This window comes from Kitasatospora sp. NPDC093102 (genome assembly GCF_040683915.1).
Taxonomy (GTDB): domain Bacteria; phylum Actinomycetota; class Actinomycetes; order Streptomycetales; family Streptomycetaceae; genus Kitasatospora.
On the sequence record NZ_JBFBFA010000047.1, the window covers coordinates 1 to 56,262 of the forward strand.

Sequence of the window (56,262 nt, forward strand, 5' to 3'; positions counted from 1 at the left end):
CCCTCCCGGGCCCGGCTGCACGTCCGCGAGGAGGTGCCGTTCTTCACCGGCCGCCGCAAGCCGGTCAGCGAGCTGCTGAACGGCCTGGTCTGAGCGACCGCGCGGTCTTCGGAGGCCGGTTCCCTGCGCATCACGCGGGGGAGCCGGCCTCCGCGCCGTTGCGTTCCGGCCGTGGCCCGGCGAACTCGCGCAGCACCTCCGTGTAGTAGGTGCCGAAGTCGACCCGGGTGATGTCGCTGAGGCGGTACTTGCCCGGCTTCGGGTACCAGCGCGCCTCGGTGTCGACCTCGTGCAGCCGCAGTGAGCGGGGGCGCAGCTCGGTGACCGTGCCGACCCGGAGGATGCCCGGATTGATGTGCTCGGCGTGCAGGGAGACCAGTCCGTACTCGGCGCCGGCGGCGGCGAGCAGGCCGGCGTGGTCGTCCAGCGGCAGGTCGGCGGCGGGCAGGCGGAGCGGCCACAGGCCGCGGCCGCGCAGCGCCCGTACGGTCAGGGACTCCTCGCCGCCCCGGTCGCGGACCTTGTGCAGGGTGCAGGTGTGGACGGCGGTCCAGCCGTCGAGCTGGTGGTCGGCGCAGTTGGCGAGCAGGGTCCAGACCGGGCCGGTGTGGAGGACGAAGCCCTCCAGCCGTTGCGCGCCGGGGAGGGTCCGGCGCAGCCGGACGAGCCGCCCCTCGTCCCGGGCGCGGTCGAGTACGTCGTGGTCCCGCTTGTTCATGGACGGAAGTCTGGCCTGGTCAGCGGGGATGTGCAGTCGGTTTTACTGGCCCCGGTGCGGGCGCAGGGCGGCGCGGAGCCGGGCGTCGGGCAGGACGGCCGGGCCGTTCATGGCGACGGCGGTGAGCAGTTCGCGCTCCTCGTCGTCGGCCAGGCCGCGCTGGCGGGCCGGGCGGACCTCGCGCAGCACCTCCTGGCCGATCGGCGAGGCCCAGCGGGTGTACGGGTAGACGTCGACCCGGGCCATCAGCAGGGTGCCCGAGGTGAGCACCAGTGGCAGCGAGAACCAGGCGAGCGGGGCGACGGTGTCACCGCCGGTGAAGCCGCCGAGGGCCAGCGCGGCGGCCAGCAGGATCAGCGACAGCAACAGCGCGTGCCGGACCTGCCGGATCACCACCACGGTGTTGCGCTGCACCAGGGCCGGGGTGGCCAGGCCCGCCAGTGCGAGCCGGGCTCCGATCTCCAGCACGGTGGGGTGCTCGGCCATCGCCCGGCGCAGCTCGTCCGTCCGGCACTGGCCCTCGGGACCGACCGTGGCGATGACGGCCCGCTCCAGGCGGCTGCGGCCCTTGGGATCGACCACGGTGGTCCAGCCGGTGTGCGCCAGGTGCAGCCGTCCGCGGCCGGCCATCAGGACGAGGGCGAGCTCGACCACCCGGCCCGGCCCCCCGGCCAGGTAGGCGGTCTCGTACAGGCCGATGCCGACGGCTTCGGGGGGCCGCAGGCCGTTCCGGTCGGCCAGGGCGTCGGCGGTGGCGGTCATCCGGACCAGTCGGAGGGAGGACAGGACCGCCGCGACGCATGCCGGGATGAGGAACAGCAACCACATGGGCTTGTTGTATGCCTGCGTCGACGGCGCGCGGGACGTCTTCCCGGTCCGCGATACCGAACTGTGACGTCCGGCGGGCGCCGCCGGAGTCAGGATCCGCCGCCGCAGCTCGACCCGCAGGCGGCCGACGTGGTGGACGACGTGGTGGACGACGTGGTGGACGACGTGGTGGACGAAGCCGGGCTCGGCGAGCCCACGTGCGAGCCTGCCGGGGGTGTCTCAGGAGCCGCAGCCGCCGCCGCAGCTCGATCCGCAGCTGGAGCCGCAGCTGGAGGAGGACCCGCAGCTGGAGGAGTGTGAGGAGCCACAGCTGGAGGAGTGCGAGGAACTGCAACTGGACGACCCGCAGCCGGAGGAGCCGGAGGAACCGGAGGAGCACGACGAGGACGAGGAAGACGACCCGGACGACGACGCGGCCGAGCCCGCGGCGGTCGCCTGCCGTACGGCCTCGTCCTCGGCCCCCGCGGCCAGCATCGCGGCCTCCAGCTCCGGGTTCTCCAGCCCGGCGGCGGCCAGGCCGCCGAGCGCGAGCGCGCCGAGCAGCGCGCCGCCGACCAGCTTGGGCGACACCCCGTCCTTGGGCGTCCACGGCGTGCCCTGCATCAGGGAGAGCTGGCGCTGCCCGGCCGGGGTGATCCGGCCCTTGAGCGGCCGGGTGACGAGCAGCGTGACGACGCCCACGAACAGCAGCAGGCCCGGAACCCAGAGGTTCGGGCGCTCGTGGCCGGCGGCGCCGTCGTCGAGCAGCTCGGCGGCCACCGCGGAGGCCACCACGACGAGCAGCGCGAGCCAGAGCAGCCGACGGGCCCTGGCGGCCCGCCACTGCCGCTCGGGGCGGTGCAGCAGGCCGCGGTCGGCGAGCCGGTTGCCGATCGCCCAGACGGCGGGGGAGCGCGTCACCGTGCGGCGCAGCGGGCCGATCTCACGGCTCCCGGTCGGGCCGACGGCGTCCTGGATCGCCTTGTCGACGGCGTCGTACGGTTTGCCGCCGGTGAGCGTGACCAGGCCGGAGCGGCTGACCACGGCCTGCTCGCTCAGGTGCATCCGGACCAGGGCGGTGTCGAACACCCGCCCCGCCCCGCCGGACAGGTACGCCGTGTCGAGCAGCGGCAGGCCGCGGCCGGGCAGGCCCTTGGCGTACCGGACCTGGCTGACGCGCTGCCGGGTCCGGGCGGCGTACAGGGCGGCGGCCGCCAGCAGGACGGCCGGGACGATGAAGTAGCTGTTGTGCCACATGGATGGTTCCCCCGGGGTGGTGATTGTTCGTCAGGGCGTTGCGGAGGCCGCCGGCCCCCGGCGGCGCAGGGCCCGGCGCAGGCGCGCGAGCGGGCCGGGCGGCCGTACGGGTGCCGGGTGGAGCCACTGTTCCAGGGCCCGGCGGTGGTCGGCGGCGAGCGGGCCGCCGTCGGTGAGCACCCACTGCGCGAAGGCCCGGGCGTCGGCGCGGTAGCCGCCGGTCTGCGGGTGGGAGCGGGCGTAGCCGAGGAAGAGCGGCCCGTACTGCGCCCCGAGCGCGCGGGGCAGGTCCGGGGCCACCTTGGCGGTGGTGTCCCGCCGTTTGGCGGCCAGGCCGGCGGACTGGGCGCGGACCTGGCGCTCGTCGAAACCGGGCGGGACGGGCCCGCCGGCCACCAGGGCGGCCAGCAGTTCCTCCTGACGCCGGGCCAGGCGCTGCCGGGCGGCGGCGAGGTCCCCGGAGGCGAGGTCCCCGACGGCGAGGTCCCCGACGGCGAGGTCCCCGACGGCGAGGTCCCCGACGGCGAGGTCCCGGTCGGTGTTCTTCCGCGCTGTGGTCGGGTCGGTCATCACCGGGTGCTCCCCTCCAGCACTCGGCGGATGGCGTCCAGTTCACCGGCCAGCTCGCTGGGCGGCGGGAAGTTGGCGTCCCGCTCCAGCAGGACCCCGGGCGGGGCGACCCGCGCGCACAGTTCGGCCAGCACGTCCAGCACGGGCTCGGTGACGGGGTGGGCGTGGGTGTCGTGCCAGACGCCGTCGACCAGGGTGCCGCCCGCGACGTGGACGTAGGCGAGCGCCTCCAGCGGCAGGCGGTCGAGTTCGGCGGCCGGGTCGATGCCGAGGTTGACCCGGTTGGTGTGCAGGTTGGCGACGTCGATCAGCAGTCGGACGCCGGTGCGGCCGACCAGCTCGGCGAGGAACTGTCCTTCGGTTAACTCGTCGTCCGGCCAGGCGAGTTGGGTGGCGATGTTCTCCAGGGCGAGCGGCACCGGAAGCTGGTCCTGGGCGATCCGGACGTTCTCGGCGATCACCCGCAGCGAGTCCCGGGTGCGGGGGACGGGCAGCAGGTGGCCGGCCTCCAAACCGCCGGCCCGGACGAAGGCCAGGTGCTCGGTGACCAGCGGGGAGCCGAGCGTCAGCGCGGCCTCGGCGAGCCGGGCGAGGCGGCCGGGGTCGGGCAGGTCGGCGCCGCCGAGGCCGAGGCCGACGCCGTGCGGGACGACGGTGACCCCGCGTTCGCGCAGCACGGTCAGGGAGTCGGGCAGGTGGTCGGCGCAGATGTTCTCGGCGACCACCTCGACCCAGTCCAGGCCGGGCTGGCGCTCGACGACGGTGTCGATCTCGCTGCGCCAGCCGAGGCCGACGCCCAGTCGGGGCGTGGCTGCGCGGTCGGCGGATTCTCGGGGCGCGGTGTCCAGGGCAGGGGAAGTCATCGGTTCGCCCCCTTCGGAGGGCCGGGTGGGAGGGCCGTCGACCGGTGCGGGCGTCGTCGCCGGAACCGTGCGGCCGTGCTGCTGAGAATGTCCCCGGGTGGGGTGGCTGCCAAGCCTCACCCGGTCTTCTCAGAGCATTATTTGAGCATGTCGTTCCGGCGGTGAGGGACCCCGGTTCCGACCCCGGGCCGACCCCGGGCCGTCCCCGCAGGCGGGGTGCCGTCCGGCGGGAAAACCGGAGGCGCCTGGCGGGCGGGCGAGGCTAGCGTGGCAATCCATGACTTCTTCGCCTTCCTCCTCCTTGACGATCCGTGACTTCCGCCCCGAGGACGCCGAGGCCGTGGCCACGGCCCACCGGGCCGGGCGCGAGCACCTGGTGCTCTCCGCCGAGACGCTGGTCTGGCTGAACGCCCGACCCAGCCCCGAGGAGCACTTCCGCACCTTCGTCGCAGAGCTGGACGGCCGGGTGGTCGGCGCGGTGCGCTGCGGGGTGGTGCTCGGGACGACGACCACGGGCGTCGGCTACGCCAACGGCAGTGTGCTGCCCGGGTTCCGGCGGCGCGGCGCGGCCACCGTGCTGCTGGCCGCGGCCGAACGGCACCTGACCGGGCACGGGGTGACCGAGGTGCACACCTGGCTGGACGACGAGCCCGCCTCGCTGGCCTTCGGCGCCGCCCAGGACTACCGGATCGGGCGCACCATGCAGTTCGCCGGACGGGACCTGACGCTGCCGCTGCCGTCCGCGCCCGTACTGCCGACCGGGGTCGAACTGCGCCCGGCCGCCGACTGGGCGGCCGACCCGTACCCGGTGTTCCTGGTCGAGGCGGACGCCATCCTGGACGAGCCGGGCAGTGAGGTGCCGATGGACGCCTACGAGTACGAGGACTGGCTGCGCGACGACTGGGCCCGGCCGGACCGGGACCTGGCGCTGAGCGTCGTCGCCGTGGTGGACGGCCGGCCGGCCGCGTCCAGCATGGTGCAGACCGACGGGGTGGACCGCTACTGGTCCGCGTTCACCGCCTGCCGCCGGGAGTTCCGCGGCCGGGGGCTGACCAAGTCGGCCAAGCTGGAGTCGCTGCGGCTCGCCGCGGCGGCGGGCTACCGGCACGCATACACCAGCAACGACACGACCAACGGGCCGATGCTGGCGATCAACGCATGGCTGGGCTACGAGCGCTGCGCGGGGGAGCGCAAGGGGATCAAGCAGCTGAAGCTGCCCTCGGCGCGCGTGCTCTGACGCCGCGGTCAGGCCGGCGGCGGGTGCGTGTGCGATCGATGCCGTCGCCGAGGGGTCGGTGCAGGTCCGAGGGGGCGGCCCGGGGGCTTCCGCGGGGTGCCGGGCCAGGCCACTTCGGCCAGATGTGGTCCAGACCATGCGGGACGAATCGGGGCAGCCCGGGTTGCTCCGGGCGCGAAGTGGCTTGAACCGACATGGTCTTGCTCCACTTCTGACACAGCATGGGCATAATCGCGCACATGACGATCAGCCGTGCGAACGTGAGCGCGATTGCCGAGGACCTCTACGTGTGGCTCCCGCCGAAGCGGGGGTGGGGCCTGGCCAACTGCGGGCTGCTGGCCTCGGAGACCACCGCGCTCTGGATCGACACGCCGTACGACCCCTCGATGGCCGGGGAGTTCCTCGCCGCGAGCCGGCGGCTGCTGCCGGACGGGGTCGGGATCGACCGGGTGGTCGTCACCCACGCCAACGGGGACCACCTGTGGGGCGCCGGGGTGCTGCCGGACGCCGAGGTGATCGCCACCCGCGAGGCACTGGAGCACATCCACTGGGAGCCCAGCCCGCAGCAGCAGCACGCGCTGGTCGTCAACAGCGACCCGGACTCGGCGCTCGGCGGCTACCTGAAGGCGCACTTCGGGCGGTTCGACTGGTCCGACACCGAGCCGGTGCGTCCCGACACCGTCTTCACCGGCGAGCTGGAGCTGACCGTCGGCCACTACCCGGTGCGGATCACCAGCCTGCCCGCCGCCCACACGGGTGGGGATCTCATGGTCCACCTCCCGCACCAGCGCGCGGTGTTCACCGGCGACGTGATCTTCTCCTCGACGCCCGAGCAGCCCGGCGACCACCCCTCGCACTGGGCCGGACCGCTGGAGAACATCATCGGCGCCTGCGAACAGGCCCTGGCCACCGGCGCGGAGATCTTCGTGCCCGGCCACGGCCCGGTGCTCGACCGCGACGGTGTCCGGGAGCACATCGGCTACCTCGCCTACGTCCGCGAGCGCGCCCACGCCCTGCACGCCGCCGGGATACCCGCCCTGGACGCCGCCCGACGGGTGATCGCCGAGCAGCGCTACCCCGAGCTCGGCCTGCCCGAGCGGCTGGTGCTCACCGTCGCGGCCGAATACCGGCACCTGGACGGCTCGGCCGCCCCGGGCGTCCTGGAAGCCATGGGCCAGGTCGCCCTGGTGGCCCGGGAGCTGGCCGAGGACGACATCCGCTCCCCGCGCCCGCGCACCGCCAGGAACTGACCCCGTCCGGAACCGGCACCGCCCGGGCGCCCCACCCGCGCCGCGCCCCCGGGCCCGGCCGAACCACCCGATCCACCCCGCAAGCACCCCCGAGGACTTCGATGACGCAGATCGCGCTGATCGTCCTGGCGCTGGTCGCCGCCGTGGCCGCGGCCGTGCTCGCCCGCGGCCGGGCCGGGGCCGTCGCCCGGGCGGTGGCCGCCGAGAGCGCGCTCGGCCGGGCCGAGGAGCGGGCCCGGGCCGCCGAGGGGGCGCTCGCCCGCGTCGAGCAGCAGCAGCGCGAGGCACAGGAGGCCGCCCGGCGCTCCGCGGAGGACGCCCGGCGGGCGGAGGAGCGCACCCGGGCCGCCGAGAACAGCGTCCGCGAGGCGCAGGAGGCGGCCCGGCAGGCGCAGGACACCGTCCGGGACGCCGTGCAGCAGGGCGACGCCGCGACCGCCCGGGCCGAACAGGCCGACCGCGCGCTCGCCGCCGCCGAGGCACGCGGCGCCGCGCTGCTCGCCGAGATCGGCCACCTCGCCCAGGAGCGGGTCGCCGCCACCGCCGTGCGGCTCACCCACGCCAACGCCCCGCTGGTCGGCCCGCTGGACCCGCAGGCCGTCGGCCCCGAGGCGGTCCGGGCACTGCAGGCCGTCCTGGACGCCGCCCAGGCCGCCCTCGCCGACGAGCGCGAGCGGGTGGACGCCGCCGCCCGCGCCGCCATGCGCGGCGCCACCTCCCGGATCCAGACCCTGCTGTACCAGATCCAGAGCCTGGTCCAGCAGCTCCAGCACGAGAACGACGACCCCCGGCTGCTGGAGGTCGACTTCCGCAATGAGGTCGCGCTGCGCCGGATCCAGACCGTCGCGGTGCTCTGCGAGGCCTGGCCGGGCCTGGCCCGCACCGACTCGCCGCTCGCCGAGGTGGTCGTCGGCGCGCTCTCCCGGGTGCCCGGCTACGCCCGGATCAAGGTCGCCAACCACCTGCGCGAGCAGCACCTCGCGGTGGTCGCCCGGGCCGCCGAGCCGATCGCCGTCACCCTCGCCGAGCTGCTCGCCAACGCCACCGCGTACTCCCACCCGGAGACGGACGTCCCGGTCACCGTCCAGCAGGGCGGCCGCGGCGCGCTGGTGATCATCGACGACAGCGGCATCGGCATGGACGAGGACCAGCTGCGCCGCGCCCGCCGGCTGCTGGCCGGCCCGCCGGACATGCTGCTCACCGAGCTCGGCAACCCGCCCAGGACCGGCTTCGCGGTGATCGGCAAGCTGGCCCGCCAGTACGGCTTCTCCTGCCACATCGAGCCCTCGCCGTACGGCGGCATGCGGACCATCCTGCGCATCCCGGCCGCGCTGGTGACCGTGGTGGACGACGAGCGGCCGCTGTCGGTGCTCACCCCGCTGCCGCTGCGGGGCGGCGCCGGCCCGGCCCCGGCGCCCACCGTCGCGGCCGTCCCGCCGATGCGCGACGCGGACGAGCAGGACGGCCCGCAGCTCGCCGACCGCCACAACCGGCCGGGCCCGCACCCGGCCCCGGCCATCCGGGTGGTGCCCGACCCGGTCGCGGACGGCCCGGCAGAGGACGACGCGCCGGAGGGCGGCCGCACGGCCGGTGCGCCCGGTGCGCCCGGTGCGCGTGCGACGGGCACGCGCGCGACGGACACGCCCGCAGCGGACGCACCCGCGGCCGACGACGGCACCGGCCTGCCCACCCGGCGCCGCCGCCGTCCGCTGGCCGCCGCGAAGCCCGCCCCCGCCCCCGCCCCCGTCCCCGTGGCCGCACGCTGCCCCGAGCAGGCCGCCGCCCACTGGCAGGCGCTGCAGCAGGGCACCGACTCCGGCCGGGCCGCCGTGGCCCGGGCCGTCCGCGAGGAGGCCGCCGGCGCCGCACCCGGCCGGGCCGCCCCCGGGGACAGCGGCAGCACCACCGGCACGACGAAGACCACCAGCACCCCCGGCGACACCGCCGCCGGCCGCGACCCCGGTGACCAGAGCACCGGTCCGACCACAGAAGGAGCCGAGCAGTGAGCAGCACGCCCAGCCCGACCGCCACCGACGAGATCTCGTGGGTGCTGACCCCGCTGCTGGAGCTGCCGGGGGTGCTGCACGCGGTCATCGCCACCGGGGACGGCCTGGTCGAGGGCGCCTCGGGCGGCCTGGACCGCGCCTCGGCCGAGCGGGTCGCCGCGATGACCGCCACGGTGCACGCCGCCGCCCGGGCCTTCACCACCGCGTTCACCGACGCCGAGCGGCCCCGGCTGGCCCAGACCGTGGTGGAGTCCGACCTCGGCTACGCCATCGTGGTGCCCGCCGGGGAGAACACCTCGCTCGCCGTGTTCACCTCGCCGGACGCCCAGCTCGGCAACGTGGCCTACCAGATGCAGCTCCAGGTCGCCGCCCTGGGTCGCGCGCTCGCGAGCCCGACCCGGCGGCAGGACGACGACGACCGGTCATGACCGCCGCCCCCCGCAGGCGGATGGTGCCCGCCTACCTGGCCACCGGCGGCCGCAGCAGCCCCGGCACCAAGGGCTTCGATCGGCTGACCGTGCTGTTCGCCGACCGCGCCGACCCGCCGGCCGCGCTGGAACCCGAACACCGCCGGCTCTGGGACCTGCTGCGCCCCGGCGCGCTGACCGTGGTGGAGGCCGCCGCGCACCTGCGCCTGCCGGTCAGCGCCACCGTCTTCCTCGCGGCCGACCTGGTCGAGGCGGGCTGCCTGCACGCCCGCGCGCCGATCCCGCGTGCCCAGCAGACCGACCGCTCCATCGTCGAGAGGCTCCTCGTTGGACTCCGTGCGCTCCGGTGACCCGGCCGGCCGGCCGGACCCGGAAGACCAGACGATCCTGCCCGGAGGGGCGGATCGGCCGGGCCGGGTGGGCTACCTGCCCGACCAGGACCAGACGCTGATGAAGCTGGTGGTGGCCGGCCCGTTCGGGGTCGGCAAGACCACGCTCATCCGCACCCTCTCCGAGATCGCCACCCTGCACACCGAGGAGGCGATGACCGAGACCGGCCGCCCGGTGGACGACCTGGCCGGCCTGCCCGAGAAGACCACCACCACCGTCGCCGTCGACTTCGGCCGGCTCACGTTGCCCGGCAACCTCGTGCTCTACATGTTCGGCACTCCCGGCCAGCGCCGCTTCTTCCCGCTCTGGCAGGACATCGCCCGCGGCGCCCTGGGCGCCCTGGTGCTCGCCGACACCCGCCGGCTGGCCGACTCCTTCGAGATCATGGACATGGTCGAGGAGCAGGGTCTGCCGTACGCCGTCGCCGTCAACCGCTTCCCCGACGCACCGGACCACCCGGTCGAGGTGCTGCGCACCCACCTGGACCTGCACGCCGCCACCCCGTTGCTGCTCTGCGACGCCCGTGAGCGCGACAGCAGCCTGGACGTGCTGATCGCGCTGGCCGAGCACATCCTGGACGCCCTGCCCGCCGCCCCCGCCACCTCGGAGCAGCCGTGACCGTCGAGTCCCGACCGACCCCGATCCACGGCCCGGTCTTCGCCGCCGATCCCAAGCCGGTCTACGAGCGGCTGCGGCGGCACGGCCCGGTCGCCCCGGTGGAGATCGCGCCCGGTGTCGAGGCCCTGCTGGTCACCGACTACCAGGCCGCGCTGGACCTGCTGCGCGACACCGACACCTTCTCCAAGGACTCCCGGGCCTGGCAGCGGACCATCCCGCCGGACTCCCCGCTGATGCCGATGCTCGGCTACCGTCCGACCGCCATGTTCAGCGACGGCGAGACGCACGCGCGCTACCGGGCGGTGATCACCGACGCCCTCGCACTGTTCGAACCGCACCGGCTCCAGCGGCAGGTCGCCGAGACCGCGCACCGGCTGATCGACCGCTTCGCCGGCGCCGGGCACGCCGACCTGATCGCCGAGTACGCCCGCCAGTTGCCCGCCTTCGTGCTCACCACCTGGTTCGGCGTGCCGGAGGAGCAGCGCGACGAGGTGGTGGACTCGATCACCGGGCTGATCGAGTCCACCGCGCAGGCCGGCGCCGCGTACGGGAAGCTCCTGGCGGTGGTCACCGCGATGGTCGCCGAGCGCCGCGAGCGCCCCCGGCACGACCTGGCCTCCTGGTACGTCACCCACCCGGTCGGGCTGGACGACGACGAGGTGATCCGGCAGATCACCCTGACCCTGATCGCCGGGCACGAGCCGACCACCAACCTGATCGGCAACGCCCTGCTGCGCCTGCTCACCGACGCCCGCTACGCCGGCTCGCTGTTCGGCGGCGCGATGACCGCCCACCAGGCGATCGACGAGGTGCTCTGGCACGAGCCGCCGATGGCCAACCTCTCGGCCCACTACCCGCGGTACGACATCACCTTCCACGGCCGGGAGATCAAGGCGGGGTCGCTGGTCCTGGTCTCGTACGCGGCCGCCAACTCCCAGGCCGCGCCGCCCGCCGAGGACGGCGGGCTGCGCAGCGGCGAGAGCGCCCACCTGGCCTGGGCGGCAGGCCCGCACGCCTGCCCGGCCAGGGATCCGGCCCTGCTGATCGCGATCACCGCCGTCGAGCAGCTGGGCAGCCGCCTCAGTGATCTCGAACTGTCGACCCCGGCCGAGGAGTTGCTCTGGCGCCCGGGCCCGTTCCACCGCGCCCTGATGCACCTCCCGGTCCGCTTCGAACCGGTCGCAGGATGACGCGGAGGCCCGGTCACCGTAGCGGTGACCGGGCCTCCTGCGGGTCGTCCTACCCGGCCGGCCTCAGCGTCAGCGAGACGCTGTTGATGCAGTACCGGAGGTCGGTCGGAGTTCCGTAGCCCTCCCCCTCGAAGACGTGCCCGAGGTGCCCGCCGCACTTCGCGCAGCGCACCTCGACACGTCGCATGCCGAGGCTGTTGTCCTCCAGCAGCTCCACGGCGTCGGAGTTGCGCGCATCGTAGAAGGACGGCCAGCCGCAGTGGCTGTCGAACTTGGTCTCGGAGCTGAACAGCTCGGCCCCGCAGGCCCGGCAGCTGTAGACGCCGACCGTCTTGGTGTCGGTGTACTCACCGGTGAACGGTCGCTCGGTGCCCGCCTCGCGGAGTACGCGGTACTCCTCGGGGCTGAGCTGGGCGCGCCACTCGGCCTCGGTCTTCTCGATCTCGTAGCTCATCACGGGCTCCCGGTCGCGGTGTACGTACGGGTCAGACGTTGGAAGCAACGTTCGCGAGGTGGGCCAGGCCTCCCCCGAGGTGGTCCAGGATGGCCGGCCCGAGGTTGGTGACGTCCCCGGCGCCCATGGTCAGCAGCAGGTCGCCGGGGCGGGCGAGGCCGGCCAGCAGGGCGGGGGCGGCGGCGAAGGAGTGCTCGGCGGTGACCTCGGCGCCGGCCCGGCGGGCGGCGTCGATGATCAGCTCGCTGGTCACACCGGGGATCGGGTCCTCGCGGGCGGGGTAGATGTCCAGCACCACCGAGGCGTCGGCCAGCGCCAGGGCCCGGCCCATCTCCTCGGAGAGCTGCTGGGTGCGGCTGAACAGGTGCGGCTGGAAGACCACCAGTACCCGGCCCTCGCCGGTCAGGCCCTCGCGGATCGCCTCCAGGTCGGCGGTCATCTCGGTGGGGTGGTGGGCGTAGGAGTCGATCACCTGGACCCCGCCGGCCTCGCCCTTGAGCTGGAGGCGGCGGCGCACGCCGGTGTAGGCGCCGAGCGCCTTGGCCAGATCGGCGGCCGGGACGCCCAGCGCGACGCCGGCGGCCAGCGCGGCCACCGCGTTGTGGGCGTAGTGCCGGCCGGGCACCGAGACGGTGAAGGCCAGCTCGGCGCCGTCCAGCAGCACCGTGACCTCGCTGGTCATGCCGTGGGCGACCACCGACAGCACCCGCAGGTCGGCGTCCTCGGCGGAGCCGACCGTCACCACGTTCAGGCCCTCGCGGCCGGCCACCCGGGAGGTGAGCTCGCGGGCGCCGTCGTGGTCGGCCGAGACCACCAGGGTGCCGCCGGGGACGATCCGGCCGACGAAGGTCTCGAAGGACTCGTAGATCTCCTCGATCGAGGCGTAGTTGGCGTGGTGGTCCAGCTCCACGTTGAGGACGATCGCCACCTCGGGCGCGTACTTGTGGAAGCTGCGGTCGCTCTCGTCCGCCTCGGCGACGAAGATCTCGCCGGTGCCGTGGTGGGCGTTGGAGCCGGGCGCGTCGAGGTCGCCGCCGATCGCGTAGGAGGGGTCCAGGCCCAGCTCGCCGAGGGCGACGGCGAGCATGCTGGTGGTGGTGGTCTTGCCGTGGGTGCCGGCCACCGCCAGCGCCCGGCGGCCGCCCATCAACGCGGCCAGCGCGTCGGAGCGGTGCACCACCGGGATGCCGCGCTCGTGGGCGGCGACCAGCTCCGGGTTGTCGGCGCGGATCGCGCTGGAGACGACCACGCTGCTGGTGCCGTCCGGCACGTGCTCGGCGGCGTGGCCGACGTGCACGGTGGCGCCGAGGGCGCGCAGCGCGAGGACGGTCTCGGACTCCTTGGAGTCGCTGCCGGAGACGCTGGCCCCGCGCACGGCGAGGATCTTCGCCAGGCCGGACATCCCGGCGCCGCCGATGCCGATGAAGTGCGGGGCGTGCAGGTCGTGCGCGGCGTCGTTCAAGGCGTGGCTCCGTACGGACGGGGGCAGACAGGTCGGGCGGACGGGACGGGAAGACGGAATCGTCCTCGCGGGCGGACCGCAAGGACGATTCTGCACCACCGGTGCGCCGGGCTAGGAGTCGCTGGCGAACAGCCTGAGCACCGGGACCCCCACCTTGTGCCGGGCCTGGGAGGCCCAGTCGCGATGGAAGAACTCCTCGACGAAGTGCGGTGAGGTGAGCACCACCACCTCGTCCGCCCGGTGTTCCTCGACGACCGCGCGCAGCCGCTCCAGCGGCTTCTCCTCGACCAGCTCGCCCACCGCCTCGGTCCCGGCCGAGCGCAGGTGGCGCAGGCTGTGCTCCAGCGACTCGGTGGCCACGGTCGGCCCGCTCTCGGACTCGTCGTGCTCGTGCACCACCTTGTCGAGGTGGCCGAGGGCGACGTCGTCGAGCGCTCGCAGCAGTTCGTCCTGCTTGCCGCGCGGCTGCATCAGGACGACGAAGGACACCTCCTCCTCGCCGTGGAGCGTGGTGACGAGCTCCACGTCCGCGTCGGAGAGAGCCTTTTCGATCATCAGTACCGTCTTGAACACGTGAATCCCTTCCAGTGGCCGGCCCCCGGGCCCCGGCATCGCATAACGGGATCACGATCGGGGGGTCACGGGGTCATCCGAACCCGGGTGACGCAGGTAGCGGGTGAAGAGGAATCCTTTCTGCTCGATCAATGAGACCAGCCGCATCCGCTGCACGTCCGGCATTTGCGCGTCGTGGAGGATGCGCGGCGCGTCACCCCCGGTGAGCAGCGGCGCCAGCGACAGGCACAGCTCGTCCAGCAGGCCGGCCGCCGCGAGCTGCCCCAGCAGGCGCGGGCCGCCCTCGGTCAGCAGCCGGGTCCAGCCCCGTTCGGCCAGGGCCGCCACACCCGCCCGCAGGTCCACCGAACCGGTGCCGGCGAGCACCAGGTCGGCCACCTCGGCGACCGCCCGGCGGCGCTCCGCCGGGGCGTCCTCGGTGGTGATCACCACCGTCCTGACCAGCGGCTCGGTGAACAGCGGCGCGGTCAGGTCCAGTTGCAGCGAGCGGCTCACCACGGCGATCGCCGGGGCGGGCGCCTGCCCCGCCGCGGCCCGGGCCGCCGCGAACTCCTTGCGCGCCCGGCCCGGGCGGTAGCCCTCGGCGCGGACCGTCTCCGCGCCCACCAGTACCACGTCCGACAGCGCCCGCAGCACCCCGAAGATCCGCTTGTCGGCGTCGCTGGAGAGCCCCTCGGACAGCCCGTCCAGCCTGGCCCCGCCGTCCAGGCCGGACACCATGTTGGCGCGCAGCCAGGGGCGCCCCTGATTCACCTGTTCGGGGTATGCGTAGAGGGCGGCGAGCGATTCCAGCGCGGCCGGATCGGCAAGCCGCGCGCCCAGCGGGCTGATCAACTGTTGCATGTCCCCAGTCTTCCACCGCGGACCGTGGGTCGTTCGGACGGCGTACGGGGCAGGCGTACCCTCTACTGATGTGCCCGCAGCCTCCCACCCCGCCGCCGCGACCGAGCCGATAGCCGCCGCCGACGCGTCCGGCTCCCCGATCGCGCTCACCGACCGCCGCCCCGTCGTGCCCGCCGAGCGGCTGGTCGCCGAGATGGTCCCGCCGCCCCGGTTCGCCGACGTGAGCTTCGGGACGTACATCCCGGACCCGACCCAGCCGAGCCAGTACGAGGCCGTCCAGGTCCTGGAGCAGTTCGCGGCCACCCTTGTCGGGGGAAACGGTTCCGCGCCCAAGCGCAGCTGGTTCCGCCGCTCCGCCCCCGCACCCACCGGCCCGGCCGGGGTCTACCTCGACGGCGGCTACGGCGTCGGCAAGACCCACCTGCTCGCCTCGCTCTGGCACGCCGCCCCCGGCCCCAAGGCCTTCGGCACCTTCGTCGAGCTGACCAACCTGGTCGGCGCGCTCGGCTTCCAGCAGGCCGTGCAGACCCTCTCCGGGCACAAGCTGCTCTGCATCGACGAGTTCGAGCTGGACGACCCGGGCGACACCGTGCTGGTCTCCACCCTGCTCGGCCGGCTGGTCGACAACGGGGTGAAGCTGTGCGCCACCTCGAACACCCTGCCGGAGAAGCTCGGCGAGGGCCGCTTCGCCGCCGCCGACTTCCTGCGCGAGATCCAGGGCCTGTCGGCGCACTTCCGCCCGATGCGGATCGACGGCCAGGACTACCGCCACCGCGGCCTGCCCGACGCCCCGCCGCCGTACACCGACGACACCGTCGGGTCCGTCGCCGCCCGCACCCCAGGCGCCTCGCTGGACGACTTCGACGCCCTGCTCGCCCACCTCTCCGCCGTCCACCCCAGCCGCTACGGCGCGCTGCTGGACGACGTCACCGCGGTCTGCCTGCGCGGCGTCAAGCAGGTCGACGACCAGTCCACCGCCCTGCGCCTGGTCGTCCTTGCCGACCGCATGTACGACCGCGAACTCCCCATCACCGCCTCCGGCCTCCCCTTCGACCAGGTCTTCCCCGAGGAGATGCTCCGCGGCGGCTACCGCAAGAAGTACCTGCGCGCCATCTCCCGCCTCGTCGCCCTCGCCCGCGACAGCGCCAAGTCCTGAGCCGTGACCTTCCCCCTTGCCCGGCAGTTGTTCCGACTGCCGAGCAAGGGGGAGAGGCGTGACCGGTGACGAGTCCCGGACGGGCTACGAGATCGAGATCGAGCCCGAGGTGCGGGTCTGGCTCCAGAACTGTCCGGTCGCGGAGCCGTCGTGCGGATCGATCCCACCCGAGAGCCGGCCGTGATCTTCGAGGCGCACGTGGCCTGAGCGAAGCGGCACCGGTTGTCACTCGTGGGTCGTACGGTGGAGGCGTGCGTCCCATCACGAGTATTGAGCGGTCCGTGACGCCCTTCGAGGTCGTCAGCCCCTTCCAGCCGAACGGCGACCAGCCGACGGCGATCGCCGAGCTGGAACGGCGGATCAGGGGAGGGGAGAAGGACGTCGTGCTGCTCGGTGCCACCGGCACCGGCAAGTCGGCCACCACGGCCTGGATGATCGAGAAACTGCAGCGGCCCACCCTGGTGATGGCGCCGAACAAGACGCTGGCCGCGCAGCTGGCCAACGAGTTCCGCGAGCTGCTGCCGAACAACGCGGTCGAGTACTTCGTCTCGTACTACGACTACTACCAGCCCGAGGCGTACGTCCCGCAGACGGACACCTACATCGAGAAGGACTCCTCGATCAACGAGGAGGTCGAGCGGCTGCGCCACTCGGCGACCAACTCGCTGCTCACCCGCCGGGACGTGGTCGTGGTCGCCTCGGTCTCCTGCATCTACGGGCTCGGCACCCCGCAGGAGTACGTCGACCGGATGGTGCAGCTCAAGGTCGGCCAGGAGATCGACCGGGACGACCTGCTGCGCCGCTTCGTCGACATCCAGTACGCCCGCAACGACGTGGCCTTCACCCGCGGCACCTTCCGGGTCCGCGGCGACACCATCGAGATCTTCCCGGTCTACGAGGAGCTCGCCGTGCGGATCGAGATGTTCGGCGACGAGATCGAGGCGCTGTACACCCTGCACCCGCTCACCGGCGAGATCATCAGCCAGGACGACTCCGTCTACGTCTTCCCCGCCTCGCACTACGTGGCCGGCCCCGAGCGCATGGAGCGCGCGGTCAACGGCATCGAGACGGAGCTGGCGCAGACGCTCGCCCGGCTGGAGAAGCAGGGCAAGCTGCTGGAGGCCCAGCGGCTGCGGATGCGCACCACCTACGACATCGAGATGCTGCGCCAGATCGGCACCTGCTCGGGCGTCGAGAACTACTCGATGCACTTCGACGGCCGCGAGCCCGGTTCCCCGCCGAACACCCTGCTCGACTACTTCCCGGAGGACTTCCTCCTGGTCATCGACGAGTCGCACGTCACCGTCCCGCAGATCGGCGCGATGTACGAGGGCGACGCCTCGCGCAAGCGCACCCTGGTCGAGCACGGCTTCCGGCTGCCCTCCGCGATGGACAACCGCCCGCTGAAGTGGGAGGAGTTCCTGGAGCGGATCGGCCAGAGCGTCTACCTGTCGGCGACGCCCGGCCCGTACGAGCTGTCGCGCGGCGACGGCCAGGTCGAGCAGATCATCCGCCCGACCGGCCTGATCGACCCCGAGGTGATCGTCAAGCCGACCGAGGGCCAGATCGACGACCTGGTGCACGAGGTCCGCAAGCGGGTCGAGCGGGACGAGCGCGTCCTGGTCACCACGCTGACCAAGAAGATGGCCGAGGACCTCACCGACTACATGCTCGGCCTGGACATCCGGGTCCGGTACCTGCACAGCGACGTGGACACCCTGCGCCGGGTGGAGCTGCTGCGCGAGCTGCGGGCGGGCCGGTACGACGTGCTGGTCGGCATCAACCTGCTGCGCGAGGGCCTGGACCTGCCCGAGGTGTCGCTGGTGGCGATCCTGGACGCGGACAAGGAGGGCTTCCTGCGCTCCGGCACCTCGCTGATTCAGACGATCGGCCGCGCCGCCCGAAACGTCTCCGGCCAGGTCCACATGTACGCGGACAAGATCACCCCCGCGATGGAGAAGGCCATCGACGAGACCAACCGCCGCCGGGTTGTGCAGCAGGCCTACAACAAGGAGCACGGGATCGACCCGCAGCCGCTGCGCAAGAAGATCGGCGACATCCTGGACACCCTCGCCCGCGAGGACGTGGACACCGACGAGCTGCTCTCCACCGGCTACCGGAACCAGGGCAAGGCCCCGGTGCCGTCGCTGGGCGCGGAGCGCAAGCCGGCCAAGTCCCTGCCGGCCGCCGAACTGGCGGACCTGATCCAGGAGATGACCGACCGGATGCACACGGCCGCCGCCGACCTCCAGTTCGAGGTCGCGGCCCGGCTGCGCGACGAGGTCAAGGAACTGAAGAAGGAACTGCGGCAGATGCGCGAGGCCGGTGTGGCGTAGGCGTACCGGAGGGGCGCACCCGCGCGGCCGACCGGGCTTGGCCGGAATGACACCGGTCAAGCCCGCGGGTGTCTCAGCCTTGCCACAAACGGGGAAACCCGGGGGAGGCCGGGGTGCCGCAGGGCCTAGGCTGGCCTGCGGCATCGTGCCCTCGGGACGGGGTGGCGGGCCGTACGCAGAGGGGGCCTCAGCCGGGGGACGGCGACGGGGTGTTCCACCGTGGAGCCGTGCGGGTGTGACCGTACGGCCGGCAGAGAGGACAACGTCGTGTCGGTGAACCTGGCCAAGGGGCAGCGGGTCAGCCTCCAGAAGGGGCAGGGCGGCGCCCTGACCGTGGTCCGGATGGGCCTCGGCTGGCAGGCCGCCCCCAAGCGCGGACTGTTCGGCAGCCGCACCCGGAAGATCGACCTGGACGCCTCGGCGCTGCTGTACGCCGAGAAGACCCCGTCCGACGTGGTGTTCTTCTCGCACCTGGAGAGCAACGACGGCTCCGTCCGGCACACCGGCGACAACCTGGAGGGCGGCTCCGGGGCCGAGGACGACGAGGCGATCCTGGTCGACCTGGTGCACGTGCCCGTGAACATCACCCAGGTGGTGTTCACGGTGAGCTCGTACACCGGGCAGACCTTCGCCGAGGTGCAGCGGGCGCACTGCCGGCTGGTGGACGAGACCACCGGGCTGGAGCTGGCCCGCTTCGAGCTGGCGGGCGGCGGGCCGCACACCGGGCAGATCATGGCCAAGGTGGTCCGGGACGGCAACGGCGGCTGGGAGATGCAGGCGATCGGCGCGCCGGCCAAGGGGCGCACCTTCCAGGACCTGCTGCCGGCGATCGAGCCGCATCTCTGACGGTTCTTTACCTTCTTTACCTTTCCTTGGCCTCCCTGTTACTCTCGATGGCAGCGGAGGGGAGTATTCCTCGACAGCCGACCCCGTCATCACGGGTGCCCGTCGCGGCACCCCGGGGCGCTGGCCCGATGGGCGGAAGAGACCTCCGGCAGTGACGATGACTGTCTCGCCTACCTGCCGGAGGAGCAGTAGTGGACGTTTCCGTAACCATGTGGGTCACCACGATCGGTGTGCTGATCGCACTGATCGTGGCCGACTTCTTCATCGGTGGGCGCAAGCCGCACGAGGTCTCGATCAAGGAGGCCGGGATCTGGACGGCCGTCTGGGTCGTGCTGGCGCTGATCTTCGGCGGTTTCCTCTGGTGGCACTCCGGAGCCGAGCCGGCGGGTGAGTTCTTCGCCGGCTACATCACCGAGAAGTCGCTCAGTGTCGACAACCTCTTCGTGTTCATCCTGATCATGGGCAAGTTCGCCGTCCCGAAGATCTACCAGCAGCGCGTGCTGATGTTCGGTGTGATCATCGCGCTGGTGCTCCGGGCGGTGTTCATCGCCGGCGGCGCCGCGCTGGTCTCCGAGTTCTCCTGGGTGTTCTTCATCTTCGGCGGCTTCCTGATCTGGACCGCCTGGAAGCTGGTCAAGGAGGCGCGGGCCGAGGAGGAGGACGAGGAGTTCGAGGAGAACCGCCTGCTCAAGTCGATCACCCGGCGCTTCCCGTCCACTGACGGCTACCGCGGCACCAAGCTGCTGGTCCGGGAGAACGGCCGCCGGCTGATCACCCCGATGCTGATCGTCATGCTGGCGATCGGCACCACGGACGTGCTGTTCGCCCTGGACTCGATCCCGGCCATCTTCGGCCTCACCCAGGACCCGTACATCGTCTTCACCGCCAACGCCTTCGCCCTGATGGGTCTGCGCCAGCTGTACTTCCTGATCGGCGGCCTGCTGAAGAAGCTGGTGCACCTGAGCTACGGCCTGTCGGTGATCCTCGGCTTCATCGGCGTGAAGCTGGTGCTGCACGCCGCGCACGAGGCGGGCGCGACGTGGGCCCCGGAGATCGGCATCCCGTTCTCGCTGGGCTTCATCGTGGTGGTGCTGGCCGTCACCACGTTCACCAGCCTGCGGGCCTCGAAGAAGGCCGAGCAGGCCGAGTCCGAGAAGCTCGACGCCTGACCTGCTGGTCCCCGAGGCCCCCGCGACCGATTCGGGTCGCGGGGGCCTCGGCCGTTCGGCGGGGGCGGACTACCAGCCGCGTTCGCGCCATTCCTCCAGGTGCGGGCGCTCGGCGCCGAGGGTGGTGTCGTTGCCGTGGCCGGGGTAGACCCAGGCCTCGTCCGGCAGGACGTCGAAGACCTTCTCGGTGACGTCCCGGTAGAGCGTGCGGAAAGCCTCCGGGTCGCCCCAGGTGTTGCCCACTCCGCCGGGGAAGAGGCAGTCGCCGGTGAAGACGTGCGGGTGGCCCTGAGGGTCGTCGTAGACCAGCACGATCGCGCCCGGGGTGTGGCCGACCAGGTGCCGGACGGTCAGCTCCACGTCGCCGACCCGCAGCCGGTCGCCGTCCGCGAGCAGCAGCTCGGTGGGGACGTCGATGCCCTCGGCGTCGTGCTCGCCGGCGGCCGTCCGGGCGCCGGTGGTGGCGACCACCTCGGCCAGCGCGCCCCAGTGGTCGTGGTGCCGGTGGGTGGTGACCACCGTTTCGAGGTCGTCCCCGACGGTCTCCAGCAGCACCGGCGCCTCGGCGGCCGCGTCGATCAGCAGCTGCTCGTCGGTGGCCCGGCAGCGCAGCAGGTAGGCGTTGTTGTCGTACGGGCCGACGGCCACCTTGGTGATGATCAGATGGGCCAGCTCCCGCACGTCCGGCGGTCCGCCGACCTTGACCGCTCCGTGGTACGTCATCCGTTCGCTCCCTCTCCAGTGGCTCCTGGGATCATCCTCGCGCCGTCAGCCCATCGGGGGAAGCTGGGGGAGGGCGGTGTCGGGGGTGCGGCGCAGGCCGTCCCCGGCGGACCGGCCGGAGAGCCAGGCGGTGAGGGCGCGGACGGGGCCCTCGACGGTCAGGGCCGGCTCGCCGGTGCCGATCACGGCGCGGTCCCCGGTGTCCTCGGCGACCAGCTCGACGGCGGGCAGGCCGGCCTCCTCGGCCAGGCCCGTGGCGAGCTTGCGGAACTGGGCGGTGGCGAAGGACTCCGGCCAGTGCGCGGGGGTGTACCCGGCGTCCAGGTCGACGTGGTGGTACTCCAGCTCCACCAGGCGCTTGGCCGGGATGTCGGAGGCCGGGAAGAGGTAGCCGAAGCGGTGCCTGACCTGGACGGCCCAGGCCTCGTCGGCCATCAGCGCGGCGGCGGCCAGGAAGCGCTCGTGGGAGTCGCGCAGGTCGGCGAGCTGGACCTCCAGCGGGCGGGGCGCGTCGCGCTCGATGCCCTGTTCGCGGTCCTCGTGGCTGGCGTACTGCGGGACGTCGGTGCCGGTGCGGGCGCCGGTCAGCAGGTTGACCAGGGAGTCGGCGTTGCGGGCGAGGTGGGCCAGCACGTGGCCGCGGGTCCAGCCGGGCAGTGCCGAGGGCTCGGCGAGGGCCTCGGGCTTCAGCTCGGCCGCGGTGTGCAGCAGGTGCCGGGTGCTCTCCTCGACCTGGGCCAGGTGCCGGGCGGCGGCGGAGGCGGCGGGGACGGCGGCGGACTGCGGGTCGGTCATCGAATCTGCCTTCTGTGACGAGACGGCGCGTTGCCCGCGGGGGCTTCGCTCGTTGACCAGGTGACGCTACCCCCGAATCCGGGCCCTGAGCAGGGGGTTTTCCGACGTGGATACGGTGGGCGCGCGGTGCGGGTACGGACGGTCCGGGGGTGGCCGTCACTCGTTCGGGTGGCCTCCACTGGACAGAGTCGATATTCGAACGCCTGAGCTATAGGCTGGCTGCCGCATCCTGGAAGAAGTACCGAAACTCACCGCAAGCCGTCTCGCCCCGGAGAAAGGCGCCAGAAGCAGTGGCCGACCGCCTCATCGTCCGCGGTGCTCGCGAGCACAACCTCAAGAACGTCTCGCTCGACCTGCCCCGCGACTCCCTCATCGTCTTCACGGGCCTCTCCGGCTCCGGCAAGTCCTCGCTCGCCTTCGACACGATCTTCGCCGAGGGCCAGCGCCGCTACGTCGAGTCGCTGTCCTCCTACGCCCGTCAGTTCCTCGGGCAGATGGACAAGCCCGACGTGGACTTCATCGAAGGCCTCTCCCCGGCCGTCTCGATCGACCAGAAGTCCACCAACCGCAACCCCCGTTCGACCGTCGGCACCATCACCGAGGTCTACGACTACCTGCGCCTGCTGTTCGCCCGGATCGGCAAGCCGCACTGTCCGCACTGCGGCCGCCCGATCGCCAAGCAGTCGCCGCAGGCGATCGTGGACAAGGTGCTGGAGCTCACCGAGGGCACCCGTTTCCAGGTGCTGAGCCCGGTGGTGCGCGAGCGCAAGGGCGAGTTCGTCGACCTCTTCGCCGACCTCCAGTCCAAGGGCTACTCCCGCGCCCGCGTCGACGGTGAGACGATCCAGCTCGCCGAGCCGCCGAAGCTCAAGAAGCAGGAGAAGCACACCATCGAGGTGGTGATCGACCGCCTGACCGTCAAGGACAGCGCCAAGCGGCGGCTCACCGACTCGGTGGAGACGGCCCTGCGGCTGTCCGGCGGCATGGTCGTGCTCGACTTCGTCGACCTCCCCGAGGACGACCCGGAGCGCGAGCGGATGTACTCCGAGCACCTCTACTGCCCGTACGACGACGTGTCGTTCGAGGAGCTGGAGCCGCGCTCGTTCTCCTTCAACTCGCCGTTCGGCGCCTGCCCGGACTGCTCGGGCCTGGGCAACCGGATGGAGGTCGACCCGGAGCTGGTCGTGCCGGACGTCGAGCGCTCGCTGGACGCGGGCGCGATCCACCCCTGGTCGGCCGGGCACGCCAAGGAGTACTTCCAGCGCCTGATCGACGCGCTGGCCGAGGAGCTCGGCTTCCGCACCGACATCCCCTGGGCCGGGCTGCCCGCCCGCGCCAAGAAGGCGCTGCTGTACGGGCACAAGCACCAGGTGCAGGTCCGCTACCGCAACCGCTTCGGCCGGGAGCGTTCGTACAGCACCGGCTTCGAGGGCGCGATCCCGTTCATCCAGCGCCGGCACACCGAGGCGGAGAGCGACAGCAGCCGCGAGCGCTTCGAGGGCTACATGCGCGAGGTGCCCTGCCCGACCTGCCAGGGCACCCGGCTCAAGCCGGTGGTGCTCGCGGTCACCGTCGAGGGCAGGTCGATCGCCGAGGTCTCCTCGATGTCGATCAGCGACTGCTCCGAGTTCCTGGGCGCGATGAAGCTGGGCGCCCGGGACAAGCAGATCGCCGAGCGGGTCCTGAAGGAGGTCAACGAGCGGCTGCGCTTCCTGGTCGACGTCGGCCTGGACTACCTCTCGCTCGACCGGGCGGCCGGCACCCTGTCCGGCGGCGAGGCCCAGCGCATCCGGCTGGCCACCCAGATCGGCTCCGGTCTGGTCGGCGTGCTGTACGTGCTGGACGAGCCGTCCATCGGCCTGCACCAGCGGGACAACCACCGGCTGATCGAGACGCTGGTGCGGCTGCGCGACATCGGCAACACCCTGATCGTGGTCGAGCACGACGAGGACACCATCAAGACCGCGGACTGGGTGGTCGACATCGGCCCGGGCGCCGGCGAGCACGGCGGCAAGGTGGTGCACTCCGGCTCGCTGAAGCAACTGCTCGGCAACAAGGAGTCGTTGACCGGCCAGTACCTCTCCGGCAAGCGGTCCATCCCGATCCCGGCGGCCCGCCGCGACCGGGACAAGAAGCGCCAGTTGACGGTGCACGGCGCCCGCGAGCACAACCTCAAGGACGTCACCGTCGGCTTCCCGCTCGGTACCCTCACCGCGATCACCGGTGTCTCCGGCTCCGGCAAGTCGACGCTGGTCAACGACATCCTCTACACCCACCTCGCCCGGGAGCTGAACGGCGCCCGCAGCGTGCCCGGCCGGCACACCCGGATCACCGGCACCGACCAGGTGGACAAGGTGGTGCACGTCGACCAGTCGCCGATCGGCCGCACCCCGCGGTCCAACCCGGCCACCTACACCGGGGTCTTCGACCACGTCCGCCGGCTCTTCGCGGAGACCCAGGAGGCCAAGGTCCGCGGCTACCTGCCCGGCCGGTTCTCCTTCAACGTCAAGGGCGGCCGCTGCGAGAACTGCACCGGCGACGGCACCATCAAGATCGAGATGAACTTCCTGCCGGACGTCTACGTGCCGTGCGAGGTCTGCCACGGCGCCCGGTACAACCGGGAGACGCTGGAGGTCCACTACAAGGGCAAGTCCATCGCCGAGGTGCTGGACATGCCGATCGAGGAGGCGCTGGGCTTCTTCGAGGCCGTCCCGGCGATCGCCCGGCACCTGCGGACGCTCAACGACGTCGGCCTCGGCTACGTCCGGCTCGGCCAGTCCGCGCCCACCCTCTCCGGCGGCGAGGCCCAGCGCGTCAAGCTCGCCTCGGAGCTCCAGAAGCGCTCCACCGGGCGGACGGTCTACGTGCTGGACGAGCCCACCACCGGCCTGCACTTCGAGGACATCAGCAAGCTGATCAAGGTGCTCAGCGGGCTGGTGGACAAGGGCAACACGGTGATCGTCATCGAGCACAACCTCGATGTGATCAAGACCGCCGACTGGGTCGTCGACATGGGCCCCGAGGGCGGCTCCGGCGGCGGCACGGTGGTCGCCGAGGGCACCCCGGAGCAGATCGCCGCCGTCCCGGAGAGCCACACCGGCAAGTTCCTGCGGGACATCCTGCCGGCCGGCTTCGCGGACGCCCCGGCCGCCGCCCCGGCGAAGAAGGCGCCGCGCAAGCGCGCGGCCGCCGCGAAGAAGTAGCCCCGTCAACCCACCGGCCGCTCCCACCGCCCCCGTTGTCCGGGTGGTCAGGGAGCGGCCGGTGGGTGCGGCATAGACTTCCGTGGTCCCTCGCAGCAGCAACCGTAGGAGCACACCGATGTCCGAGGCCCCCGAGACCAGCCCCACCGCCTCCCGCCGCACCCTGCTCTGCGGGGCCGCGGCCGCCCTGGCGGCCGGCGGCACCGTGGCGGTCACCGGATGCAGCTCCTCCTCGTCCTCCGGCAGCAGCGCCCCCAAGGCCCCGGTCGACCTCGGCCCGGCCTCGGCCGTGCCGGAGGGCGGCGGCAAGGTCTTCCGCGAGCAGAAGATCGTGGTGACCCAGCCCACCGCCGGCCAGTACAAGGCGTTCAGCGCCAAGTGCACCCACGCCGGCTGCATCGTGGACCAGGTGAAGAGCGACCAGATCCAGTGCCCCTGCCACGGCAGCCGGTTCGCCATCACCGACGGCGCCGTGCAGGACGGACCGGCCTCCTCCCCGCTGCCCGCCTACACCGTCACGGTCGAGGGCGGCAACCTCAAGGTGACCCCGAGCTGACCCAGTTGACCGCCTCACGACCGCCACGGTCCCCCCTGACGATCTCCGCCCCGCGGCCCCGGCCCCACTCGGTACGGTGGACCCATGGCTGACCCGAGCACCTACCGCCCCGCGCCCGGTGCGATCCCGACCTCCCCCGGCGTCTACCGGTTCCGCGACGCCCACGGCCGGGTCATCTACGTCGGCAAGGCCAAGAGCCTGCGGCCGCGACTGTCGTCCTACTTCCAGGACCTGGCCGGCCTCCACCCGCGCACCGCGACCATGGTCACCACGGCCGCCTCGGTGGAGTGGACCGTGGTCGGCACCGAGGTCGAGGCGCTCCAGCTGGAGTACTCCTGGATCAAGGAGTTCGACCCGCGGTTCAACGTCAAGTACCGCGACGACAAGAGCTATCCGGAACTCGCCGTCACCCTCAACGAGGAGTACCCGCGGGTCCAGGTGATGCGCGGGGCGCACAAGAAGGGCGTGCGCTACTTCGGCCCGTACGGGCACGCCTGGGCGATCCGCGAGACGGTCGACCTGCTGCTGCGCGTCTTCCCCGTCCGCACCTGCTCCAACGGCGTCTTCAAGCGCGCCGGCCAGGTCGGCCGGCCCTGCCTGCTCGGCTACATCGGCAAGTGCGCCGCGCCCTGCGTCGGCAAGGTCTCGGCGGACGAACACCGCGCGCTGGCCGAGGACTTCTGCGACTTCATGGCCGGGCGCACCGGCAACTACCTGCGCCGGCTGGAAGAGCAGATGCAGGAGGCCGCCGCCGAGCTGGAGTACGAGAAGGCGGCCCGGCTGCGGGACGACATCGGCGCCCTCAAGCGTGCGATGGAGAGGAACGCCATCGTGCTCGCCGACGCGACCGACGCCGACCTGCTGGCCGTCGCCGAGGACGAGCTCGAAGCCGCCGTGCAGATCTTCCACGTCCGCGGCGGCCGGGTGCGCGGCCAGCGCGGCTGGGTCACCGACAAGGTCGAGGACGTCGACACCGCCGGCCTGGTCGAGCACGCCCTCCAGCAGCTCTACGGCGGCGGCGAGTCCGTGCCGCGCGAGGTGCTCGTCCCCGCCCTGCCCGACCAGGTGGAGCCGGTCCGCGAGTGGCTGAGCGGCCTGCGCGGCAGCCAGGTCGACCTGCGCATCCCCCAGCGCGGCGACAAGAAGGACCTGATGGCCACGGTGCAGCGCAACGCCCAGCAGGCGCTCGCACTGCACAAGACCAAGCGCGCCTCCGACCTCACCACCCGCAGCCGCGCCCTCCAGGAGATCGCCGACGCGCTGGAGCTGGACTCCGTCCCGCTGCGCATCGAGTGCTACGACATCTCCCACCTCCAGGGCGAGGACGTGGTCGCCTCCATGGTCGTCTTCGAGGACGGCCTGGCCCGCAAGAGCGAGTACCGGCGCTTCCAGATCAGGGGCTTCGAGGGCCAGGACGACGTCCGCTCGATGCACGAGGTGATCAGCCGGCGCTTCCGCCGCTACCTCCAGGAGCGCGAGCAGACCGGCGAGTGGGCCGTCCCCGAGGAGGGCGACCCCGACACCGCCACCGGTGGCGCCCGGGACGAGGACGGCCGTCCCAAGCGCTTCGCCTACCCGCCCCAGCTGCTGGTCGTCGACGGCGGCCAGCCGCAGGTCGCCGCCGCCAAGCGCGCCCTGGACGAGCTCGGCATCGACGACGTCGCGCTCTGCGGCCTGGCCAAGCGCCTGGAGGAGGTGTGGCTGCCCGGCGAGGACGACCCGGTGGTGCTGCCCCGCTCCAGCGAGGGCCTCTACCTGCTCCAGCGGGTCCGCGACGAGGCGCACCGCTTCGCGATCAGCTATCAGCGCAACAAGCGTTCCAAGCGACTCACCGCCGGGGAACTGGACTCCGTCCCGGGCCTCGGCGAGACTCGCCGCCGGGCGCTGCTCAAGCACTTCGGCTCGCTGAAGAAGCTCCGGGCCGCCACCGTGGACGAGCTCTGCGAGGTACCCGGCATCGGACGCCGCACCGCGCAGACTGTTGCGGAGGTGTTGTCGTCCCGTACACCCGCCGCACCCGCGGTCAACACCGCGACCGGCGAGATCATCGAGGACGGGGCCGAGCAGGCCGCCGAGCCGGTGGCAGCAGCACCCCAGACCGCACCATCCCAGGAGACGCCATGACGGCCGACGCCGCCCGTCAGCCGGGGCGCCCCGGCCCCGCCCGCCTGCCCGGGCCGGGGAAGGGCGGCCGAGCCGTGCGCGTTCTCCCCTTCAGAAAGACCGAGAGCGGGGAACCGAAGTGACCGTGTCAGACGTGGCCGAGAACGCGCCGGAGCTGGTGATCATCTCCGGCATGTCCGGAGCCGGGCGCTCCACCGCGGCCAAGTGCCTGGAGGACCTCGGCTGGTTCGTGGTGGACAACCTGCCGCCGGCCCTGATCCCGACCATGGTCGACCTGGGCGCCCGCTCCCAGGGCAACGTCGCCCGGATCGGCGTGGTCGTGGACGTCCGCGGCCGGCAGTTCTTCGACGACCTGCTCACCTCGCTGGACGAGCTGGAGAAGCGCGGCGTCCGGCTCCGGGTCGTCTTCCTGGACTCCTCCGACGAGGCGCTGGTGCGCCGCTTCGAGAGCGTCCGCCGCCCGCACCCGCTGCAGGCCGACGGCCGGATCGTGGACGGCATCGCCCGGGAGCGCGACCTGCTGCGCGACCTGCGCGGCGAGGCCGACCTGGTGATCGACACCTCCAACCTCAACGTGCACCAGCTGCGCGCCAAGCTGGACGCCCAGTTCGCCGACCACGACGAACCCGAGCTGCGTGCGACCGTGATGTCCTTCGGCTTCAAGTACGGCCTGCCGGTCGACGCCGACCTCGTGGTGGACTGTCGCTTCCTGCCCAACCCGCACTGGGTGCCCGAACTGCGGGCCCGCACCGGCACCGACGCGGACGTCGCCGACTACGTCTTCCAGCAGCCCGGAGCCAACGAGTTCCTGGACGGCTACGCCCAGCTGCTGCGCATCATCACCGAGGGATACCGCCGCGAGGGGAAGCGCTACATGACGCTTGCCGTAGGCTGCACCGGTGGCAAGCACCGCAGCGTCGCCATGTCCGAGCGTCTGACCAAGCGTCTCATCGCCGACGGAGTCGAGACGGTGCTCGTCCACCGTGACATGGGACGGGAGTAACCGCCGCCTTCCTGCCGGGCCCGCCGGCGGAGCGGTTGGCGGGCCGAGGAACGCGAGGTGATTGTGGCGGGATACGTGCCCGGGCGACAGCCGCAGAGCAGGACCGGTGACCGGGCGGGCAGCCCGGCCCGGCCCCCGGCGCCGGGCCGCCCGCGCAGCAGTCCCTCCCGCGCCAAGCCGGCCCCCAGGATCACCGCGCTCGGCGGCGGGCAGGGCCTGTCCGCCTCGCTGTCCGCGCTGCGCCGGCTCACCAGCGACCTCACCGCCGTGGTCACCGTCGCCGACGACGGCGGCTCCAGCGGGCGGCTGCGCGAGGAACTGGGGGTGCTGCCCCCGGGCGACCTGCGCAAGGCGCTGGCCGCGCTGTGCGGGGACGACGACTGGGGCCGCACCTGGTCCGAGGTGATCCAGCAGCGCTTCACCGGCAACGGCGAGCTCGGCGGCCACGCGGTCGGCAACCTGCTGATCGTCGCGCTCTGGGAGAAGCTGGGCGACCCGGTGGCGGCGCTGGACTGGGTCGGCCGGCTGCTCAACGTGCAGGGCCGGGTGCTGCCGATGTCGGCGGTGCCGCTGGACATCGAGGCGACCGTCCGTGGCCACGACCCGGAGCGCCCCGGCGAGGTCACCGCGGTCCGCGGCCAGGCCGACGTCGCGGTGACCCCGGGCACCGTCCAGTCGATCCGGCTGCTGCCGGACGAGCCGCCCGCCGTCCCGGAGGCGGTCACCGCCGTCCGGGAGGCGGACTGGGTGGTGCTCGGCCCCGGCTCCTGGTTCACCAGCGTGCTGCCGCACCTGCTGGTGCCCGAGCTGGCCGCGGCGCTCACCGAGACCCGCGCCCGCCGTCTGCTCACCCTCAACCTGGCCCCCCAGCCCGGGGAGACCGAGGGCTTCACCCCGCAGCGTCACCTGGAGGTCATCGCCGACCACGCTCCGGACCTCGCGGTGGACGCGATCCTGGTGGACGAGCGTGCCGTGACCGGCGGGGCCTTCGGCCAGGCCGACCTGGACGGCCTGGAGAAGGCCGCCGAACGGATGGGCGCCGCTCTGGTGCTCGGCTCGGTGGCCCGCACCGACGGGACGCCGCGACACGACCCCGAGCTGTTGGCGGCAGCGTACGACCGGATTTTCCGGACACATGGAAGGATCGGGCCATGGCGATGACTCCAGCGGTGAAGGACGAGATCAGCCGGCTCCCGGTCACCCGGGCCTGCTGTCGCAAGGCGGAGGTGTCGGCGATCCTGCGGTTCGCGGGCGGGCTGCACATCGTGAGCGGCCGCATCGTGATCGAGGCGGAGCTGGACACCGGGGCGGCGGCACGGCGGCTGCGCAAGGACCTGCTGGAGATCTTCGGGCACTCCTCGGACCTCGTGGTGATGGCCCCCGGCGGGCTTCGCCGCGGCAGCCGCTTCGTGGTCCGGGTGGTCAAGGACGGCGAACTGCTCGCGCGCCAGACCGGGCTCGTCGACGGCCGGGGCCGCCCGATCCGGGGCCTGCCCCCGGCGGTCGTCTCCGGGGCCACCTGCGACGCCGAGGCGGCCTGGCGCGGGGCCTTCCTGGCACACGGCTCGCTCACCGAGCCGGGCCGCTCCTCCTCGCTGGAGATCACCTGCCCCGGCTCCGAGGCCGCCCTCGCGCTGGTCGGCGCCGCCCGCCGGCTCGGCATCCCGGCCAAGGCCCGCGAGGTGCGCGGCGTGGACCGGGTGGTGATCCGCGACGGAGACGCGATCGGCGCCCTGCTGACCCGGCTCGGCGCGCACGAGTCGGTGCTCGCCTGGGAGGAGCGCCGGATGCGGCGCGAGGTGCGCGCCACCGCCAACCGGCTGGCCAACTTCGACGACGCCAACCTGCGCCGCTCGGCCCGCGCCGCGGTGGCGGCCGGCGCCCGGGTGGCCCGCGCGCTGGAGATCCTCGGCGACGAGGTGCCCGAGCACCTGGCCGCGGCGGGCCAGCTGCGGATGCAGCACAAGCAGGCCTCGCTGGAGGAGCTGGGCGCGCTCGCCGACCCGCCGCTGACCAAGGACGCGGTGGCCGGCCGGATCCGCCGCCTGCTGGCGATGGCCGACAAGCGCGCCTCCGAGCTCGGCCTGCCGAGCACCGAGGCCAGCATCACCGACGAGATGGTGCTGAACTGACGATCACGCTCCGTGAGCGCCGCCCCGAGCCGAAGGGGCGCGCCGGTGCCGAAAGGGAGAAGCGACCAGCGAGGTACGAGCGCCGGAGCGCCGACCGTCGGCACCGGGGCCGAGCGCCCCGGAGGCGAGTGGGCGAGTAACTGTGGCCGGTGTCCGGATTTCCGGGCACCGGCCGCCGGCGTTTCCCGGCGGTCTTCCGAACGGTCCTCCGGACCCGCCGATGCTCCCGAATTGGTAGAGACCACTGGCCCGGGACCAACTGCCCGGCGGACCAAGGCCGGACGGCCTGAAATCGGGTTTCGGCCGCGCCACGCCCGGTCTCGGCAGGCGGCGCGATGTGCCGTCCCAGGCCCGGGAGGGGTAGGGTCATAGGCGGTCGGGGACTTCCCAAATCTCACCCCCGTCGGGGCTCTGCCCCGGCGTACCTAACGAGGAGATCGGTTCGTGACGATCCGGGTAGGCATCAACGGCTTCGGCCGCATCGGCCGCAACTTCTTCCGCGCGGTCAAGGCTCAGGGCGCGGACATCGAGATCGTCGGTGTCAACGACCTCACCGACACGAAGACCCTGGCTCACCTGCTCAAGTACGACACCACCCTGGGCACCTTCCCGGGCGAGGTCTCGCACACCGAGGACAGCATCACCGTCGACGGCCACACCTTCAAGGTGACCGCCGAGCGTGACCCCGCGAACCTCCCGTGGGCCGCCCTGGGCGCCGACATCGTCGTCGAGTCCACCGGCATCTTCACCAAGGCCGAGGCCGCGAAGAAGCACCTCGCCGCCGGCGCGAAGAAGGTCATCATCTCGGCGCCCGCCAGTGACGAGGACGTCACCATCGTGCTGGGCGTCAACGACGACAAGTACGACGCCGCCAAGCACGACATCATCTCCAACGCCTCCTGCACCACCAACTGCGTGGCGCCGATGGCCAAGGTGCTGCACGAGAGCTTCGGCATCGTCAAGGGTCTGATGACCACCGTCCACGCGTTCACCAACGACCAGGTGACCCTGGACTTCCCGCACAAGGACCTGCGCCGCGCCCGCGCCGCGTCGCAGAACATCATCCCGACCTCGACCGGTGCCGCCAAGGCGACCGCCCTGGTCCTGCCGGAGCTGAAGGGCAAGCTGGACGGCACCTCGCTGCGCGTCCCGGTCCCGACCGGTTCCATCACGGACCTGGTCGTCACCCTGGAGCGCGAGGTCACCAAGGACGAGGTCAACGCGGCCTTCCAGAAGGCCGCCCAGGAGGGCCCGCTCAAGGGCATCCTGGCCTACACCGAGGACCCGATCGTCTCCTCGGACATCGTCAACGACCCGGCCTCCTGCATCTTCGACTCCAGCCTCACCATGGTCCAGGGCAACCAGGTCAAGGTGCTCGGCTGGTACGACAACGAGTGGGGCTACTCGAACCGCCTCGTCAACCTGACCGCCCTCGTCGGCGGGCAGCTCTGACCTTGCGGGAGCTGACGTGATGTAGGGGCGAGGGCCCGGTCGGCGTACGGTGCCGACCGGGCCCTCGTTCCGCGCTCAAGGACTTCTCAGGCGGCCCCTGCGCCGTGCCGCCTCACTGCGCATCAACCATCTCCCCAGGAGAAACCGAATCCCCGTGAAGACCATCGAAGAGCTCATCGAAGCCGGTGTCGAAGGCAAGCGCGTCTTCGTGCGCGCCGACCTGAACGTGCCGCTGGACGGCGACACGATCACCGACGACGGCCGGATCCGTGCCGTCGCGCCGACCATCGCCAAGCTGGCCGCGGCCGGCGCGAAGGTCGTCGTGGCCTCGCACCTCGGCCGTCCCAAGGGCGCGCCGGACCCGAAGTTCTCGCTCGCCCCGGCGGCCGAGCGCCTCGGCGCGATCCTCGGCCGGGACGTCGCCTTCGCCACCGACACCGTCGGCGACAGTGCCGAGGCCGTCGTGGCCGGGCTGGGCGACGGCGAGGTCGCGCTGCTGGAGAACCTGCGCTTCAACGCCGGCGAGACCAGCAAGGACGACGCCGAGCGCAAGGCCTTCGCCGAGCAGCTGGCCGCGCTGGCCGACCTGTACGTGGGCGACGGCTTCGGCGCCGTGCACCGCAAGCACGCGTCGGTCTTCGACCTGCCGGCCCTGCTGCCGCACGCCGCGGGCGACCTGATCGCCACCGAGGTCGGCGTGCTGAAGAGGCTCACCGAGGACGTCGCCCGCCCGTACGTGGTGGTGCTCGGCGGTGCCAAGGTCTCCGACAAGCTCGGCGTGATCGACAACCTGCTGAAGAAGGCCGACCGGATCCTGATCGGCGGCGGCATGGCGTACACCTTCCTCAAGGCCAAGGGCCACGAGGTCGGCATCTCGCTGCTTCAGGAGGACCAGATCCCGACCGTGCTCGGCTACCTGGCCGAGGCCGAGCAGCGCGGCGTCGAGTTCGTGCTGCCGGTGGACGTCCTGGTCTCCGCCGACTTCCCGGACCTCAAGACCAAGGCTCCGGCGAACCCCTCGACCGTCGCCGCGGACGCCATCCCGGCCGACGAGGAGGGCCTGGACATCGGCACGAAGACCCGCGAGCTGTACGCGGCCAAGCTGGCCGACGCGGGCACGGTGTTCTGGAACGGCCCGATGGGCGTCTTCGAGCACCCGGACTACGCGAACGGCACCAAGGCCGTCGCCCAGGCCCTGCTCGACAGCAACGCGTTCACCGTGGTCGGCGGCGGCGACTCCGCCGCGGCCGTCCGCATCCTGGGCTTCGACGAGAACGCCTTCGGACACATCTCGACCGGCGGCGGCGCCAGCCTCGAGTACCTGGAGGGCAAGACCCTCCCCGGTCTCGCCGCTCTGGAGGACTGAAAGCACATGACCGACCGTCTCCCGCTGATGGCGGGCAACTGGAAGATGAACCTCAACCACCTTGAGGCCATCCAGCACACCCAGAAGCTGGCCTTCGCGCTGGCCGACAAGGACTACGAGGCCGTCGAGGTCGCCGTCCTGGTGCCGTTCACCGACCTGCGCTCGGTGCAGACCCTGGTCGACGGCGACAAGCTGAAGATCAAGTACGGCTCGCAGGACATCTCGCAGCACGACGGCGGGGCCTACACCGGCGAGGTCTCCGGCCCGATGCTGGCCAAGCTCAAGTGCACCTACGCGGTGATCGGCCACTCCGAGCGCCGCCAGTACCACGGCGAGAACGAGGAGATCGTCAACGCCAAGGTGAAGGCCGCCCACCGTGCCGGGATCACCCCGATCCTGTGCGTCGGCGAGCCGCTGGAGATCCGCAAGGCCGGCACCCACGTCGAGTACACCCTGGCCCAGCTGGACGGCGGCCTGGCCGACGTCCCGGCCCACCAGGCCGAGTCGATCGTGATCGCCTACGAGCCGGTCTGGGCGATCGGCACCGGCGAGGTGGCCACCCCGGAGGACGCCCAGGAGGTCTGCGCCGCCATCCGCGCGCGGATCGCCGAGCTGTACGACGCCGAGCTGGCCGGCAAGGTCCGGGTGCTGTACGGCGGTTCGGTGAAGTCGTCGAGCGCGGCCGGTCTGATGGCCAAGCCGGACATCGACGGCGGCCTGGTCGGCGGTGCCTCGCTGGACGCCGAGGAGTTCGTCAAGATCGTGCGCTACCGTGAGCAGGCAGTAGGCTAACGCCGCCGCAGCAACGTAGGCTTTGGGGCCGGACCGCCGTACGCGGCCCGGCCCCTTCGCCGAAGATACGAGAGAGTTGGTCCCGTCGTGGTTCTCGGGTTCTCGATTGCCCTGATCATCTTCAGTCTGCTGATGATCCTGCTGGTGCTGCTGCACAAGGGGAAGGGCGGCGGCCTGTCCGACATGTTCGGCGGTGGCGCGATGTCCACCGGCGGCGGCTCGGCGGTGGCCGAGCGCAACCTGGACCGCATCACGATCGTGGTCGGCCTGGGCTGGTTCGCGTGCATCATCGTCCTCGGCCTGGTGCTGAAGTACCAGAGCTGACGTATCCCTGACGCCCCGTCGTCCGAGCGCCTATCCTGGGACGGTCGGGTGCGGAGGCGATGGTGGCGGATGCTTAGCTCCTGCTTACACTAGGACGACTTTCGCCACCGACGCGCACCGCGGCGGGTCGGCGCACCAGTACGCAGGGAGTCAGACCGTGGCAAGTGGCAATGCCATCCGTGGCAGCAGGGTCGGGGCCGGCCCGATGGGCGAGGCGGAGCGCGGCGAGTCCGCCCCGCGCAACCGGATCTCCTTCTGGTGCGCGAACAAGCACGAGACCCGTCCCAGCTTCGCCGCCGAGGCGGCGATCCCGGAGACGTGGGACTGCCCGCGTTGCGGCTTCCCGGCCGGTCAGGACCAGCACAACCCGCCGGCGCCCTCGCGCAACGAGCCGTACAAGACCCACCTCGCCTACGTCCGCGAGCGGCGCACCGACGCCGACGGCGAGGCGATCCTGGCCGAGGCGCTGGCGAAGCTCCGCGGCGAGATCTGAGCAGAACGGCACGAAGGGCGCCACCGTCGGGTGACGGTGGCGCCCTTCGGCGTTGCCGGGGCCGGTTACGCGGAGGCCGGCGGGTAGAGCTGCGGCGGGATCCGCTCCGCGGCGGCGCGGTCCAGCAGCATCAGGGTGCGGCTGCGGCCGTACGCGCCGGAGGCGGGCGCCTGGATCTCGCCGGGGCCGGACAGGGCCAGCGCGACCGCGCCCGCCTTGTCCTCGCCGGCGGCCAGCAGCCAGACCTCGCGGGCCTCCCGGATCGCCGGGAGGGTGAGCGAGATCCGGGTCGGCGGGGGCTTGGGGGCCCCGCGCACGCCGATCACGGTCAGCTCGGTCTCCCGCACGCCCGGGTGCTCGGGGAAGAGCGAGGCGATGTGGGTGTCCGGGCCGACGCCGAGCAGCAGCACGTCGAAGGCCGGGACGCCGAGCCGGTCGCCCGGCCCGGCGGCCTGCGCCAGTTCCTGTGCGTAGCGGGCGGCGGCGGCCTCCACGTCCGAGCCGTCCACCCCGTCCGAGGCGGGCATCTCGTGCACCCGCGCCGGGTCGAGCGGGACGGCGTCCAGCAGCTCGGCGCGGGCCTGGACGGCGTTGCGGTCCGGGTCGGCGGCGGGCAGGAAGCGCTCGTCGCCCCACCAGAGGTCCAGCCGGCCCCAGTCGACCGCGTCGCGCGCCGGGGAGGCGGCGATCGCGGCCAGCAGGGCGTTGCCGTTGCGACCGCCGGTGAGCACCACCGAGGCACTGCCGCGGGCGGCCTGGGCGTCCACGATCCGGGTGATCAGCCGGGCCGCGGCCGCCTGGGCCATCAGCTCCTTGTCCCGGTGGACGACCAGCTGCGGGGTCGCGTTGGTCATGCGCCTTCCTTGGTGGTGCGCTTGCCGGCGGCCTTCTTGGCGGGCTTCTTCTCCGCCGTTCCGGCGGTCACCCGTTCCGGGTTGGCCACGGCGGCCTCGGCGGCCTCCTCGACGGCCTCCTCGGCGACCTCCCGGGCGACCCTCTCGGCTGCCGCGGTCTCGGCGTTGGCCGGCTCGTGCAGCTGGTCGACGGGCGTGCGCACGGCCGTCGCGTAGATGTCGTCCGGGTCCAGGCGGCGCAGCTCCTCGGCGATCAGCTCCGAGGTCTCGCGCCGCTTGAGCGCCACCTGGCGGTCCGGCGAGCCGGGCATGGACAGCGTGCCCATCAGGCCGTCCGGGCGGTCCAGGGTGATGTCCCCGTCCTTGGTGCGCAGGTGCACCGCGGTGATGCCGGGACCGCCGGTGACGACCCGCTCGACCGGCACCTGCAGCCGGTTGGTCAGCCAGAGGCCGAGCAGCTCGACGCTGGGGTTGTAGGACTCGCCCTCGACCACCGCGGAGAGGACCGTGGACGGCCGCTGGTCCAGCGCGGCGGCCAGCATCGAGCGCCAGCCGGTGATCCGGGTCCAGGCCAGGTCGGTGTCGCCCGGGGTGTAGCTCTGCGAGCGCTGGGCGAGCTGGCCGACCGGGGACTCGGCGGTGACGGCGTCGGTGATCCGGCGCTGGGCGAGCGAGCCCAGCGGGTCCTGCGCCGGGTGCAGCGGTGCGTTGTCCGGCCACCAGACGACGGTCGGGGCGTCCGGCAGCAGCAGCGGAAGGACCACCGACTGGGCGTGCGCGGCGAGTTCGCCGTGCATCCGCAGGACGGCCGTCTCGCCGGAGCCGGCGTCCGAGCCGACCAGGATCTCGGCGTCCAGCCGGGTCTCGGCGCGGGCCCGGGGCGAGCGCCCGGCGCGCTTGATGACCGCGAGGGTACGCATCGGGTGCTCGCGGGAGGCGTCGTTGGCGGCCTTGAGGGCGTCGTAGGCGCTGCCCTCGTCGGTCACGATCACCAGGGTGAGCACCATGCCGGCGGCGGTGGAGCCGCTGGCCCGGCGCGCCTCCATCAGCGCGGCGTTGATCTTGCTGGACGTCGTTTTGGTGAGGTCGATCTTCATGGCCGGCGCCAGCTCCTGCCGTCTCGTGCGAGCATCTCGTCCGCCTCGACGGGGCCCCAGGTCCCCGCCGCGTACTGGGCGGGCTTGCCGTGGGTGTCCCAGTACTTCTCGATCGGGTCGAGGATCTGCCAGGAGAGCTCGACCTCCTGGTGGCGCGGGAACAGGTTGGCGTCGCCGAGCAGCACGTCGAGGATGAGCCGCTCGTACGCCTCCGGGCTCGACTCGGTGAAGGACTCGCCGTAGGCGAAGTCCATCGTGACGTCCCGGACCTCGAAGGAGGTGCCCGGCACCTTGGAGCCGAACCGCACCGTCACGCCCTCGTCCGGCTGGACCCGGATGACCAGGGCGTTCTGCCCCAGCTCCTCGGTCGCGTAGGAGTCGAAGGGCAGGTACGGGGCACGCTGGAAGACGACCGCGATCTCGGTGACCCGGCGGCCCAGACGCTTGCCGGTGCGCAGGTAGAACGGGACGCCCGCCCAGCGGCGGTTGTTGATCTCCAGCTTGATGGCCGCGTAGGTGTCGGTCTTGGAGTCGGGGTCGATCCCGTCCTCGTCCAGGTACCCGAGGACCTCCTCGCCGCCCTGCCAGCCGGAGGCGTACTGGCCGCGCACGGTGTGCCGGCCGAGGTCGGCCGGGAGCTTGACGGCGCTGAGCACCTTGAGCTTCTCGGCCACCAGCGCCTTCGGGTGGAAGGAGGCGGGCTCCTCGATGGCGGTGAGCGCCATCAGCTGGAGCAGGTGGTTCTGGATCACGTCACGGGCGGAGCCGATGCCGTCGTAGTATCCGGCCCGGCCGCCGATGCCGATGTCCTCGGCCATGGTGATCTGCACGTGGTCGACGTACGACCGGTTCCAGATCGGCTCGAACATCTGGTTGGCGAAGCGCAGCGCCAGGATGTTCTGGACCGTCTCCTTGCCCAGGTAGTGGTCGATCCGGAAGACCTCGTCCCGGGGGAAGACCTCGTGGACGACCTTGTTGAGCTCCTGCGCGCTCTCCAGGTCGTGGCCGAAGGGCTTCTCGATGACCGCGCGGCGCCAGGAGCCCTGCGGCGGGTCGGCCAGGCCGTGCTTCTTGAGCTGCTGGACGACGGTCGGGAAGAACTTCGGCGGGACGGACAGGTAGAAGGCGAAGTTGCCGCTCGTGCCCTGGGCCTTGTCCAGCTCCTCGATGGTCTCGCGCAGCTTGTCGAAGGCCTCGTCGTCGTCGAACGTTCCGTGGACGAACCGCATGCCCTTGGCGAGCTGCTGCCAGACCTCCTCCCGGAACGGGGTGCGGGCGTGGTCCCGGACGGCGTCGTGGACCTCCTTGGCGAAGTCCTCGTCGTCCCACTCGCGGCGGGCGAAGCCGACGAGGGAGAAGCCCGGCGGAAGCAGACCGCGGTTGGCCAGGTCGTAGATGGCCGGCATCAGCTTCTTGCGGGACAGGTCGCCGGTGACCCCGAAGATGACCAGGCCGGACGGCCCCGCGATGCGCGGGAGCCGTCGGTCGGAGGGGTCGCGAAGCGGGTTGACGGGGGAGGGCGGGAGATTGTCCGCGTCTGATTCTGGAGTCAACTCGGGGAAATCAGTGCTCACTTGATGGGCTCCGCTTTCGTGCGCTGGCTGTGAGCAGGGGTCACTTCTCGCCGGCGAAAGAGGCGAGCGAGGCAGTGACGGTGTCGAGCAGCTCGTTCCAGGACTGCTCGAACTTCTCGACGCCCTCGTCCTCCAGGAGCTGGACGACGTCGTCGTAGTCCACGCCGGCGGCGGCGATCGCGTCCAGCACGGCCTTGGCGTCGGCGTAGTTGGGGACGATGGTGTTGCCGGTGACCTTGCCGTGGTCGGCAGTGGCGTCCAGGGTGGCCTCGGGCATCGTGTTCACGGTGCCGGGGGCGACCAGCTCGGTGACGTACAGGGTGTCCGGCAGGGCCGGGTCCTTGACGCCGGTGGAGGCCCACAGCGGGCGCTGCGGCTTGGCGCCGGCAGCCTCGAGCGAGAGCCAGCGGGCGCTGCCGGCGGTCTTGCCGTCGACGCTGCCGAAGACCTCCTCGTACGCCTGGTAGGCGAGCCGGGCGTTGGCCAGCGCGGCCTTGGAGCGCAGGTTCTTGGCGTCGCCGCCGATCTTGTCCAGGCGCTTGTCGATCTCGGTGTCCACGCGGGAGACGAAGAAGGAGGCGACCGACTCGATCTGGGAGAGGTCCAGGCCCTTGGCCTTGGCGGCCTCCAGGCCGGTCAGGTAGGCGTCGATGACGGCCTTGTAGCGCTCCAGCGAGAAGATCAGCGTGACGTTGACACTGATGCCCTTGCCGATGACCTCGCTGATCGCGGGCAGGCCGGCCTTGGTGGCGGGGATCTTGATGAAGACGTTCGGGCGGTCGACCAGCCACCACAGCTGCTTGGCCTCGGCCACGGTGGGGGCGGTCTCGTGCGCCAGACGCGGGTCGACCTCGATGGAGACCCGGCCGTCGCGGCCGTTGGAGGCGTCGTAGACCGGGCGCAGCACGTCGGCCGCGTCGCGCACGTCCGAGGTGGTGATCATGCGGATCGCCTCGTCGGTGGTGACCTTGCGGACGGCGAGGTCGCGCAGCTGGCCGTCGTAGGAGTCGTCGCCGGCGCCGGCGATGGCCTTCTGGAAGATGGTCGGGTTGGTGGTGACGCCCACCACGTGCTTGTTCTGCACCAGTTCGGCCAGGTTGCCGGAGTTCAGCCGCTTGCGGCTGAGGTCGTCCAGCCAGATCGCAACGCCTTCGTCGCTGAGGCGCTTCAGTGCGTCAGTCATGGTGCTTCAGTCCCTTGTTCTTCTGCTTCGTGGGGTAGTCAGAGGGGCCGGGGCGCCGATGTGCGGTCGGCGGCCCCGGCCGGGTGGCGCTAGCGGTTGACGGCTTCGAGGGAGCGCAGGGCGTTGTGGGCCTCGGCCACCACGCGCTCGGCGGTGATGCCGAACTCCTCGAAGAGCACCTTGTAGTCGGCGGAGGCGCCGAAGTGCTCCAGCGAGACGATCCGGCCGTGGTCGCCGACCAGCTCGCGCCAGCCCTGGGCGATGCCGGCCTCGACCGAGACCCGGGCCTTGACCGACGGCGGCAGCACGCTGTCGCGGTAGGCCTGGTCCTGCTCCTGGAACCACTCGAAGGACGGCACCGAGACCACGCGGGTGGCGATGCCCTCGGCCTCCAGCGCCTCGCGGGCCTTGACGGCCAGCTGGACCTCGGAGCCGGTGCCGAGCAGGATCACCTGCGGGTCGCCGCTGGAGGCCTCGGCCAGGATGTAGCCGCCCTTCGCGGTGCCCTCGGCGGAGCCGAAGACCTCGCGGTCGAAGGTCGGGACGCCCTGGCGGGTCAGGGCCAGGCCGACCGGGCCGGGGTGGCTGGTCTGGCGCTCGATGACGGTGCGCCAGGCGACGGCGGTCTCGTTGGCGTCGGCCGGGCGGACCATGGCCAGGCCCGGGATGGCGCGCAGCGAGGCCAGGTGCTCGACCGGCTGGTGGGTCGGGCCGTCCTCGCCGAGGCCGATCGAGTCGTGCGTCCAGACGTAGGTGACCGGCAGCTTCATCAGCGCGGCCAGGCGGACGGCCGGGCGCATGTAGTCGGCGAAGACCAGGAAGGTGCCGCCGTAGACACGGGTCTTCCCGTGCAGGGCGATGCCGTTCATGGTCGAGCCCATGGCGTGCTCGCGGATGCCGAAGTGGATCGTCCGGCCGTACGGGCCGGCGCTCTTCAGCGGGTTGCCCTCGGGGAGGAAGGAGCTGTCCTCGTCGATGGTGGTGAGGTTGGACTCGGCGAGGTCGGCCGAGCCGCCCCACAGCTCCGGGATCACCGCGCCGATCGCCTTGAGGGTGTCGCCGGAGGCCTTGCGGGTGGCGACGTCCTTGCCGGCCGGGAAGGAGGGGACGGCCTTCTTCCAGCCCTCGGGCAGCTCGCCGGCCTCGATGCGGTCGAACTCGGCGGCGCGGTGCGGGTTGGCGGCGCGCCAGGCGTCGAAGGACTGCTGCCACTGGTCGCGGGCGGCCTTGCCGCGCTTGATGACCTGGCGGGCGTGCTCGATGACCTGGTCGCTGACCTCGAAGGTCTTCTCCGGGTCGAAGCCCAGGACCTTCTTGGTGGCGGCGATCTCGGCGGTGCCGAGCGCGGAGCCGTGCGCCTTGGCGGTGTTCTGGGCGTCCGGGGCCGGCCAGGCGATGATGGTGCGCATCGCGATGATCGACGGGCGGGAGGTCTCGGCCTTGGCCGCGGCCAGCGCCTCGGCGAGGGCGGCCACGTCGATGTCGCCGTTGGACTTCGGGGTCACCCGCTGGACGTGCCAGCCGTACGCCTCGTAGCGCTTGAGGACGTCCTCGGAGAAGGCGGTCTCGGTGTCGCCCTCGATCGAGATGTGGTTGTCGTCGTAGAGGGCGACCAGGTTGCCCAGCTTCTGGTGGCCGGCCAGCGACGAGGCCTCGGCGGAGATGCCCTCCTCCAGGTCGCCGTCGGAGACGATGGCCCAGACGGTGTGGTCGAAGGGGGACTCGCCGGCCGGGGCCTCCGGGTCGAACAGGCCGCGCTCGTAGCGGGTGGCCATCGCCATGCCGACCGCGTTGGCGATGCCCTGGCCGAGCGGACCGGTGGTGGTCTCCACGCCGGCGGTGTGGCCGTGCTCGGGGTGGCCGGGCGTGCGGCTGCCGGCGACGCGGAAGGCCTTGAGGTCGTCCAGCTCCAGGCCGTAGCCGGAGAAGTAGAGCTGGGTGTAGAGGGTCAGGCTGGTGTGTCCGGGGGAGAGGACGAATCGGTCGCGCCCGACCCAGGACGGGTCGGTCGGGTCGTGGCGTAGGAACCGCTGGAAGATCAGGTACGCGGCCGGGGCCAGCGACATGGCCGTCCCGGGGTGTCCGTTGCCGACCTTCTGGACGGCGTCCATGGCCAGGACACGCGCAGTGTCAACCGTGCGCTCATCCAGATCGGTCCACTCGAATGCGTTCGTCGGCGCAGTGCTCACCCTGTCTCAGGGCTCCTTCCGTTGTGAAGAGTGACCCCGTGAATTGGGGACCGGGTCGGCCACGGCGCTGTGGTCCCGACGCTGGGTGGTGCCGGTCACGGAGGGTAGATCCCGCTTCTGCGTGCGAGCCTACCGTCCGGGCCGCGCCTCACCCTCCGTGCTGAGACAACCGGCAATTCCGCAGGGTGATTCCCGCGAGGGCGGCCTGGGCGATTTGTCCAAGACTCTCCTGATTCGGGGTCGCGCGCAGCTCCGGTGGTCAGGACGGGCGAACGGACCCCGCCGGAGGCGTCCGAGGGCCTCGCCGGGCGCTTCACCCGGGGGTGTGCGTTCCGCCTCGCCGGGGGACCCCGGGGCCGGATGCGATATATGGAGCGTCTATGGTGTCGTGGTACGCGCAGAGCGGACTATTCGGGACCCTTCGTTCCTGTGGACGCCTGCGAAGATTCATCTTCAGTTGGGGTGTTAGTGACCGCCGTCGAAACCCGTCCCGCCGGGGTCACCGGGGCGACTCCTGCACACCGGCCGTTCGGGGCCCGTGTCGGCGCGTTCGTCGCACTGACCAAGCCGCGGATCATCGAGCTGTTGCTGATGAGTACCGTGCCGGTGATGTTCCTGGCCCAGCAGGGCGTGCCGGACATGCTGCTGGTGCTGAAGGTCGTCGTCGGCGGCTACCTCTCGGCGGGCGGCGCCAACGCCCTCAACATGTACATCGACCGGGACATCGACGCGGTGATGTCGCGCACCGAGCGGCGGCCGATCGTCACCGGGATGGTGTCGCCGCGCGAGGCGCTGGTCTTCGGCATCGTGCTGGCGGTCGTCTCGACCCTGCTGCTGGGCTTCGGGGTCAACTGGCTGTCCGCCTGGCTGGCGCTGGGCGCGCTGCTGTTCTACGTGTTCGTCTACACGCTGGGGCTCAAGCGGCGCACCTCGCAGAACATCGTCTGGGGCGGCATCGCCGGCTGCATGCCGGTGCTGGTCGGCTGGTCCTCGGTGACCAACTCGATGTCCTGGGCCGCGGTGGTGCTGTTCCTGGTGGTGTTCTTCTGGACGCCGCCGCACACCTGGGTGCTGTCGATGAAGGTCCGCGACGACTACGAGCGGGCCGGTGTGCCGATGCTGCCGGTGATCAAGGGCAACGTGGCGGTCGGCAAGCAGGTCGTCGTCTACTCCTGGGTGATGGTGGCGGTCTCGCTGGCGCTCTGGCCGCTGGGGCACATGAGCTGGCTGTACCCGGTCGCCGCGGTGCTGCTGGGCGCGGCCTGGCTGCGCGAGGCGCACGCGCTGTACGGGCGGGCCAAGGCCGGGGTCGTGGGCGCGAAGCTCAAGGAGATGCGGCTGTTCCACTGGTCGATCACCTACCTGTCGCTGCTGATGGTGGTCTGCGCGATCGACCCGTTCGTGAAGTAGGGCTTGTTCGGCGACGAGGAGCCCCGGTCCTGGTGGACCGGGGCTCCTCGCGTTCTCGGGGGCTAGCGGGAGGGGAGTTCGGACGGGCCGACGTGGCCGTCCAGCCAGTCCCTGAGCGGCTGGGAGGCGCGCAGGAAGTCGGTGATCCTGGTCCCGGCCGTCCGGGTGCCCAGCCACTTGGCGGGCTCCCACTCCTGCCAGGCCACCAGGCCCTTGTGGCGCAGCAGCTCGATCCTCGGGTGGTCCTTGGGGTAGCCGCGCGGCGCGGACTTGAGGGAGTCCCGGCCGTGGACCCGGGGACCGTCCGCTTCCACCGCGGCGATCGTCCGTACCAGCTCGGCGCCGCTGACGTCCTCGGCGACGGCGGCGCGGTAGCGCTCCAGCTGGTCGGGGGCGAGCCGGTACATCCCGTTGCCGCAGGCCAGGCCGTCGGCGGAGAGCTGGATGTAGCCGCCGGACTCCAGGTGGGCGCCGATGTGCGTCTTGTACGGGGACTTGTCGGCACTGAAGCGGACGTCGCGGTTGGGTCGGAAGACCTTCCCCGGCCCGAACTCCGGCTCCAGGTCGGAGAGCAGCAGCTCCATCGGGGCGCGTACGGCGGCGTCGTACCGGTCCTTGTGGGCCTGCCAGAAGGTCTTCGAGTTGTCGGCTTCCAGGTGCTCGTAGAAGTCGAGCGCCTCGGCCGGCCAGCCTGTGAAGGTCACCTCTCCAGTATGTGGTCCGGTGCACAGGGTGCTCCCGTCGCCAGGGCGACTACCGGTGGGTAGCATGCGGGCATGAGCAGCGCAGAGACCGCCACCGCCGCCGCGCCGGACGCCCGTACCGAGCGCCGCGCCAAGCGCATCGCCAAGAACCTGACCAGCTTCGCCCGGCAGCACGGGGGCAGCGCCGACGCGGTCGTCGAGTACGTCGGCGCCGTGGCCACCCGGATCGTCGTGGTGGGCGCGGACGGCGCCTGGGGCGACCAGGTGGCCCCGAGCTACGCCGTCGGCCGCCGGGCCGCGGAGTTGGCCGGGCTGACCCTGCACGACGACTTCGAGGGCGAGCTGGGCCTCAAGGTGAAGACCGGCGAGTACGAGTGGAAGCGGATGGCCGGCCTTCAGCTCGGCGGCTGAGTCCGGCTCCGGACTCCCGGCTCCGGACACGGCGACGGCCCGGCTCCCCCGTACGGAGGGGAGCCGGGCCGTCGGTGTCGCCGGGGTCAGACCGCGGCGGTCTGCGGGGCCTGGGCGGGCAGCTGCTCGGCCGCCGCCACGTCCGCGCGGGTGCGCAGGGCGAGCGGGACGCGCAGCGCGGCGATCCAGGTGAGGGCGGCGAGCAGCATGTGCAGGCCGACCATGAGCTCGGGGGCGTCGGTGAAGTACTGGACGAAGCCGAGCACGCCCTGCAGCAGCAGCACCGCGAGCAGTTCCTTGGCCCGGGCGCGGGCGGGCTGCGGCGCCTTCACGGCGGCGAAGACGAAGATCACCGCGATGGCCAGGCCGACCGAGACGAACGCGAAGTCGGCGTGGAACTGGGCGAGGCGGTCGTAGTCGATCGGGATGCGCGGGACGATCTTGTTGTCCTTGGGCGTGCCGGGGTGGTGGCCGGCGCCGGTCACCAGGGTGCCGGCCGCGACGAGCAGGCCGATCACGGTGACCAGGACGTACGAGAGCTGGTGGATCGGCCGGGCCACCGAGAGCCTGGCCGGGCCGTCGCCCTCCTTGGACCGCTCCCACATCAGCAGCGCGACCCAGACCAGGGCCATCGCGGCGATCATGTGCAGCGCCACGGTGTACGGATTGAGGCCGGTCAGCACGGTGATGCCGCCGAGCACGGCGTTGCTCATCACCAGCCAGAACTGCGCCCAGCCGAGCCTGGTCATGCTGCGCCGCCAGGGGCGGTGGCAGCGGGCGGCCAGGATCGCCCAGCCGACGGCGGCGCTCAGCACATAGGTGAGCATCCGGTTGGTGAACTCGACGACGCCGTGGAAGCCCATCTCGGCGGTGGGCGTCAGACTCTCGTCGGTGCAACGGGGCCAGGTCGTACAGCCGAGGCCGGAGGCGGTGAGCCGGACGGCGCCGCCGGTGACGACGATCACCACGCTCATCACCAGCGCGGCGAACGTGGCGCGCCGGACCATCTCGGCGGATGGCTGCCAGCGCTCGGCGAGCAGGGAGAAGGGGTTAGGCACGGGGTCAATCGTAGGCGGCCTTACAGGCGATCTTGGGGCGGGGCGCGGGTGCTGCGGCGGGACGGCGCGGGCGGCGCGACGGGATGCCGCGGTGCCGGCGGCCCGCGACACGCGCAGGGGCGACACGCGGACAAAACGGGGTGGTCCGGGCAAGGGGTGAATTGGTCTTGACCAATCACCCGCTTGACGGAAAGAGTGCGGATTGGTCCATACCTTTTCGGACCTCTCCCACCCCATCCCGCACGTAAGCGGAGATCCTGCACATGCGCATATCCACTTCCGCCACCGCGCTCGCCGTCGGTGGCTCTCTCGCACTGGCCGGCCTGGTCGCCCCGGCCGCCCACGCCGCCGACCCCGCCCAGGAGTGCCGCAGCCTCGGGGTCGCCAACCTCTACGGCGAGTTCATCGAGGGCGACGACACCCACACCCCCGACGCCGAGGGCGCGGTCGCGGTCGGCGGCAACGCCGACTTCACCGGCGGCTTCTCGGTCGGCCAGGAGCTCACCGCGGCCCAGGTCGACGCTCTGCCCGGCAAGAACGCCCTGGTCGTGGCCGGCAGGATCACCGGCCACAACACCCAGGTGATGAAGGGCAACGGCGTCTTCGGCTCCAAGGCCGACGGCGCGGTGGTCCAGGCCCACCAGGGCGCCGTCGGCCAGGGCCCCTCGCCGATCGACTTCAAGGCCGAGTTCGCCGAGCTGCGCGCCGCCGCCACCTCGCTGGCCGCCGTGCCGCAGACCGCCGGCGCTACTGTCCAGGCCGATGGTGTCAAGCTGACCCTCACCGGCGGGGACGCGAAGCACAACAGCTTCACCGTCGACGCGGCGAAGCTGCAGGGAGCCAAGGACGTCTACCTCAAGGTGCCGGCCGGCTCCGTGACGGTGGTCAACGTGACCGGCGGCTCGTACGACATGGCGGCGGCCGGGACCACCGGCTTCCACCTGTGGGACGAGGGCGGGAAGACCTTCGTCCTGGACGACAAGCTCCAGAGCGCCGCGGGCGGCGCGATCCGGGCCAAGCTGCTCTGGAACTTCCCGACCGCCATCAAGGTGGTCAAGAACAGCCAGGCCGCCTGGGCCGGCACCGTGCTCGCGCCGAACGCCGCGTTCGACCTCGGCAGCGGCGGCCCGGTCAACGGCTCGGTGATCGCCGCCTCGCTGACCGGCAAGGGTGGTGCGGAGACGCACCACTACCCCTTCACCGGCTGCCTGCCGGGCACCGTCCCGACGCCGTCCGGCACGCCGACGGTGCCGCCGACCGTGCCGAGCGGATCGCCGTCGGCCACGCCGAGCGCCTCGACCTCCCCGGGCGGTTCGACGAGCCCCTCGGGCAGCCCGTCCGCCCCGACGAGCGGCCGGCCCAGCGCGAGCGGCTCGGCCAGTCCGTCGGCGGGTGGTCCGACGATCGCTCCGACGGCCTCGGGCAGCCCGTCCGCCCAGCCGGACGCGGGCGGCGACCTGGCGCACACCGGCTCCGGCCCGGTGCTGCCGCTGGCGATCGGCGGTGCGGTCGTGCTCGCGGCCGGCGGCGCGATCGTGATGGCCGCCCGGCGCAAGGCGGCCAGGAAGGCCTGAACCGGCCGGGCCGGGCCGCGGGGGCCGAACGGCCGGAAGGCCGGAATGGCCCGGAGGTTCGTCGTCTGACTGAATCGGAGCCCTCGGTGATTGAATCCGATCACTGAGGGCTCCGTTCTGTCTTGAAGGTGACGAAGTCCATCCAGGTTTGCCGAATCCGCGTTCTGCGAGGTGGCGGCTGTGATGGTCTGGTCATGCACATCGGAAGACGGACGGACAGTCGATATCCGGTCGTACGGCGGGGTGTGGCGGGGTGCGGGAGTGCCGGTAGAGTCCCCCGGACAGTCGTAGCGGGCCACCGCGAACCACTCAACACGCCTGCTGCACAGGACCGTTCGGAGGGGAACAGAGTAATGGCACGACAGCAGCGGCACTTCGCGATCGGTGCGACGGCACTCGCCGGCACGGCTGCGGCCGGTTTTCTCCTGCCTTTGGCGCTGGCCACCAACGCCTCGGCCCACGTGCCGAGTTGGACGGTGACCTGCGACAAGGTCGTGGTCGACCTGATCAATTACAGCGGCAACGAGACCGTGAGGAACACCGTCACCCTCACCATCGACGGGGAGAAGGTCCTGGACGGCAAGATCTTCCCGAAGGAGTACCACGGCACCTTCCCGGTGAAGGATCACGACGCCCCGATCAAGGCGAACCTGGTGGTCACCACCACGGAGAACCCGAACGAGAAGGGCTGGAACATCAACGAGACCAAGACCATCGAGCCGTGCCACACGCCGACTCCGACCCCGACTCCCACCCCTACCAAGACGCCGACGCCGACCCCGACCCCGACGCAGACCGTGACCACGCCCCCGCCGGTCACGCCCCCGGCCACCCCGACCCCGTCGGCCACCCCCACCCCGAGCAAGACCCCCGCCCCGGCGCCCACCACCAGCGCGCCGGCTCTCGCCCAGACCGGTAGCAGCGACGCGACCCCGATGATCGCGGCGGCCGGCGGCGGCGTGCTGCTGGTCGGCGGCGCGCTCGTCCTGCTCGCCCGCAAGCGCCGTGGCGGCAGCGAGAGCTGACGCCGCGTCATCCGACGAATCCAACGCCCCCCGGCCGCAGACGGCCGGGGGGCGTTGCGCGTCGCTCCCGCGGGCTACTCCCAGCGGAAGAAGCGGGCGGCCGCGGCCAGGCCGAGCACCGACCAGCCGGCCAGGATGCCGAGGTCCGCCCACGGCACCCCGGCGCCGGCCTGGAGCACCGACCGCAGGCCGTCCGAGAGCGCGGAGATCGGCAGCAGCTCCAGCACCGACTGCACGGCGGAGGGGAACCTGCTCAGCGGCACGATCACCCCACCGGCGAGCAGCAGCAGGATGAACACCAGGTTGGCGCCGGCCAGGGTGGCCTCGGCCTTCAGGGTGCCGGCCATCAGCAGGCCGAGCCCGGAGAAGGCGGCGGTGCCGAGGACCAGCAGCGCGGCGACGGTCAGCGGGTCGCCGTGCGGGGACCAGCCGAGGGCCAGCGCGATCACCGACAGCAGCGCGACCTGCAGTGCCTCGGTCACCAGGACGCAGCCGGTCTTGGCGGTCAGCAGGGCCCAGCGCGGCAGCGGGCTGGCGCCGAGCCGCTTCAGCACGCCGTAGCGGCGCTCGAAGCCGGTGGCGATGGCCTGGCCGGTGAAGGCGGTGGACATCACGGCCAGTGCGAGCAGGCCGGGGGCCAGGAAGTCGACCCGCTTGCCGGGGCCCTCGACCGCGACGATGTCCACGGCGGAGAACAGCACCAGCAGCACCGTCGGGATGACCACGGTGAGCAGCAGCTGCTCACCGTTGCGCAGCAGCATCCGGGTCTCGAACGCGGTCTGGGCGAGCAGTATCCGGCCGACGGGCGCCGCGCCGGGCCTGGGGGAGTAGTCGGTGGACACGGCGCTCACGCTCGGGGTTCCCTCACTTCGTCCGCTCACGAGCGCAGCTCCCGTCCGGTCAGGTCGAGGAAGACGTCCTCCAGGCTGCGGCGCTGGACGGACAGCCGTTCGGGCAGGATGCCGGAGGCCGCGCACCAGCCGGTGACGGTGGCCACCAGCTTCGGGTCGACGGGAGCCTCGACGAGGTAGCTGCCGGGGGCGGTCTCGGCGGCGCTGGCACCCTCGGGCAGCTCCTTGAGCAGCGGGCCGAGGTCGAGGCCGGGCGGGCCGTCGAAGCGCAGCGCGCTCTCGGCGCCGCCGCGGCACAGCTCCTCGGTGGTGCCCTCGGCGATCACCCTGCCGCGGTCGACGACGGCGACCCGGTCGGCGAGCTGCTCGGCCTCGTCCATGTGGTGGGTGGTGACGACCACGGTGACGCCGTCCCGGCGCAGGTCGCGCACCAGCTCCCAGGTGGCCCGGCGGGCCTGTGGGTCGAGGCCCGCGGTGGGCTCGTCCAGGAAGACCAGTTCCGGACGGCCGACCACCGCCATCGCCAGGGCGAGCCGCTGCTGCTGGCCACCGGACAGCCGCCGGTAGGTGGTGCGGCCGCAGGAGCCGAGGCCGAGGCGCTCGACCAGGGCGTCGACGTCCAGCGGATGGGCGTGCAGTCTGGCGGTGTGCCGCAGCATCTCGACGGCGCGCGCGCCCGCGTACACGCCGCCGGACTGCAGCATGACGCCGATCCTCGGCCGCAGCGCGGCGCTCTGGGTGACCGGGTCGAGGCCGAGGACACGGACGGTGCCGGCGTCGGGGCGGCGGTAGCCCTCGCAGGTCTCGATGGTGGTGGTCTTGCCGGCGCCGTTGGGGCCGAGGACGGCGGTGATCGCGCCAGCCGGGATGGTGAGGTCGAGGCCGTCCACCGCGAGCACGCTGTGATTCAACCCAGTGCCGTAGCGTTTGACCAGCCCGGCGATCTGGACCGCGGGTTCGGAGTGCATACCGGCGAGTGTAAGAGTCGCCGGACGTGCGGCCCTTCGGGCGGGGGTACCGGCGGTCGCTCACGCAGGCCAGGTAAGGCTTGCCTGCGTGATAGATGACACCGGTGAGGCCTGCATCACGGCTTGTCCCGGCGGAAGTAATTACGCAACACTGGTGTTGTGAAAAACATGCGCGAGCACGCTCAGCAGCAGGAGGTCGAGTCGACCTCCTCCTGTGACGTGCCCGTGACGGCGGCCGAGGTACTGCTGGAGGGCCACCGGGCCACCCGGGACCGGGTCGCGCGGTCGATCCTGGACCACGGCCCCTCCTCCGCCGCCGACCTGGCGAGCCGGCTCGGCCTCACCGCCGCCGCCGTCCGCCGCCACCTCGACGGGCTGGCCGCCACCGGCCTGGTCGAGTCCCGCGAACAGCGGGTCTACGGCAGCCGCGGCCGGGGTCGCCCGGCCAAGGTCTTCGCCCTCACCGACGCCGGCCGGGACGCCTTCTACCAGGCGTACGACCAGCTCGCGGCCGACGCCCTGCGCTGGATCGCGGACTCGGTCGGCGGCGGCAAGGCGGGCGAGGAGGCGGTCGCCGCCTTCGCCCGCGCCCGGTTCGGCAAGCAGGCCGAGAAGTACCTGGAGGCCCTGCGTCTGGCCGCCGCCGGGGAGCGCACCGAGGCGCTGGCCCAGGCGCTGAGCGCGGACGGGTACGCTGCCACGGTGCGGCGTGTCCCGTCGGCCGCGGCCAAGGCCCCCGCGGGCGCCCAGCTCTGCCAGCACCACTGCCCGGTCGCGCACATCGCCGAGCAGTTCCCGCAGCTCTGCGAGGCGGAGACCGAGGTCTTCTCCCGGCTCCTGGGAACCCATGTGCAACGGCTGGCCACGATCGCCCACGGCGACGGGGTCTGCACCACCTATGTGCCGGCATCCGGTGCCGCATCGTCGTCCGCCCGGCTGCCTTCGGGCCGCGGCTCCGATGCAGCGCCGACTGCCGGTACGTCCACCGAAGATTCTGCGTCCGCGCGTTAGGAAGCTCGCATGACTGACACCGTTTCGCACCCGGAGCTCGAGGGCCTGGGCAATTACGAGTACGGCTGGGCCGACCCGGACACCGCCGGTGCCGCGGCCAAGCGCGGGCTCAGCGAGGAGGTCGTCCGCGACATCTCCGCGAAGAAGAACGAGTCCGAGTGGATGCTCAACCTGCGTCTCAAGGGCCTGAAGCTGTTCGGCAAGAAGCCCATGCCGACCTGGGGCTCCGACCTCACCGGCATCGACTTCGACAACATCAAGTACTTCGTCCGCTCCACCGAGAAGCAGGCCGAGTCCTGGGAGGACCTGCCGGCGGACATCAAGGCGACGTACGACAAGCTCGGGATCCCCGAGGCGGAGAAGCAGCGCCTGGTCGCCGGCGTCGCCGCCCAGTACGAGTCCGAGGTCGTCTACCACCAGATCCGCGAGGACCTGGAGGAGCAGGGCGTCATCTTCCTGGACACCGACACCGCGCTGCGCGAGCACCCGGAGCTGTTCAAGGAGTACTTCGGCACCGTGATCCCGGCCGGCGACAACAAGTTCGCCGCGCTGAACACCGCGGTGTGGTCCGGCGGCTCGTTCATCTACGTGCCGAAGGGCGTGCACGTGGACATCCCGCTGCAGGCCTACTTCCGGATCAACACCGAGAACATGGGCCAGTTCGAGCGGACGCTGATCATCGTCGACGAGGACGCCTACGTCCACTACGTCGAGGGCTGCACCGCCCCGATCTACTCCTCCGACTCGCTGCACTCGGCGGTCGTGGAGATCATCGTCAAGAAGGGCGGCCGCTGCCGCTACACGACCATCCAGAACTGGTCGAACAACGTCTACAACCTGGTCACCAAGCGCGCCGTGGCGTACGAGGGCGCGACCATGGAGTGGGTCGACGGCAACATCGGCTCCAAGGTCACCATGAAGTACCCGGCCGTCTACCTGATGGGCGAGCACGCCAAGGGCGAGACCCTGTCGATCGCCTTCGCGGGCGAGGGCCAGCACCAGGACGCCGGCGCCAAGATGGTGCACATGGCGCCGAACACCTCCTCGCACATCGTCTCCAAGTCGGTGGCGCGCGGCGGCGGCCGGACCTCCTACCGCGGCCTGATCGAGATCGGCGAGGGCTCGCACGGCGCCAAGTCCAACGTGCTGTGCGACGCGCTGCTGGTCGACACGATCTCCCGCTCGGACACCTACCCGTACGTGGACGTCCGCGAGGACGACGTGTCCATGGGCCACGAGGCGACCGTCTCCAAGGTCAGCGAGGACCAGCTGTTCTACCTGATGAGCCGCGGCCTGACCGAGACCGAGGCGATGGCGATGATCGTCCGAGGCTTCGTCGAGCCGATCGCGCGTGAGCTGCCGATGGAGTACGCGCTGGAGCTCAACCGGCTGATCGAGCTCCAGATGGAGGGCGCGGTCGGCTGACGTCCGGCCGCAGACCGCCCACCGACTTTTCGAGGAAGAGAGCACTACGACAGCCATGGCTGACGTCCAGAACACCACCGGCTCCACCACCGCCGGTTCGATCGAGGTCGGCACCGCCGGCGCGGGCGCGCAGCTCGCCGGCCCCGGCACCGGCCGCACCGCGGTCCAGCAGCCGATCGACGCGCGCGTCGCGGTCAAGCCGTCCTTCGACGTGAACGACTTCCCGGTGCCCAGCGGCCGCGAGGAGGACTGGCGGTTCACCCCGCTGCACCGCCTCGGGGGGCTGCACGACGGCACCGCCGCCGCCTCGGAGCGGGGCGAGGACAAGGTCGAGTTCTTCCTGCCGGACGGCGTCACGGCCGAGACCGTCGGCCGGGACGACGCCCGTCTGGGCAAGGCCGGCACGCCGGTCGACCGGGTCGCCGCGCAGGCGTTCAGCGCCTTCGAGCAGGCCTTGGTGGTCACCGTCCCCAAGGAGGCGGTGCTGACCGAGCCGGTCAAGATCGACGTGCGCGGCGAGGGCGGGGTCCGCTTCGCCCACGTGGTGATCGACGTCAAGCCGTTCGCCGAGGCCGTCGTGGTGCTGAACCACGCGGGCAGCGGCACCCGGGCCGCCAACGTCGAGCTGCTGGTCGGCGAGGGCGCCAAGCTCACCTTCGTGTCCGTGCAGGACTGGGAGCGCGACGCCGTCCACGTCGCCCAGCACAACGCGCTGGTCGGCCGGGACGCCTCGTTCAAGTCCGTGGTCGTCACCTTCGGCGGCGACCTGGTCCGCCTGCACCCGCGGGTCAACTACGCCGGCCCCGGCGGCGAGGCCGAGCTGTTCGGCCTCTACTTCGCCGACGCCGGCCAGCACCTCGAGCACCGCCTGGTGATCGACCACGACACGCCGCACTGCCGGTCGAACGTGGCGTACAAGGGCGCGCTCCAGGGCCAGGACGCCCACGCGGTCTGGGTCGGCGACGTGCTGATCCGCGCCGCCGCGCTCGGCACGGACACCTACGAGCTCAACCGGAACCTGGTGCTCACCGACGGCGCCCGGGTCGACTCGATCCCGAACCTGGAGATCGAGACCGGCGAGATCGTCGGCGCCGGCCACGCCTCGGCGACCGGCCGCTTCGACGACGAGCAGCTGTTCTACCTGCAGGCCCGCGGCATCCCGGCCGACGAGGCCCGCCGCCTGGTGGTGCGCGGCTTCTTCGCCGAGCTGCTCCAGCAGATCGGCGTGGCCGAGGTCCAGGACCAGCTCATGGAGAAGATCGACGCCGAGCTGGAATCGGCGGTCTGAGCCCGATGACCTTCCTCCGTGCCTGCGCGCTGAGCGACCTCCAGGAGGACGTTCCCAAGCGCGTGGACCTCAATGGCGTGCCGGTCTCCGTCGTCCGCACCGACGAGGGGGTGTTCGCGATCAACGACATCTGCTCGCACGCGAACGTCTCGCTCTCCGAGGGCGAGGTCGAGGACTGCATGATCGAGTGCTGGCTGCACGGCTCCAGCTTCGACCTGCGCACCGGCAAGCCCTCCGGCCTGCCCGCCACCAAGCCGGTCGCTGTCTACCCCGTAAAGATCGAAGGGGACGATGTGCTCGTCTCCGTCAACCAGGAGTCCTGAGTACACATGGCAACCCTTGAAATCCGCGACCTGCACGTCTCCGTGGAGGCCGAGAACGGTCCGCGCGAGATCCTGAAGGGCGTCGACCTGACCGTGAAGCAGGGCGAGACCCACGCCATCATGGGTCCGAACGGCTCCGGCAAGTCCACCCTGGCCTACTCGCTGGCCGGCCACCCCAAGTACACCGTCACCGGCGGCTCGGTGCTGCTGGACGGCGAGGACGTCCTGGAGATGTCCGTCGACGAGCGCGCCAAGGCCGGCGTCTTCCTGGCCATGCAGTACCCGGTCGAGGTCCCGGGCGTGTCGGTCAGCAACTTCCTGCGCACCGCCGCCACCGCCGTCCGCGGCGAGGCCCCGAAGCTGCGGCTGTGGGTGAAGGAGGTCAAGGAGGCGATGGCCGCCCTCCAGATGGACCCGGCCTTCGCCGAGCGCAACGTCAACGAGGGCTTCTCCGGCGGTGAGAAGAAGCGCCACGAGATCCTCCAGCTGGAGCTGCTCAAGCCGAAGATCGCGATCCTCGACGAGACCGACTCGGGCCTGGACGTCGACGCGCTGCGGATCGTCTCCGAGGGCATCAACCGGGTCCGCTCGACCGGCGAGGTCGGCACCCTGCTGGTGACCCACTACACCCGCATCCTGCGGTACATCAAGCCCGACTACGTCCACGTCTTCGCCGGCGGCCGCATCGTCGAGTCCGGCGGTGCCGAGCTGGCCGACAAGCTGGAGGACGAGGGCTACGAGGCGTATGTGAAGGGGGGCGCGTCCGAGTGACGCATCCGTTTGCGGGACTGCTCGACACCGACGCGATCCGCAAGGACTTCCCGGTCCTCCAGCGGTTGCTGCACGACGACAGGCCTCTGGTCTACCTGGACAACGCGGCGACCTCGCAGAAGCCGCGCCAGGTGCTGGAGGCCCTGAACGCCTACTACGAGCGGCACAACGCCAACGTCCACCGCGGCGTGCACGTGCTCGCCGAGGAGGCCACGGCGCTGTACGAGGGCGCCCGGGACAAGGTCGCGGCGTTCGTCAACGCGCCGAGCCGCAACGAGGTGATCTTCACGAAGAACGCCTCGGAGTCGCTCAACCTCGTGGCCAACATGCTCGGTTGGGCCGACGAGCCGTACCGGGTGGACGCCGACTCCGAGATCGTGATCACGGAGATGGAGCACCACTCCAACATCGTCCCGTGGCAGCTGCTGTCGCAGCGCACCGGTGCGAAGCTCAAGTGGTTCGGGCTGACCGACGAGGGCCGGCTCGACCTGTCGAACATCGACGAGCTGATCACCGAGAAGACCAAGGTGGTCTCCTTCACCCTGGTCTCCAACCTGCTGGGCACGATCAACCCGGTCGAGGCCATCGTCCGCAAGGCCCAGTCGGTCGGTGCGCTGGTCGTCATCGACGCCTCGCAGGCCGCACCGCACATGGTGCTGGACGTGCAGGCGCTGGAGGCCGACTTCGTCGCCTTCACCGGCCACAAGATGCTGGCCCCGACCGGCATCGGCGTGCTCTGGGGCCGTCACGAGCTGCTGGAGGACCTCCCGCCGTTCCTCGGCGGCGGCGAGATGATCGAGACCGTCACCATGGGCTCGTCCACCTACGCCCCGGCGCCGCACAAGTTCGAGGCCGGCACCCCGCCGATCGCCCAGGCGGTCGGGCTCGGCGCGGCCATCGACTACCTCCAGGGCATCGGCATGGAGAAGATCGCGGCGCACGAGCACGCGATCACCGAGTACGCGGTCGAGCGGCTGCTGGAGGTCCCGGACCTGCGGATCATCGGCCCGCGCACGGCCGTGGACCGCGGCGCCGCGATCTCCTTCACCCTCGGCGACATCCACCCGCACGACGTGGGCCAGGTGCTGGACGAGCAGGGCATCGCCGTGCGCGTCGGCCACCACTGCGCGCGGCCGGTCTGCCTGCGGTACGGAATTCCGGCGACCACGCGGGCGTCGTTCTATCTGTACTCGACGCCGGGCGAGGTCGACGCGCTGATCGACGGCCTGCACCACGTCCGGAACTTCTTCGGCTGACGGGACGGGGCAGGACGACGATGAAGCTCGACTCGATGTACCAGGACATCATCCTGGACCACTACCGCAACCCGCACGGCAAGGGGCTGCGGGACGGCGACGCCGAAGTGCACCACGTCAACCCGACGTGCGGCGACGAGATCACCCTGCGGGT

The 56,262-nt window shown here is 71.9% G+C and carries 53 protein-coding genes and 1 pseudogene (1 of these 54 only partly in view); 34 read left to right on the forward strand and 20 right to left on the reverse strand.

What is annotated here, in order from left to right; all coding sequences use genetic code 11:
- Window positions 1-130: 130 nt before the first annotated feature.
- The 5 genes and pseudogenes from AB0O11_RS33660 to AB0O11_RS33680 all read right to left on the reverse strand — a co-directional run.
- Window positions 131-718: a hypothetical protein gene (locus AB0O11_RS33660; protein ID WP_363394648.1), complete on the reverse strand. Its 588-nt coding sequence runs from the start codon at window positions 716-718 to the stop codon at window positions 131-133.
- Between the two features lie 42 nt (window positions 719-760).
- Window positions 761-1,546: a TIGR04222 domain-containing membrane protein gene (locus AB0O11_RS33665; protein WP_363394650.1), complete on the reverse strand. Its 786-nt coding sequence runs from the start codon at window positions 1,544-1,546 to the stop codon at window positions 761-763.
- 219 nt (window positions 1,547-1,765) lie between these two features.
- Window positions 1,766-2,782, reverse strand: coding sequence for a TIGR04222 domain-containing membrane protein (locus tag AB0O11_RS33670; RefSeq protein WP_363394652.1), 1,017 nt, complete (start codon window positions 2,780-2,782; stop codon window positions 1,766-1,768).
- A 30-nt stretch (window positions 2,783-2,812) separates the two neighbouring features.
- On the reverse strand, window positions 2,813-3,352 hold the full coding sequence (locus tag AB0O11_RS33675; RefSeq protein ID WP_363394653.1) for a hypothetical protein: 540 nt from the start codon (window positions 3,350-3,352) through the stop codon (window positions 2,813-2,815).
- A gap of 14 nt (window positions 3,353-3,366) precedes the next feature.
- Window positions 3,367-4,215 (reverse strand): annotated as a pseudogene (locus AB0O11_RS33680) (DUF692 domain-containing protein); the annotation flags it as partial.
- A gap of 277 nt (window positions 4,216-4,492) precedes the next feature.
- Here AB0O11_RS33680 and AB0O11_RS33685 point away from each other — a divergent pair.
- The 7 genes from AB0O11_RS33685 to AB0O11_RS33715 all read left to right on the forward strand — a co-directional run bounded on the left by AB0O11_RS33685 (window position 4,493) and on the right by AB0O11_RS33715 (window position 11,334).
- Window positions 4,493-5,452, forward strand: coding sequence for a GNAT family N-acetyltransferase (locus AB0O11_RS33685; RefSeq protein WP_363394654.1), 960 nt, complete (start codon window positions 4,493-4,495; stop codon window positions 5,450-5,452).
- Between the two features lie 239 nt (window positions 5,453-5,691).
- Window positions 5,692-6,702, forward strand: a complete 1,011-nt coding sequence (locus AB0O11_RS33690) for an MBL fold metallo-hydrolase (protein WP_363394655.1) — start codon at window positions 5,692-5,694, stop codon at window positions 6,700-6,702.
- Window positions 6,703-6,803: 101 nt separating this feature from the next.
- Window positions 6,804-8,708 carry an ATP-binding protein gene (locus tag AB0O11_RS33695; RefSeq protein ID WP_363394657.1) on the forward strand — a complete coding sequence of 635 codons (1,905 nt, stop codon included), beginning with the start codon at window positions 6,804-6,806 and terminating at the stop codon, window positions 8,706-8,708.
- Entirely contained in the window at window positions 8,705-9,136 is a 432-nt protein-coding gene (locus AB0O11_RS33700) for a roadblock/LC7 domain-containing protein (RefSeq protein ID WP_363394659.1), read from the forward strand. Before AB0O11_RS33695 ends, AB0O11_RS33700 begins: the two co-directional genes overlap by 4 nt.
- Window positions 9,133-9,486 (forward strand): DUF742 domain-containing protein, encoded by a 354-nt coding sequence (locus tag AB0O11_RS33705; RefSeq protein ID WP_363394661.1) that lies wholly within the window; start codon window positions 9,133-9,135, stop codon window positions 9,484-9,486. The genes AB0O11_RS33700 and AB0O11_RS33705 overlap by 4 nt, the downstream gene beginning before the upstream one ends.
- Window positions 9,487-9,586: 100 nt before the next feature.
- Window positions 9,587-10,144, forward strand: coding sequence for an ATP/GTP-binding protein (locus tag AB0O11_RS33710; protein WP_363394733.1), 558 nt, complete (start codon window positions 9,587-9,589; stop codon window positions 10,142-10,144).
- Window positions 10,141-11,334 carry a cytochrome P450 gene (locus AB0O11_RS33715; RefSeq protein WP_363394663.1) on the forward strand — a complete coding sequence of 398 codons (1,194 nt, stop codon included), beginning with the start codon at window positions 10,141-10,143 and terminating at the stop codon, window positions 11,332-11,334. The genes AB0O11_RS33710 and AB0O11_RS33715 overlap by 4 nt, the downstream gene beginning before the upstream one ends.
- Window positions 11,335-11,383: 49 nt before the next feature.
- Here the strand turns inward: AB0O11_RS33715 and msrB are convergent, their stop codons facing one another.
- The 4 genes from msrB to AB0O11_RS33735 all read right to left on the reverse strand — a co-directional run bounded on the left by msrB (window position 11,384) and on the right by AB0O11_RS33735 (window position 14,666).
- Complete coding sequence (gene msrB / locus AB0O11_RS33720; protein WP_363394666.1) at window positions 11,384-11,788, reverse strand: peptide-methionine (R)-S-oxide reductase MsrB; 405 nt, start codon at window positions 11,786-11,788, stop codon at window positions 11,384-11,386.
- A 31-nt stretch (window positions 11,789-11,819) separates the two neighbouring features.
- A complete protein-coding gene (murC, locus tag AB0O11_RS33725; RefSeq protein ID WP_363394735.1) occupies window positions 11,820-13,229 on the reverse strand; it encodes a UDP-N-acetylmuramate--L-alanine ligase in 1,410 nt (469 codons plus the stop codon).
- A gap of 132 nt (window positions 13,230-13,361) precedes the next feature.
- Complete coding sequence (locus AB0O11_RS33730) at window positions 13,362-13,823, reverse strand: indole-3-glycerol phosphate synthase (RefSeq protein ID WP_224275336.1); 462 nt, start codon at window positions 13,821-13,823, stop codon at window positions 13,362-13,364.
- A gap of 51 nt (window positions 13,824-13,874) precedes the next feature.
- Window positions 13,875-14,666, reverse strand: coding sequence for a pyrimidine reductase family protein (locus AB0O11_RS33735; protein ID WP_363394668.1), 792 nt, complete (start codon window positions 14,664-14,666; stop codon window positions 13,875-13,877).
- Window positions 14,667-14,775: 109 nt separating this feature from the next.
- On the opposite strand from AB0O11_RS33735, the gene zapE reads away from it, so the two are divergent.
- The 5 genes from zapE (at window position 14,776) to AB0O11_RS33760 (ending at window position 20,173) form a co-directional block, all read left to right on the forward strand.
- A complete protein-coding gene (zapE, locus tag AB0O11_RS33740; RefSeq protein ID WP_363394737.1) occupies window positions 14,776-15,822 on the forward strand; it encodes a cell division protein ZapE in 1,047 nt (348 codons plus the stop codon).
- A gap of 58 nt (window positions 15,823-15,880) precedes the next feature.
- Window positions 15,881-16,006: a hypothetical protein gene (locus AB0O11_RS33745; RefSeq protein WP_363394670.1), complete on the forward strand. Its 126-nt coding sequence runs from the start codon at window positions 15,881-15,883 to the stop codon at window positions 16,004-16,006.
- A gap of 67 nt (window positions 16,007-16,073) precedes the next feature.
- Window positions 16,074-18,158, forward strand: coding sequence for an excinuclease ABC subunit UvrB (uvrB, locus tag AB0O11_RS33750; protein WP_363394672.1), 2,085 nt, complete (start codon window positions 16,074-16,076; stop codon window positions 18,156-18,158).
- Between the two features lie 267 nt (window positions 18,159-18,425).
- Window positions 18,426-19,004 carry a TerD family protein gene (locus tag AB0O11_RS33755; RefSeq protein ID WP_363394674.1) on the forward strand — a complete coding sequence of 193 codons (579 nt, stop codon included), beginning with the start codon at window positions 18,426-18,428 and terminating at the stop codon, window positions 19,002-19,004.
- 191 nt (window positions 19,005-19,195) lie between these two features.
- A complete protein-coding gene (locus AB0O11_RS33760) occupies window positions 19,196-20,173 on the forward strand; it encodes a TerC family protein (protein WP_363394676.1) in 978 nt (325 codons plus the stop codon).
- 69 nt (window positions 20,174-20,242) lie between these two features.
- Here the strand turns inward: AB0O11_RS33760 and AB0O11_RS33765 are convergent, their stop codons facing one another.
- Complete coding sequence (locus tag AB0O11_RS33765) at window positions 20,243-20,896, reverse strand: MBL fold metallo-hydrolase (RefSeq protein ID WP_363394678.1); 654 nt, start codon at window positions 20,894-20,896, stop codon at window positions 20,243-20,245.
- 45 nt (window positions 20,897-20,941) lie between these two features.
- Window positions 20,942-21,691 (reverse strand): maleylpyruvate isomerase family mycothiol-dependent enzyme, encoded by a 750-nt coding sequence (locus tag AB0O11_RS33770; protein ID WP_363394680.1) that lies wholly within the window; start codon window positions 21,689-21,691, stop codon window positions 20,942-20,944.
- A gap of 290 nt (window positions 21,692-21,981) precedes the next feature.
- Between AB0O11_RS33770 and uvrA the strand changes: the two genes are divergently transcribed.
- The 11 genes from uvrA (at window position 21,982) to AB0O11_RS33825 (ending at window position 35,136) form a co-directional block, all read left to right on the forward strand.
- A complete protein-coding gene (gene uvrA / locus AB0O11_RS33775) occupies window positions 21,982-24,894 on the forward strand; it encodes an excinuclease ABC subunit UvrA (RefSeq protein WP_363394682.1) in 2,913 nt (970 codons plus the stop codon).
- A 118-nt stretch (window positions 24,895-25,012) separates the two neighbouring features.
- Complete coding sequence (locus AB0O11_RS33780; protein WP_363394684.1) at window positions 25,013-25,450, forward strand: Rieske (2Fe-2S) protein; 438 nt, start codon at window positions 25,013-25,015, stop codon at window positions 25,448-25,450.
- Window positions 25,451-25,534: 84 nt separating this feature from the next.
- Window positions 25,535-27,574 carry an excinuclease ABC subunit UvrC gene (gene uvrC / locus AB0O11_RS33785; protein ID WP_363394686.1) on the forward strand — a complete coding sequence of 680 codons (2,040 nt, stop codon included), beginning with the start codon at window positions 25,535-25,537 and terminating at the stop codon, window positions 27,572-27,574.
- 118 nt (window positions 27,575-27,692) lie between these two features.
- Window positions 27,693-28,577: an RNase adapter RapZ gene (gene rapZ / locus AB0O11_RS33790; protein WP_316527120.1), complete on the forward strand. Its 885-nt coding sequence runs from the start codon at window positions 27,693-27,695 to the stop codon at window positions 28,575-28,577.
- 189 nt (window positions 28,578-28,766) lie between these two features.
- Complete coding sequence (yvcK, locus tag AB0O11_RS33795; protein ID WP_363394739.1) at window positions 28,767-29,738, forward strand: uridine diphosphate-N-acetylglucosamine-binding protein YvcK; 972 nt, start codon at window positions 28,767-28,769, stop codon at window positions 29,736-29,738.
- Window positions 29,729-30,709 (forward strand): DNA-binding protein WhiA, encoded by a 981-nt coding sequence (gene whiA, locus AB0O11_RS33800; RefSeq protein WP_224275316.1) that lies wholly within the window; start codon window positions 29,729-29,731, stop codon window positions 30,707-30,709. Before yvcK ends, whiA begins: the two co-directional genes overlap by 10 nt.
- 444 nt (window positions 30,710-31,153) lie before the next feature.
- Entirely contained in the window at window positions 31,154-32,161 is a 1,008-nt protein-coding gene (gene gap / locus AB0O11_RS33805; protein ID WP_363394689.1) for a type I glyceraldehyde-3-phosphate dehydrogenase, read from the forward strand.
- 154 nt (window positions 32,162-32,315) lie between these two features.
- The gene (locus tag AB0O11_RS33810; RefSeq protein WP_363394691.1) at window positions 32,316-33,527 is read left to right on the forward strand and encodes a phosphoglycerate kinase; all 1,212 of its coding nucleotides are present in this window, start codon (window positions 32,316-32,318) and stop codon (window positions 33,525-33,527) included.
- 6 nt (window positions 33,528-33,533) lie between these two features.
- A complete protein-coding gene (gene tpiA / locus AB0O11_RS33815) occupies window positions 33,534-34,319 on the forward strand; it encodes a triose-phosphate isomerase (protein WP_363394693.1) in 786 nt (261 codons plus the stop codon).
- 87 nt (window positions 34,320-34,406) lie between these two features.
- Window positions 34,407-34,643, forward strand: coding sequence for a preprotein translocase subunit SecG (gene secG / locus AB0O11_RS33820; RefSeq protein ID WP_350577332.1), 237 nt, complete (start codon window positions 34,407-34,409; stop codon window positions 34,641-34,643).
- A gap of 157 nt (window positions 34,644-34,800) precedes the next feature.
- Window positions 34,801-35,136 carry an RNA polymerase-binding protein RbpA gene (locus AB0O11_RS33825; RefSeq protein ID WP_188300552.1) on the forward strand — a complete coding sequence of 112 codons (336 nt, stop codon included), beginning with the start codon at window positions 34,801-34,803 and terminating at the stop codon, window positions 35,134-35,136.
- 65 nt (window positions 35,137-35,201) lie between these two features.
- On the opposite strand, the gene pgl is transcribed toward AB0O11_RS33825, so the two are convergent.
- The 5 genes from pgl to tkt all read right to left on the reverse strand — a co-directional run bounded on the left by pgl (window position 35,202) and on the right by tkt (window position 42,033).
- Window positions 35,202-35,990 carry a 6-phosphogluconolactonase gene (pgl, locus tag AB0O11_RS33830; protein ID WP_363394696.1) on the reverse strand — a complete coding sequence of 263 codons (789 nt, stop codon included), beginning with the start codon at window positions 35,988-35,990 and terminating at the stop codon, window positions 35,202-35,204.
- Window positions 35,987-37,087, reverse strand: coding sequence for a glucose-6-phosphate dehydrogenase assembly protein OpcA (opcA, locus tag AB0O11_RS33835; RefSeq protein ID WP_363394698.1), 1,101 nt, complete (start codon window positions 37,085-37,087; stop codon window positions 35,987-35,989). Before opcA ends, pgl begins: the two co-directional genes overlap by 4 nt.
- The gene (gene zwf / locus AB0O11_RS33840) at window positions 37,084-38,640 is read right to left on the reverse strand and encodes a glucose-6-phosphate dehydrogenase (RefSeq protein ID WP_363394741.1); all 1,557 of its coding nucleotides are present in this window, start codon (window positions 38,638-38,640) and stop codon (window positions 37,084-37,086) included. The genes opcA and zwf overlap by 4 nt, the downstream gene beginning before the upstream one ends.
- A gap of 61 nt (window positions 38,641-38,701) precedes the next feature.
- On the reverse strand, window positions 38,702-39,844 hold the full coding sequence (tal, locus tag AB0O11_RS33845) for a transaldolase (RefSeq protein ID WP_363394700.1): 1,143 nt from the start codon (window positions 39,842-39,844) through the stop codon (window positions 38,702-38,704).
- 89 nt (window positions 39,845-39,933) lie between these two features.
- On the reverse strand, window positions 39,934-42,033 hold the full coding sequence (tkt, locus tag AB0O11_RS33850) for a transketolase (protein WP_363394702.1): 2,100 nt from the start codon (window positions 42,031-42,033) through the stop codon (window positions 39,934-39,936).
- 462 nt (window positions 42,034-42,495) lie between these two features.
- Here tkt and AB0O11_RS33855 point away from each other — a divergent pair, with 462 nt between their 5' ends.
- Window positions 42,496-43,443 (forward strand): heme o synthase, encoded by a 948-nt coding sequence (locus AB0O11_RS33855; protein WP_363394704.1) that lies wholly within the window; start codon window positions 42,496-42,498, stop codon window positions 43,441-43,443.
- 62 nt (window positions 43,444-43,505) lie between these two features.
- Here AB0O11_RS33855 and AB0O11_RS33860 read toward each other — a convergent pair whose 3' ends face one another.
- Window positions 43,506-44,147, reverse strand: a complete 642-nt coding sequence (locus AB0O11_RS33860; protein WP_363394706.1) for a DUF2461 domain-containing protein — start codon at window positions 44,145-44,147, stop codon at window positions 43,506-43,508.
- 72 nt (window positions 44,148-44,219) lie between these two features.
- On the opposite strand from AB0O11_RS33860, the gene AB0O11_RS33865 reads away from it, so the two are divergent.
- Window positions 44,220-44,558, forward strand: coding sequence for a hypothetical protein (locus AB0O11_RS33865; protein WP_224275290.1), 339 nt, complete (start codon window positions 44,220-44,222; stop codon window positions 44,556-44,558).
- Window positions 44,559-44,644: 86 nt separating this feature from the next.
- Here the strand turns inward: AB0O11_RS33865 and AB0O11_RS33870 are convergent, their stop codons facing one another.
- Entirely contained in the window at window positions 44,645-45,565 is a 921-nt protein-coding gene (locus AB0O11_RS33870; protein WP_363394743.1) for a COX15/CtaA family protein, read from the reverse strand.
- Between the two features lie 314 nt (window positions 45,566-45,879).
- Here AB0O11_RS33870 and AB0O11_RS33875 point away from each other — a divergent pair, with 314 nt between their 5' ends.
- On the forward strand, window positions 45,880-47,190 hold the full coding sequence (locus tag AB0O11_RS33875) for a choice-of-anchor A family protein (protein WP_363394709.1): 1,311 nt from the start codon (window positions 45,880-45,882) through the stop codon (window positions 47,188-47,190).
- Window positions 47,191-47,543: 353 nt separating this feature from the next.
- Window positions 47,544-48,215 carry an LAETG motif-containing sortase-dependent surface protein gene (locus AB0O11_RS33880; RefSeq protein WP_363394711.1) on the forward strand — a complete coding sequence of 224 codons (672 nt, stop codon included), beginning with the start codon at window positions 47,544-47,546 and terminating at the stop codon, window positions 48,213-48,215.
- Window positions 48,216-48,289: 74 nt separating this feature from the next.
- Here AB0O11_RS33880 and AB0O11_RS33885 read toward each other — a convergent pair whose 3' ends face one another.
- Both AB0O11_RS33885 and AB0O11_RS33890 read right to left on the reverse strand, forming a co-directional pair.
- Entirely contained in the window at window positions 48,290-49,066 is a 777-nt protein-coding gene (locus AB0O11_RS33885; RefSeq protein ID WP_363394713.1) for an ABC transporter permease, read from the reverse strand.
- 26 nt (window positions 49,067-49,092) lie between these two features.
- Complete coding sequence (locus tag AB0O11_RS33890; protein ID WP_363394715.1) at window positions 49,093-50,034, reverse strand: ABC transporter ATP-binding protein; 942 nt, start codon at window positions 50,032-50,034, stop codon at window positions 49,093-49,095.
- 168 nt (window positions 50,035-50,202) lie between these two features.
- On the opposite strand from AB0O11_RS33890, the gene AB0O11_RS33895 reads away from it, so the two are divergent.
- The 7 genes in view from AB0O11_RS33895 to sufU are tightly spaced (at most 55 nt apart) and all read left to right on the forward strand, a layout consistent with a single transcriptional unit that may run on beyond the window.
- Window positions 50,203-51,045 carry a MarR family transcriptional regulator gene (locus tag AB0O11_RS33895; protein WP_363394717.1) on the forward strand — a complete coding sequence of 281 codons (843 nt, stop codon included), beginning with the start codon at window positions 50,203-50,205 and terminating at the stop codon, window positions 51,043-51,045.
- Window positions 51,046-51,054: 9 nt separating this feature from the next.
- A complete protein-coding gene (gene sufB, locus AB0O11_RS33900; RefSeq protein WP_224280617.1) occupies window positions 51,055-52,470 on the forward strand; it encodes a Fe-S cluster assembly protein SufB in 1,416 nt (471 codons plus the stop codon).
- Window positions 52,471-52,525: 55 nt separating this feature from the next.
- On the forward strand, window positions 52,526-53,758 hold the full coding sequence (gene sufD / locus AB0O11_RS33905; protein WP_363394720.1) for a Fe-S cluster assembly protein SufD: 1,233 nt from the start codon (window positions 52,526-52,528) through the stop codon (window positions 53,756-53,758).
- A gap of 5 nt (window positions 53,759-53,763) precedes the next feature.
- Window positions 53,764-54,081, forward strand: a complete 318-nt coding sequence (locus AB0O11_RS33910) for a bifunctional 3-phenylpropionate/cinnamic acid dioxygenase ferredoxin subunit (RefSeq protein WP_153463212.1) — start codon at window positions 53,764-53,766, stop codon at window positions 54,079-54,081.
- Window positions 54,082-54,087: 6 nt separating this feature from the next.
- The gene (gene sufC / locus AB0O11_RS33915) at window positions 54,088-54,852 is read left to right on the forward strand and encodes a Fe-S cluster assembly ATPase SufC (protein ID WP_224280614.1); all 765 of its coding nucleotides are present in this window, start codon (window positions 54,088-54,090) and stop codon (window positions 54,850-54,852) included.
- Window positions 54,849-56,108: a cysteine desulfurase gene (locus AB0O11_RS33920; protein WP_363394722.1), complete on the forward strand. Its 1,260-nt coding sequence runs from the start codon at window positions 54,849-54,851 to the stop codon at window positions 56,106-56,108. The genes sufC and AB0O11_RS33920 overlap by 4 nt, the downstream gene beginning before the upstream one ends.
- Window positions 56,109-56,128: 20 nt before the next feature.
- Window positions 56,129-56,262: the start of a Fe-S cluster assembly sulfur transfer protein SufU gene (gene sufU / locus AB0O11_RS33925; protein ID WP_363394724.1), read on the forward strand. It continues 319 nt past the right edge of the window; the window shows 134 of its 453 coding nt (coding positions 1-134); it begins with the start codon at window positions 56,129-56,131; its stop codon lies beyond the right edge, outside the window.

What these genes read in the sequence shown, in the direction of transcription:
- AB0O11_RS33910 (WP_153463212.1), top strand. Translation starts at nt 53,764, where the DNA reads ATGACCTTCCTCCGTGCCTGCGCGCTGAGCGACCTCCAGGAGGACGTT.
- AB0O11_RS33765 (WP_363394678.1), bottom strand. Translation starts at nt 20,896, where the DNA reads ATGACGTACCACGGAGCGGTCAAGGTCGGCGGACCGCCGGACGTGCGG.
- sufB (WP_224280617.1), top strand. Translation starts at nt 51,055, where the DNA reads ATGACTGACACCGTTTCGCACCCGGAGCTCGAGGGCCTGGGCAATTAC.
- AB0O11_RS33695 (WP_363394657.1), top strand. Translation starts at nt 6,804, where the DNA reads ATGACGCAGATCGCGCTGATCGTCCTGGCGCTGGTCGCCGCCGTGGCC.
- AB0O11_RS33705 (WP_363394661.1), top strand. Translation starts at nt 9,133, where the DNA reads ATGACCGCCGCCCCCCGCAGGCGGATGGTGCCCGCCTACCTGGCCACC.
- tal (WP_363394700.1), bottom strand. Translation starts at nt 39,844, where the DNA reads ATGACTGACGCACTGAAGCGCCTCAGCGACGAAGGCGTTGCGATCTGG.
- whiA (WP_224275316.1), top strand. Translation starts at nt 29,729, where the DNA reads ATGGCGATGACTCCAGCGGTGAAGGACGAGATCAGCCGGCTCCCGGTC.
- AB0O11_RS33665 (WP_363394650.1), bottom strand. Translation starts at nt 1,546, where the DNA reads ATGTGGTTGCTGTTCCTCATCCCGGCATGCGTCGCGGCGGTCCTGTCC.
- pgl (WP_363394696.1), bottom strand. Translation starts at nt 35,990, where the DNA reads ATGACCAACGCGACCCCGCAGCTGGTCGTCCACCGGGACAAGGAGCTG.
- AB0O11_RS33675 (WP_363394653.1), bottom strand. Translation starts at nt 3,352, where the DNA reads ATGACCGACCCGACCACAGCGCGGAAGAACACCGACCGGGACCTCGCC.
- AB0O11_RS33895 (WP_363394717.1), top strand. Translation starts at nt 50,203, where the DNA reads ATGCGCGAGCACGCTCAGCAGCAGGAGGTCGAGTCGACCTCCTCCTGT.
- AB0O11_RS33735 (WP_363394668.1), bottom strand. Translation starts at nt 14,666, where the DNA reads ATGCAACAGTTGATCAGCCCGCTGGGCGCGCGGCTTGCCGATCCGGCC.
- AB0O11_RS33685 (WP_363394654.1), top strand. Translation starts at nt 4,493, where the DNA reads ATGACTTCTTCGCCTTCCTCCTCCTTGACGATCCGTGACTTCCGCCCC.
- msrB (WP_363394666.1), bottom strand. Translation starts at nt 11,788, where the DNA reads ATGAGCTACGAGATCGAGAAGACCGAGGCCGAGTGGCGCGCCCAGCTC.
- sufC (WP_224280614.1), top strand. Translation starts at nt 54,088, where the DNA reads ATGGCAACCCTTGAAATCCGCGACCTGCACGTCTCCGTGGAGGCCGAG.
- AB0O11_RS33880 (WP_363394711.1), top strand. Translation starts at nt 47,544, where the DNA reads ATGGCACGACAGCAGCGGCACTTCGCGATCGGTGCGACGGCACTCGCC.
- AB0O11_RS33875 (WP_363394709.1), top strand. Translation starts at nt 45,880, where the DNA reads ATGCGCATATCCACTTCCGCCACCGCGCTCGCCGTCGGTGGCTCTCTC.
- AB0O11_RS33780 (WP_363394684.1), top strand. Translation starts at nt 25,013, where the DNA reads ATGTCCGAGGCCCCCGAGACCAGCCCCACCGCCTCCCGCCGCACCCTG.
- AB0O11_RS33870 (WP_363394743.1), bottom strand. Translation starts at nt 45,565, where the DNA reads ATGGTCCGGCGCGCCACGTTCGCCGCGCTGGTGATGAGCGTGGTGATC.
- AB0O11_RS33710 (WP_363394733.1), top strand. Translation starts at nt 9,587, where the DNA reads ATGAAGCTGGTGGTGGCCGGCCCGTTCGGGGTCGGCAAGACCACGCTC.
- AB0O11_RS33690 (WP_363394655.1), top strand. Translation starts at nt 5,692, where the DNA reads ATGACGATCAGCCGTGCGAACGTGAGCGCGATTGCCGAGGACCTCTAC.
- AB0O11_RS33660 (WP_363394648.1), bottom strand. Translation starts at nt 718, where the DNA reads ATGAACAAGCGGGACCACGACGTACTCGACCGCGCCCGGGACGAGGGG.
- AB0O11_RS33890 (WP_363394715.1), bottom strand. Translation starts at nt 50,034, where the DNA reads ATGCACTCCGAACCCGCGGTCCAGATCGCCGGGCTGGTCAAACGCTAC.
- sufD (WP_363394720.1), top strand. Translation starts at nt 52,526, where the DNA reads ATGGCTGACGTCCAGAACACCACCGGCTCCACCACCGCCGGTTCGATC.
- AB0O11_RS33770 (WP_363394680.1), bottom strand. Translation starts at nt 21,691, where the DNA reads ATGACCGACCCGCAGTCCGCCGCCGTCCCCGCCGCCTCCGCCGCCGCC.
- uvrC (WP_363394686.1), top strand. Translation starts at nt 25,535, where the DNA reads ATGGCTGACCCGAGCACCTACCGCCCCGCGCCCGGTGCGATCCCGACC.
- tpiA (WP_363394693.1), top strand. Translation starts at nt 33,534, where the DNA reads ATGACCGACCGTCTCCCGCTGATGGCGGGCAACTGGAAGATGAACCTC.
- AB0O11_RS33865 (WP_224275290.1), top strand. Translation starts at nt 44,220, where the DNA reads ATGAGCAGCGCAGAGACCGCCACCGCCGCCGCGCCGGACGCCCGTACC.
- AB0O11_RS33670 (WP_363394652.1), bottom strand. Translation starts at nt 2,782, where the DNA reads ATGTGGCACAACAGCTACTTCATCGTCCCGGCCGTCCTGCTGGCGGCC.
- opcA (WP_363394698.1), bottom strand. Translation starts at nt 37,087, where the DNA reads ATGAAGATCGACCTCACCAAAACGACGTCCAGCAAGATCAACGCCGCG.